Raw genomic sequence first — 57,671 nt, forward strand, 5'->3', positions numbered from 1 at the left:
CTCGCCTTCGGCGTCGGCCCGCACCGCTGCGTCGGCCTCCACCTCGCCCGCCTCGAGCTGAAGATCGCCTTTACCGAACTCCACCGGCGCATCCCGCGTTTCCAGCTGGATCCGGCCGCGCCGGCTCCGAACGAGCACCTCGGCCTGGCATGGGGCGTCGAGGACGTGCACCTGGTCTTCACGCCGGGGCCCCGCGAGCTGTCCTGACACGGCAGCCTCGACGGGTCGCACCGCGGCCACTCCTCCGACAGTAATGCTGCTATTATGTTATATGAATCGATAACATGAGTGCACCTTCAATGTGCCTCACCAAGTGCACAGGAGGAGCTTCGTGACGGAGCCACAGTCCGCGGCGACAACACTGGACGCCCTCGTCATCGGTGCCGGCATTTCCGGCATCTACCAGCTCTACGCGCTCCGCGAGCTCGGACTCGACGTGCAGACGCTCGAGGCCGGCTCCGGAGTGGGCGGAGTCTGGTACTGGAACCGCTACCCCGGCGCCCGCTTCGACGCCGAGAGCTATACCTACGCATACTTCTTCTCCAAAGAGCTCATCGACGAGTGGGACTGGAGCGAGGAGTACGCAGCGCAGCCCGAGATCGAGCGCTACCTCAACTATGCGGTCGACAGGTTCGGGCTGCGTGAGCGGATCAACCTCGAGCAACGGGTCTCCTCGGCCGTCTGGGACGCCTCGAGCCGGCGCTGGACCGTGACCACCGAGAGCGGCCAGGTCTGGCGGCCGCGCTACCTCGTCACCGCACTGGGGATCCTCTCGGCTCCGGCCTTCCCGAAGGTTCCCGGTCTCGAGGACTTCCGCGGCGAGTGGGCGCACACCGGCCTGTGGCCCGCCGACGGCGTCGACTTCACCGGCAAGAAGGTCGCCGTGATCGGCACCGGCTCCAGCGGCGTCCAGATCATTCCGATCGTCGCCAAGGACGCCGACAGCCTGGTCGTCCTCCAGCGCCGCCCCAACTGGTGCACACCGATCAACAACTTCGACATCACATCCGAGCGGATGGACGACATCCGCAACCGGATCGACGAGATCTTCGAGGCCACCCAGCTCTCCCCTTCCGGCTCGCCGCACAGTCCGATGACGGAGTCCTCCCTCGACCTGGACCCCGAGGAGCGACGCAGACGCTTCGAGAAGCTCTACGACTCCCCCGGCCTGGTGATGGCGTTGGGCAACTTCCGCGACGTCGCCCTCGACAAGCGCGCCAACGACAATTGCACCGCCTACATCGCCGAGCGGATCCGCGCCCGGGTCGACGACCCCGCGGTCGCCGATCGGCTCATCCCGACCGACCACGGCTTCGGGCAGAAGCGGCCGCCGCTGGAGAACGGCTACTACGAGGTCTTCAACGAGCCGCACGTCACGCTGGTCTCCACCCTCGAGGAGTCGATGGTCAGGTTCACCGAGACCGGCATCGAGACGAGCGCCGGCCACTACGACGTCGACGTGATCGTCTTCGCCACCGGCTTCGACGCGGTGGTCGGTTCGTACAACAAGATCGACATTCGTGGCGAGGACGGACTCAGCCTGAAGGAGCACTGGGAAGCGGGTCCGCGCACCTGGTTCGGCATGCAGACGGCCGGCTTCCCCAACCTCTTCATGATCGGCGGGGCCCAGAGCGTGACGGGGACCATTCCGCGCATCACGGACTTCCAGGCCGACTGGGTCGCCTCGGCCGTCGAGTACGCCCGCGACCACGGTCACACCACTATCGCCACCACCGAGGCGGCCGAGGACGAGTGGATCGACCACGTCAACGGCGGCATCGTCGGGACCCTCCAGGAGAAGGCCGAATCCTGGGCCTTCGGCTCCAACGTCCCCGGTCGCAAGCGCGCCTACCTGCTCTATGCGGGCGGCCTGCCGCAGTATCGCGAGCGGGTCCGCGCCGCCACCGACGACGACTTCCGGGGTCTGACCTTCTCGTCCTGACCCCCGCAAGAAACTACGCCCGGCGCCGTTGACGTCTTTTAATTATGTCCACTATGTTGTTAAAACACCATTAGGCGCTGGGCGCAGTGCGTCCGACGGCAAGAGAGGCAGCGATGAGCACCAGAGCAGCAATTCTGTGGGGCACGGGCGAGAAGTGGAGCGTCGAGGACGTGGAACTCTCCGATCCCGGCCCGGGTCAGGTCCGGGTCAAGATCCGCGCGACCGGCCTGTGTCACTCCGATGACCACGCCGTCACCGGTGACATGCCGACCCCGCTGCCCCTGGTGGGTGGCCACGAGGGTGCGGGTGTCGTCGAGGCGGTGGGGCAGGGAGTCACGCGGGTGGCGCCCGGCGACCACGTCATCCTCATCTTCCAGCCGCCGTGCGGCTACTGCCGCAACTGCGCGCGCGGACGCGCCAACCTGTGCCTCAACGCCTCACTGCAGGAGTACGGCGCCTCCAAGTCGTTCCGTGCCCGGGGCCAGGAACTCGCCGCTACCGGCGACCTGGGGACATTCGCCGACGCGACGGTCGTCTCGGAGCGCTGCGTGGTGAAGATGGACAAGGACATCCCGTTCAACGTCGCGGCCCTGCTCGGCTGCGCCGTCACCACCGGCTGGGGCGCGGCGGTCTACCTCGCCGAGGTCGAGCCGGGTGACAACGTCGTCGTCATCGGCAGCGGCGGGGTCGGTGTCAACTCGGTCCAGGGCGCCAAGAACGCCGGCGCGAACCTGATCATCGCCGTCGACACCGTGGAGATCAAGCGACAGAAGGCGCTCGAGTTCGGCGCCACCCACGCGGTCGGCTCCGTCGAGGAGGCACAGGCGCTGCTCGCCGACCTCGCGCCCGGACGAGGCGCGGATGCGGCGATCCTGTCGGTCGGCGTGGGCGACGGCAGCAAGCTGGGCGAGATCGTCGATCTCACCGGGCCGGCAGGCATCACGGTGATCACGTCCGTCTCGCCGTTCGCCTCCGCCAGTGTCAACATGAACCTCGCGATGTTCACACTGACTCAGAAGACGCTGCGCGGCAACGTGTATGGCGGCGTGCAGGTGCACCGCGACATCCCACTCCTGCTCGACCTCTACCGTCAGGGGAAGCTCAAGCTCGACGAACTCATCACCCAGACGTACACCCTCGACCAGATCAACGAGGGCTACGCGGACATGCACGCGGGCAAGAACCTGCGTGGCGTCATCGAGTTCTCCGTCTGACCGCGAGAAACCTCGGCTACAGGCAGGGGCCGCACCCTTACGGGGTGCGGCCCCTGTCGTCGTACACGGCCGCGCGGGCCATGAGGCGCGCGCTGGTGGGTCAGACGCGGGCGGTCTCCAGCTCGGCGGTGAGTCGCTGTAGGTAGGCACCCATGCTCTTGGGCATCCCGAGCAGCACCACGCCGACCAGCACGCCACCGCGCCGGTAGCCGACGGCCGCCTCACCGCGCAGATCGCCCTCCAGCACCTCGACCTCGTCGCCGAGACCGGGCTGGCCGAGCGCGCGCAGGCTCACTGCCCCCTGGTCGGACCAGAACGTGGGGAGCGTGCCGAACGGCTCGGTGCACGGCGTGTCCGCCAGATCACCGAGCAGCACCTTGGCGGCGAACATGCTCGTGTCCACCGCCACCTGCCAGTGCTCGATGCGGCGCGGCTCGGCGTCGTACAGCGCGTTCGGGAAGCGGCCGACGTCGCCCACGGCGACGACGCCCGGAAGTCCGCCCGGACGAAGCAGCTGATCGCAGACGACGCCGTTGGTCAGGTCGAGTCCGTTGCCCTCGAGCCAGCCCGTGTTCGGCTCCGAGCCGATCGCCTCCACGACCACGTCCGCAGAGAGCCGGCTGCCGTCGGTGAGAACCACGGCGCCCGGCTCGATCGCCGCCACGCCGGTGCCGAGGTGGAACGTCACGCCCGCCGCCGCATGCCGACGGCGCAGCTCGGCGCCGACCACGTTGCCGAGCGGAACCTGCATCGGCACGTCGTCGACAGCGACCATCGCCACCTCGCAGCCACGGGCGATCGCCGTGGCGGCCACCTCACAGCCGATGAAGCCGGCACCGATCACGACCACACGCGAGCCGGGCCGCAGCCTGTCGCCGAGGGCGATCGCGTCGTCGAGCGTGCGCAGCGCCGTGGCCGGGCCGCCCACCTGGGGCGGCAGCCTGCGTGCCCGGACCCCCGTCGCCGCGACGAGTCCGTCGTAGCTCAGTTCCGTGCCGTCGTCGAGCACGACGACCCGGCGGTCGAGATCCGACGAGACGACGGCGCGGCCCAGCAGCCAGTCGATCGGGTGCTCGCTGTCGCGCCGACGCAGCTCGACACCGGCGTGATCGCCACCATCGGCGAGCAGCTTCTTCGACAACGGCGGCCTGGTGTAGGGATAGTGCACCTCGTCTCCGACGATCGTGACCTTCCCAGTCCAGCCGTGCCGGCGCAGACCCTCTGCCGTGCGCAGTCCGGCCAGGCCGGCACCGACGACGACGATCGTGCCGTCGCCGCTCACAGCTCGGCCCCGGCGACGAGCCTGCTGACGGTGACGTTGCGGTGGTTCTCGGGCAGGTGACCCATTGACGTACTCCTCGTGGTTTGTGGTGAAAGTCGGTGCGGCGTCAGACGACGCCGTCGCCGTGCAGTTTTTCGATGGCGCCGGGCTCGAGTCCGAACTCGGCCAGCAGCGCGTCGGTGTGCTCCCCCAGCGCGGGTACGTCGCCCATCACCGGCGGCAGGCCGGCGATGTCGATCGGCGGCGCGAGGGCGGACACCGGGCCGCCGGGCGTCTGCACCTCGTGCCAGCGCCCGCGCTCGCGCAGGACGGGGTGGTCGAGGAATTCGGCGACCTGGTTGATCCGCGCGTTGGCGATCCGCAGCCTGTCGAGCAGTGCGACCACCTCGTCGCTGGTACGTCGGGCGAAAGCCGCCGTCACGAAGACATCCAGTTCAGCACGGTTCGCGACCCGATTCGCGCCGGAGCTGAACCGCTCGTCGTCGATAATCGCCGCATCCTCGAGGAAGTCTGTGCAGAATGCCCGCCACTCGACGTCGTTCTGGATCGAGAACAACACCTCGGTCCCATCGGCGGCCGGGTAGGCCCCGTACGGCGCGATGGTGGCGTGGTGGGTGCCGAGCCGGCGCGGCTCGACCCCGGTGAACGCGGTGTAATACGCCGGCTGGCTCATCCACTCCGCGAGCGCGTCGAACAGGGAGACCTCGACCGGGCGTGCCACGCCGGTGGTGGCACGCCCGAGCAGCGCGGCCAGGACTCCGCTGAAGGCATACATACCGGCGGCGATGTCGGCCACCGAGATGCCGACCCGGGCACCGGTCTCGGGACCGCCGGTGATCGAGACCAGGCCGGTCTGACACTGGATCAGCAGGTCGTAGGCCTTGCGCTGCGCCCACGAGCCGGTGCTCCCGTAGCCGTTCACCGCGCAGTCGACCAGCCGCGGGTTGAGCTCGGCCAGGGCCTCGCTGCCGAACCCGAGCCGGCCGACGGCGCCGGGTCCGAGGTTGTGCACGAAGACATCGGCCTTCTCCAGGAGCCTGCCCAGCACGGCGCGTCCGCTGTCCGACTTCACATCGAGGGTCAGCGACTCCTTGCCACGGTTGAGCCAGACGAAGTAGCTCGAGAGCCCGTGTACGGCGGTGTCGTACCCACGGGCGAAGTCACCCGACCCAGGGCGCTCGATCTTGATCACACGGGCCCCGAGATCGGCAAGCTGGCGGGTAGCGAAGGGAGCCGCCACGGCCTGCTCGAGACTGACGACGAGTAGGCCTTCCAACGGACGCGGTGCGGCAGGGGTTGGCATGGTCGACAAGTTGTTGCTCCGATTTCCGTGATGGCTTTGTCATATTCGATTGTAACCTTGGTCATACTATGTAAACATAGCAGTCGAGCATTATTGGGTTGGGCAGTGCAGCGCCCCGGGTCGAAAGCGGAACACCGATGGACACCTCCACCGACACCACCCCGCCGGCGCAGCGTCGCCTGGCTCCCGGCCTGCGCTGGGGCATCAAAGGCTCGTTCGTCGACTACGTGCGCCGGATGCCGGACGGCAAGGGCTCCGTCGGCGAGGGCGCGACACCCGTCGGCACCGGTGATCTCTTCTACGAGTACGACGCGGCAGCGAGCAGCGCCGGCGACGACGGCGGCAGGCAGGTGTGGGCCTTCCGCGGCGACGTGCGGTTCAGCGGTCACTTCGGCATGCTCTTCGTCCGGATCGCCCATCCCTGGGTGGAGGTCGACGGGTCGCGGGCCGTGCTCACCATCGAGGACCCGCAGGCACGCGAGGGTGCGCCGCGGGTGCCGCTGGTGACGGCCCGCCTGCAGCGCATCGCCGCCGACGACGGGGCCGTGGTGTGGGGTGCCGACGAGGTGGCCCTGACCGCCGACGGCGTGACGCTCTTCAATGACGTCTACGCCGAGGGTGAGCCCTTCGACCCGCTGGTGGTCCAACTGCCCGCATAACGGGCGATCCTCGATCCGGCAGCGCAGACGGACGGGGCGCTCAGTAGCGAACATAACTGGAACGAAGCACAGGAAGGTCGTCGAGAAGATATGGGACGTGTCACCGGGAAAGTTGCCTTCGTTACCGGGGCCGCACGCGGTCAGGGCCGTAGCCATGCGGTCCGGCTGGCCGAGGAGGGTGCGGACATCATTGCCGTCGACCTGTCCGACGACGTACCGGAGATGGCCTATCCGGGCGGGACGCGCGAGGAGCTGGACGAGACTGTGCGCCTGGTCGAGCGGACCGGCCGTCGGATCGTCGCACAGCAGGCGGACGTGCGTGACTTCGCCCAGTTGCAACAGGCGGTCGACGCAGGTGTCGCCGAGCTGGGCCGGCTCGACGTCGTCGTGGCGAACGCCGGCGAAGCACCGCCCACTACGTCGCCAGCAAGTTCGGCGTCGTCGGTCTCATGCGAGCGATGGCACTCGAGCTCGGCCCCGAGATGATCCGGGTCAACAGCGTGAACCCGGCTCAGGTCGACACCCCGATGATCCAGAACGACTTCATGTACCGGCGGGCCTGTCCCGACGCGGACGATCCCGGTCGTGAGGAGCTCGCCGCGGCGTCGCTCTCGCGGATGGCGATGCCGATCCCGTGGGTCGACTCGGTCGAGATCTCGCACGCCGTCGTCTTTCTCGCCTCCGATGAGTCGCGCTATGTGACCGGCATGGCGATGACGGTCGACGGCGGGATGAGCATTGCCTGACCCCTGGTCGCCAATCATCTTTTCAGAGAAAAAGAACATATCTAGCCGCCGGGTGACGAGGCGTCTCCCGCCCAATCAGGAGCACCAATGACAACCCCATCCCTCGACCGCGCGATCATCATCGGCGGCAGCATCGGCGGCACCCTGGCCGCCGCCGCGATCGCCGATCACTTCCGCGAAGTGGTTCTGCTCGAGCGTGACGAGCTGCCCGTCGAGCCGGTCTTCCGCAAGGGGGTGCCACAGGGCGCCCACTTCCACGCGCTCCTGGCCGCCGGCCGGGCCGCGATGGATTCTCTGCTGCCCGGCTTCTCCGATCACGCCTTCGAGATGGGCGCGGTGCGACTCGACTCCGCACAGGACGTGATGCGTCTGGATCGGATCGGCTGGTCGCCTCGGTTCGAATCAGGTCTCGAGTTCCTGATGGCGAGTCGGCCGTTGATCGAGAAGGCGCTTCGCGACAAGGCTGCCGAGCTCGACGGCGTGCAATACCGCTCGGGCGTGGAGGTCGCCGGACTGCTCGGTGCCGAAGGTCGGGTCACGGGGGTCCGCACCACCACCGGGGAGGAGCTGACCGCCGATCTGGTGATCGACGCCAGCGGCCGGTTCTCGGAGTCTCCGACGTGGCTGCAGGCGCTCGGGTACCCCACTCCCAGAGAGGAAGTCGTCAACGCGCACTGGGGCTACTCCTCCACCTTCCTGGAGGTACCCGAGGACTGGGATCCGGGATTCCAGGCACTCGCACTCACCGCGTTCGGGGACGGCGCCCTGACCCCCGAATCCGCTTCCCGGGCAATGGCGATGTGGGTCGTCGAAGGTGAGCGTCGCTGGATCCTGACCGCTCAGGGCTCCGCCGGCGACCACCCGCCCCGGACCGAGGAGAAGCTGCGCGACTTCATCTCGAGCATCGGGGTGCCCGAGCTGGACAAGGCGCTGTCGCAGGTCACGTTCCCCGAGAAGATCTCGATGTGGCGCGACACCCGCAGCCGGCTTCGCGACTTCGCGGGCCAGCCGGAGCGCCCCGAATGCTTTCTCGCCATTGGTGACGCCTGGATGGGCTTCAATCCCGTGTACGGGCAGGGGATGACCGCCGCCGCACTGGAGGCCTCGGACCTGCGCGCCGAGCTGGCTGCCCACCTGACCGAGCGCACCGATGAGCTGATCGGACTGGCGGGGCGGTACTACGCCAAGGCCGACGCCCTGATCAAGTACTGCTGGACCTCCTCGAACACGCTCGACCACCGCATTCCCGGTGTGGAGTACACGGTGGACGGCGTTGCCCAGGACGTCGATCCGACCTCGTCGGACTTCTCCGACCGGCTCGCCGCCTACATGGCGCTCGATCCGGAGCGCTACGTTCGGTACCGCGAGACCACCCAGCTGCTGCGCTCTCCCGAGTGGCTGGCGAGCGACGAGATCGTCAGCGCCGTACGCGAACGCTGGGACGAGCTGGGCAAGGCTGTCGTTCCCCGCTGAGCTATGCGCTTCGCGCCCGTGAGTACTTGTTAACCGCGGGAGGTTAATAAGTACTCACGGGCGGCGAAGCCGCATAATGGCGGCCATGGGATCTGTATTCAGCGCCATCATCAACGGAGATCTGCCCGGACGGTTCGTGTGGGAGGACGAGGACGTCGTCGCGTTCCTCACCATCGCCCCAGTCACGCAGGGCCACACCCTCGTCGTACCTCGCAAGGAGGTGGACCAGTGGCAGGACGTCGACGGCGTGATCTGGAACAAGGTCATGGACGTCGCCCGGATCGTCGGGCAGGCCGTCCGGCCGGCATTCGACGCACCGCGGGCGGGGCTGCTCATCGCCGGCCTCGAGGTGCCGCACCTGCACCTGCACGTGTTCCCCGCCTACGAACTCGGCGATTTCAACATCAGCAACGCCGAGCAGAACCCATCCCAGGAGTCGCTCGAGGAGGCGCAGGCGAAGATCAAGGCCTCGCTGCGCGAACTCGGCCACGGGGACAACGTCCCCGACTGACCTCTAACTCGACCGGGGCAGCTCCACCCGGAACGTGGCGCCCTCGCCGGGCCGGCTGTCGACGGTCACCGACCCGCGGTGGGCCGCCACCAGGGCGGCGACGATGGACAACCCGAGTCCGCTGCCACCGCTCTCGCGGGTACGGGACGCGTCGGTGCGGTAGAACCTCTCGAACACCCGGGCCGCGTCCTGCTCGCTGAGGCCCGGCCCGGTGTCGGCCACCTCGAGCACGACGCTCTGCTCGGTGGTGCTGAGCCGTACCGTCACGTCCGCGGTCGCGGGCGTGTGCTTGACGGCGTTGGCGAGCAGGTTGCCGAGGACCTGCCGCAGCCGGGCCTCGTCACCGATCACCTCGGGGGTTCCCGGTCCGGGCAGGATGTCGAGCGCGATCGACCGATCGGGGGCGACGGCACGCGCGCCGTGCACGGCGTCCGACGCGACCGACAGCAGGTCGACGGGCCGGGTCTCGAGGGGGCGCTGGGCGTCGAGCCGGGCGAGCATCAGCAGATCCTCCACCAGGAGGCCCATCCGCGACGCTTCCCCCTCGATGCGGCTCATCAGGGTTTCCGTGTCGGTCATCGCGCCCTGCCGGTACAGCTCGGCGAAACCGCGGATGGTGGTCAGCGGGGTGCGCAGCTCGTGACTCGCGTCCGCGACGAACCGGCGCATCTTCTCCTCGGAGCGCCGCGCCGACTCCTCCGACGCTTCGGTGGCGGCGAACGCGTGCTGGATCTGTGCGAGCATTCCGTTGAGCGCCACGGACAGTCGTCCGATCTCGGTACGGTCGTCCCGTTCCGGGACGCGCCGGTGCAAGTCCCCCGACGCGATCGCCGCGGCCGTCTCCTCCACTTCGACGAGGGGACGCAGGCTGCGCCGGACGACGAAGTATGCGACCACTCCGAGGACGATCAGCACCACCACGCCGATGATGAGTTGCAGCACGATCAGCCGGTCCACCGTTTCGTCGTTCTCGGTGAGCGTCATCGCGACCGTCGTCTCGATTCCGTCCGGCGCGGTGGTGGTCAGCACCCGCCACCGCACGTCGGAACCGTCGTCCGAGCCGACCGTCACCGGCACGGTCGCGGGATGATCGGGCAGTGCGGGCGACACGTCTTCGTCGTTGATCTCCCGGAGCACGGTGCCGTTGGGCAGCGTCGTCCGGACGTAGAACGGGCTCGGGGGGCGACCGGGATTCGGTTCGTCCGGCGGCGGCAGCGGACGCGCCTCGCGGGGCTTCGCCCACCCCTGGGCCGCGTCGTGCAGCTGATGGTCCACCCGGCCGGTGAGGGAATTCTCGAGCGCCGACGTCACCGCGACACCCGACGCGAGAAGCCCGAGCGCGGCGAGGAGGAGCACCGCCCCGACGAGCGTGAACCGGAGCGGCATCGAGCGAATCCACCGTCGCGCAGGCCTGTTCGGTGCGGAAGGGGGTGCCGCCGCGTCCGACTCCCGGGGTGTCGCGGGCGCGGTCATCGCCGCGGTTCGCGCATCACGTAGCCGACTCCGCGGAGGGTGTGGATCAACGGCGTCTCACCGGTGTCGACCTTCCGGCGAAGGTAGGACACGTACGACTCGACGACCCCGACCTCGCCGCCGAAGTCGTAATTCCAGACGTGGTCGAGGATCCGGGGCTTGCTGAGCACCGTGCCCGCGTTGACCATGAAGTACCTCAGCAGCGTGAACTCCGTCGGAGACAGCGACACCAGGTCGCCCGCCTTCCAGACCTCGCGGGTGTCGTCGTCGAGTTCGATGTCGGCGAACTTGATGCGGGCGGACTGCTCCTCCACCGACACCTTGCCCGATCGCCGCAGGATGACGCGAAGCCGGGTCACCACTTCTTCGAGGCTGAACGGCTTGGTGACGTAGTCGTCCGCGCCGAGGGTGAGCCCACTGATCTTGTCCTCCACGGCGTCCTTCGCGGTGAGGAACAGCACCGGCGCGTCGACACCGTCGGCGCGCAACCGCTTGAGCAGGCCGAACCCGTCCATTCCCGGCATCATGACGTCGAGAATGACGGCGTCCGGACGGAAAGTGCGTGCCGTGTCGAGTCCCTCGGCCCCGGTCGACGCCGTCGCCACCTCGAATCCCTGGAATCGGAGACTCACGGAGAGCAACTCGAGGATGTTCGGTTCGTCGTCGACGACGAGGACGCGGGCTTCGACAGGCTTCTCATTCACGCAACCCATCATCACTCGTGACGCTGGATCGTTGCTGGAGGTTTCCTGTGAGATTCCTGTGGGGGGAGATTCCTGTGAGCCGGTACCGCCGGCCCCTGCGGGTGGGACTTCGCTCGTCAGTTGACCACGATGTTGAGGTTGAACACGACCCCGCCGAAGGTCAGGATCGTGTTGGCCAATCCGAGGGTGACACCGCTGTTGAGTGCCCCGAGCAGTCCGAGCATCATGACCTCCATCGTCGCCCCTGGGAAGGGGTGGTTGCGCGCTGTCCGTGCGCGATGCGGATGACACTAAGTCAAGTCCGGGAAATTCGTGGCGACACGCGCACGCGAATTACTTTGAATAAAATCACCGATTCTCATCCGGCGAAAAAGGGTGAAATTCTCGGCGAGTGGGCGAGGATGGGACAGTTGTGCTCCGGAGCCGGCCACGCAGGGTCGACGCGCAAGAGGCAACCCCGCCGTCGATCGGGCAGCGGGGTTGCGTGATCGGTTCAGTTACGTTGACGGGCAGGTGAGTTCAGGCAACGACGTTCAGGTTGAGCACCACTCCACCGAACGTCCCGATCGTGTTGGCGAGTCCGAGAGTGAAAGCGCTGTTGATTGCGGCAAGCAGTCCGAGCATCATGGTGTGCCTCGTTATCTTCCGTGGTATATGCACAGAATTTTCCGGTCGGGCTCGACAATAAATGAGGCCGCATCGGTGTGCGGAATAATGCGCGCATTCGCGCTCGTGCACGGCCCGCGAGTCTGTGGAGTCGCTCACCACTCACCGGCGCGGAGCGCCTCGCCCGGTACCGTGGATTTCGTCGACACGACATCCGGACGAGCGCACCGTACCCGGCCAGCGACAAGACGGTGCTCGGAGGTTCGTCATGGCGTGGATCGTGCTCGTGTTGTCGGGAATCCTGGAGGCTGTCTGGGCCACCGCGCTCGGCCGGTCGGAAGGCTTCGCCAAGCTCGGACCGAGCGTCGTGTTCGGCGTCGCGTTGATTCTCAGCATGGCCGGTCTGGCGTTCGCGATGCGCAGCCTCCCCACCGGGACGTCGTACGCGGTGTGGGTGGGTATCGGCGCGGCCCTGACCGTCGGGTACGCGATGGTGACCGGCGCCGAAAGTGCGTCGCTGGTGAAGATCCTGTTGATCCTGGGCATCGTCGGTTGCGTCGTCGGACTGAAGGTTCTGCACTGACCGCAGCGAGACGCTCGATGCTTGTGTGTCGCGGGTTACAGTAATCGCATGAACCTGGCGTCGTTGATCACCCTCCCGGTGCGCGTCGGCCTCGCGGCCGCCGATGTCGGTCTCGGAATCGCCGAGACCAGCCTCGGCGCCGTCCGGACCGCGGTCGCCGGGACCGGTGTCGTCACGGGCATGAGCACCCAGGGCAGCCCACTCCAGGTGATCAGTCAACTGTCCTCACTCGCGGCCAACGACCGGCCGCTCGGGCAGGCACTCCAGCCGGGTGGCCCGCTCGACCGCCTCCTCGCCCCCGGCGGCCCGGTCGACCGTCTCACTGCGGAGGGCGGCACCCTCGAACGACTGCTCGAACCGGGCGGCCCCCTCGAGCGGGTGCTCGCGAAGGACGGCCCGCTCGATCGGGTACTCGCCGAGGACGGCACGCTGGAGCGACTCCTCGCCAAGGACGGCCTGCTCGACCGTCTCACCGCCGAACAGGGACCGCTCGAACGGCTGACCGCGCAGGACGGCGCCGTCGAGCGGCTCACCGCTCCGGGCGGACTCGTGGATCGGGCGCTCGCCGAGAACGGCATCCTCGACACGCTGCTGTCGGAGGGCGGCGCGTTCGAGCGTCTCATCGCCGAGGGCGGACCGCTCGATCAGATCGTGGCACTGTCCGAGACGTTGACGGCGCTGGCACCCAACCTCGAGCGGATGAGCGCCAGCATCGACCTGCTGCAGGAAACGGTGGGTATTCTCAGCGCTGCCGTCGGGCCTCTCGGCGACCTGGCAGGCAAGTTGCCGGGACGCTGGTTGAAGGGCAAGGGTGACCGCCCGGGCGTCGACTACACCCTCGGTCCCGCCTGACCGGCGGCGACGCTGCCGCCACTCCGTGCACGGGCGACCGGCCGACCGCGCCCGACACCTGCCTCTGGTATGTATTTCGCATGACACGAACCATCGTTGCGCTGTTGATCCCTGCCGCCCTGCTGCTGGGGGCATGCAGTTCCGAATCGACCACCACCGAAGCCGAGTCCACGGCGAGCGCAACGAGCGAGGCCACCGAGGCGGCATCTGCCGCTCTGCCCGCGGTCGCGGACCTGTGCAAGGGACTGCTCCAGTACGCGAACGGCGCGGAGGCCCGCGCACAGCAGACCGGTGAGACGTTCGACCGCACGAAGGCCCTCGACGACCTGTTCACCCAGTCCGCCGAGACGGCCGAGTGGAAGGACGCTCCCCAGGAGCGCAAGGATCAGATGACCCAGGCGTACGACGCCGCCAAGACCGGGACCTGCTGACCCGTTCCCGACCGCAGGACGCGGACACCCGAACCACGACGCACTGCCGGACCCCTCGAGGGACCGGCAGTGCGTCGTCGTGGTGGGTCAGTTGCCGACGCCGACGACCTCCTGAGCGATGCCGGCCAACCGGGTCTGTGCCGCGGAGACCACGCCCTGACGATCCTTGTGGGCCTCCTCGTAGGCGACGACGGTGCGCACGTCGGAGGGGTCGGTCAGCTCCTTGATCGCGGCGACGGTCTGCGACACGTTGAGATCGTCGTAGTCGGCGATCGGGAGTTCGTCCGCCTTCAGGACGCCACCGGCGGAGCGTGCTGAGCGGATCGCGTCGGCGATTCCGCTCGCTCCCTCGTTGCGTGTGACTTCCTCGGCCGTTTCGAGGGCGGCGTCACGAGAGGCGGCGAGTGTCTTCGCCGCGACGTCGCCCGCGTGGGCTCCTCGCCCGAGCAGCGCGCTCAGCACGGGCGGGGTGGCGCGAGCAGAGTCGAGTGCGCGGTCGATGCCGCGCGCAGACCACGTGACCGGGACGTTGATCAGCCGGATCGCGGCACCGGTCGCCGCCTGGAACGGGGTGCGTCGCAGGGCGGCCGGTCCACCGAGCGCGTCCTCGGCGAGCACCGTGGTCAACCAGTCGACGGTCGCGGCATGTGCGGTGATCAACCGATCGGCCAGCCGGACGACATCGGTCTTGCCTTCGGTGGTCGCGAGGGCCTTCACGTATCGCGCCCGGTCGAGCAGTTGGTGCTCGAGTGCGAGGTCGCCGAGCAGAGCCTCGTCGAACGGTTGCGCCTGTTCGGCCATCGCCTTCAGCGCCGCCGCTACCCGGCCGAGTAGCGGGCCGACGATCTCGGGGACTCCGCCGAGGTCGCGGATGGCACGGTCGATCGCCTCCGCGCGAAGGCGGCCGTTTTCGGCGTTCTCGGTGAGTTCTCGGCGCACGGCGTCGGTGCGCGCCTGTGCGACGCGGGTTTCGGCAACCTGGATTTCGGTATTGGTGAGGTCCAGGACTGCCCGCAGCTGGGTGATCAGGGTGGGAACGGTGGAAATGGTCACTGTGCCTCCTTCGCGATCGTGAGAATGCGTCGGTCGGGTCAGATCAGGCTCGAAATCAGAAATGCAGCCACCAGTACGCCGACCAGGACTGATACGGCAGTCGCGGCCGCGAGGACTACCGAACCGGACACGGTCATCGCCGGCACCGCAGCGACGAGTGCCGCGACGAGGCCGGTTCCGAGCGAGAAGCGGCGGTCGGGCTCGTTCTGCTGGTTCTTCGCGTGCCGGGCACTGCGTGTGCGGAGGGACGTGGGAGCAGCAAGGGTCATGGTGCGATTTCCCGTCTGGAGTCGAATGCGGACTGCCGCAACGTCACCCACCTATGTGCGGCCTGTTCGGGTCGTCAACTTATCTGCTCTGGCGGATACAGATTTTATCCTAGCGATTGAGCAGAGAAGATCAACCCGTCAGAGCAATACGGAGGTGGCCATGAGGAGATTCGCGGCAAGGGAACCGCCCCGACCTGCACGGATGGCTTATCGACGCGATCCCAGCACTCGAGAAATTTCGGACGGGTTCACGCCCCGGCCGCGCCGAGATCCGACCCTTCCAGCCGGGACGCCAACTCCGCATTCTCGGATTCGAGCGCCAGTATCCGCTGGATACCCGCGACGTTCACGCCTTCCTCCATGAGCTGGGCGATGCGTGCCAGCCTGGTCAGATCGTCGTCGCTGTACCTGCGGGTGCCGCCACTGGTTCGGGCCGGGGTGAGCAGCCCGCGACGCTCGTACAGCCGCAGGGTCTGCGGGCCGATGCCCGTCAGCTCCGACGTCACTGCAATTCCGTAGACCCCGCGACGCGAGCGGGGAAGGACATCGATGGTCATAACAGGCTCCCTTCTGCTTAAGGAACACCTGATGTTAACAAACGAATGAAATGAATCTGCCATTGCTGACATAGATTTTGCATTTCCTCCTGCTCAGACCCAGCCGCCTGAAGCGAGGAGGTGCACCCGGTGACGTAATCTCGGGTCCGAACCGAACACGAACCGAGGCCGCCCCGGCATGTTCGTGGAGGTGTCGTGGCCGGGAGCGCCACGGCCTCTGCCCCAGAGACGAGAGAACCGTGCCGCGCACTCAGGAACACGCCGACCGTTATCGCGACGCCCTGACCGCACTCGCGGCGGCCACCCAGCGCCCGGCAAACGTGGTCAACACGGGTGCGGGCTATGCGATCCGGGTCGATTTCGAGTACAACCGTTACCTGCTCGCGTCGAACGCCAACGAGGGACTCACCGACAGCATCGGGGACACGTCCGAATGGCGGGTCAGCCTCTACCAGGGCGTCTCGGACGGAACTTCCGACGAACTGCTCGCCGCCGCGGAGCACGCGTGGCTGGTCGACGCATTCGATCTCGCGTTCGCGGACATCCGGGCCGAGGGTAAATGGCAGACGGCCGACGTCTCGTTCGACGAGTTCAACCCCACCGACGACGAGCCCGCGAGCTAGCCCGCCGACACCCTTCAGGCGCGGCCGGGCACCTCGGACTGCACCAGCTGCTCCAGTTCCGCATTCCGTGCCGCCAGGGCCGCGTTCTCGGCTTCGAGGCGGAGGATCTGCCCGATTCCGATCAGATTGACACCGGCTGCAACGAGTTCGGTGATCTTCTGGAGGCGCGCCACATCGTCTTCGCTGTACCGGCGGGTTCCGCCGCCCGTGCGGGTAGGCGCTATCAGCCCTCGCCGTTCGTACAGACGCAGCGTCTGCGGCCCGATACCCGTCAGCTCCGACGTTACCGAGATTCCGTACACACCCCGCTGCGAGCGAAGCGGCACATGAGATGACGTCACCGGGTCTCCCTTCTCCTCAGGGCGAACCAACCCTATCAAGGTTCGGTTCACACAATGTGCAGCAGGGGGCGCAGGTTCGCTGCGAGTCGAGCGCCGATCCTCCCCGCGCGCCGACGGCAAGCCGAGCGGACGCGTACCCGCCGAGCAGCAATCTTGCCGATACGGCTTGAACTTCTCCCCCTGGGGCTGTACAACAAAATCTATATTCTTCAACGCAGATAAGTTCTCACCACGAACCGCACCCAGGAGAATCGATGACCACGCCCCACGCGGAGACCACCCCCCACGACGGAGACGTCCTCGTCCTCGGCGCCGGCAGCGGCGGAGTGATCGCCGGTGGCCTGATCACCACGCTGGCCCTCAGCGCACTCGCCCTGTTCTCATCCCTGCCGACCTGACCGGCCCCCCTTCCACGCTTCCCGACCACCCCCTTCACGACAGGACACCGCGCCGATGCCCGCCCACTCCACATCCCACGTCTCCGCCACCAGCACGCGCAGCGGGGCAACGATGAGCACCGAGGAAATCAAGGCCCGGATCGAGGCGATGTTCGCCGACGAGGCCGCCGACTCGTCCCCCGCACTCGTCGAATAGCCACGCCGCCGCCGATGCCGGCCGGTCAGAGAAGGGCAGAGCCATGAACGCGACCACCCAGCTTGTCGAACCGTCGTGCGAGATCCGCCGCATCCCTGCGCGGACGAAGCCGATACACCGCACCGTGTCCCGCGAACGGGACCAGTACCGGGACGTGCCCGCGCAGTGCGCGGCAATCGGCCGGCTCGCCGCCGCCGACCCCCGCCGCGGCGTACTGCGGCAGCGGCTGATCGAACGATGCCTGCCGCTGGCCGAGCACATCGCCCGGCGGTTTCACGGCCGGGGAGAACCGCTCGACGACCTGATCCAGGTGGCCCGACTCGGCCTGGTCAAGGCCGTCGACCGCTTCGATGCCCGGTGCGGAGAGAACTTCGTGTCGTACGCCGTGCCGACGATCACCGGCGAAGTGCGCCGCCACTTCCGGGACACCGGCTGGGCCATGCGTGTGCCGCGCAGCATGCAGGAACTGCACCTCTCCCTCGCCAAAGCGACAACCGAACTCACCACCACGCTCGGACGCGCCCCGACCGCGAGCGAATTGGCCGAGACCCTGGGAATTGACAAAGACGAAGTGGCACAAGGACTCCGGGTCGCCGACGCCTACAGCACCCTGTCGGTCGACTTCCCGCTCGGCGAGAACGAGCGTCCGTTGTCGGAGACGATCGGCGATCTCGACCCGTCCCTCGCCCACGTCGAGGACCACGTGGTCCTCGAGCCCCTCCTGACGTCGCTTCCCGACCTCGAACGGACCGTCCTCGTCCTGCGTTTCTTCGGGAACATGACGCAGTCGCAGATCGCCGCGCGGGTGGGAGTCTCGCAGATGCAGGTGTCCCGGCTGCTGACCAAGACCCTCGCGGACCTTCGCGGAAAACTCGCGGACGTCGTCGGTCAGGAGCCCTGACCGACGGCGAGGAAGTCCTCCCAGGTTCGCTTGCCGGTAGTACCGCCGAGCGAGAGGTTCTCGCCGGCCCGGTACGCGCGGCCTGCCTTGCCCGGCAACCGCACCGGCAGCATCAGCCGATGCTTGCCGTTCACCCGCAGGTATCCACGAGCCAGGTCCGCCATTCCGTAGGTCGTCGGTCCGGGCAGGTCGGCCACCAGGCCCGCGGGCGGTGCGAGCGTCAACTCCACCAGCCGCGCCGCGACCTCGCCCGAGTCGACCGGCTGGAAGCGCAGTCCGCCCGGGACCGGGATCACCGGTAGCCTGGCCACCTTCGACATCATGCTCAGCACCAGCTCGTGAAATTGGGCTGCGCGCAACGTCGTCCACGGCAGGCCCGATTCCGCCACGGCCCGTTCGGCGCCCGCCTTGGACGCGAACCAGCCGAGCGGAACCCGATCGGCCCCGATCACCGAGATGTACACCAGGTGCTGCACCGCGGCCGCCGACGCGGCCGCCACCAGATTCCGGGTCGCGACGTCGTCGCCCTTGGGTCCGCCCGCGAGGTGCAGCACGGTCTCGACGCCGTGCACCGCGGCCTCGATTCCGGTGCCCTCGAACAGGTCACCGGCCACGTACTCGACGCCGTCGCCGGACTCGCGGGAGTGACGGCTGAGCACACGTATGTCGCGACCCGCCGCGCGGAGCAGTGGTACCACCTGGCGTCCGAGTGTGCCGGTTCCGCCGGTGACCAGAATGGGTGATGTCATGATCTCTCCTGTTCGTTCGACAGCTGAATGTCGGTGGATCTACTGCCAAGACCCGCCGCAGGGAAGGAATGTGACACGGTGGACGACCGCGACGTGCCGACCGATCGTTTCGAGGAACATCGGCCGCGCCTGCGGGCGGTCGCCTACCGGATGCTCGGCTCGGCGAGCGAGGCCGACGACGCCGTGCAGGAGACCTGGCTGCGGATGAGCCGCGCCGGCACCGACGAGGTCGTGAATCTCGAGGCGTGGCTGACCACCGTGGTGTCGCGGGTGTGCCTGAACGTGCTGCGATCCCGCGAGCAGCGCCGCGAGGAACCCCTCGACGCCGTGGCCCACGACCCGGTCCTGGGGCGCGACGCCGGCGGCGATCCCGAGCACGAAGCGGTGCTGGCCGACTCCGTCGGGCTGGCGCTGCTCGTGGTCCTCGACACGCTGACGCCGGCCGAGTGCCTCGCCTTCGTGCTGCACGACATGTTCGACGTGCCGTTCGACGACATCGCGCCCATCGTGGGCCGCTCCTCCCCCGCGGTGCGGCAACTCGCCAGCCGTGCCCGCCGACGGGTGAAGGGCGCCGCCCCGGCGCCGGAGTCCGCGGATCCGGATCGCCGGCGGCGCGTCGTCCAGGCCTACCTGACCGCCACCCGCGCAGGCGATTTCGACGCGCTCGTCGCACTGCTCGACCCGGACGTCGTGCTCCGGGCCGACGCCGCGGCCGGACCCACACCGGCGCCCCTGGTGATCCGCGGCGCGCGGGTCGTGGCCAAGGGCGCTCTCGCGTCCGCCGAGCGGGCACGCTCCACCGAGACCGCGTTCGTGAACGGCGCGGTCGGGCTCGTGATGGCTCCGCACGGACGGCCGTACGTGGTGCTCACCTTCACGATCGTCGACGGCAGGATCACCGAAATCGATGTCATCGCGGAGCCGGATCGTGTGCGCCGCCTCGAACTCGCCCCTCTCGGCGACTGACGCGCGTCACCGTACGCTGAGAGCGTGGCCCGAGCAGAATCGAACCGGACGTACAGCGGCCGGCCGGTGGCCGAGCGTCGCGACGTACGCCCACAGTTCGATCAGTGACATCTGCGCCCACCCCGGACTGTCGCGCCGCCAGTTCTACGAGGAGTTCGGCAGTCGCGAAGAGATCCTCCTCGCCCTCTACGACCTGATTCAGGACGAGGCCCGCGACACCGTGCTCGCCGCGAACGAGGCGGCGCGGTCGCGCGATCCGCGGGTGGTCGCCGGCACTGTCACGACGGCGTACATCGAATCGGTCGGAACCGACGAGCGGCGCGCCCGGATCGTCTTCGTGGAGGTGGTCGGAGCGAGCCCCGCGTCGAGCGGTACCGCCGCGAGCGCCGGCGGCAGTGGGCGGAACTCTTCGAGGCCATCGCCCGCACGATCGACGGCCGCGTCGTCGACCCGCCCGAGCGATTCGCGTTGGTGTGGATCGCGTTCATCGGCGCCGTCAGCGATCTGGCGCACCACTGGAGCAACACCTCCCCCGGCCCCCGTCGTTCCCGCGCTGCCCGACGCCGACCGGGGCTTCTACGAACCGCCCGCGGACGTGGTCGCGGCGGCCTCGCCGGGTGAGATCCTCGCCGCCCGCGAAGTGCACCTGGCGAACCTGTCGGTGCTGCCCGTGAGCGTCGACGCATCGCAGCTGTCGTAGCGCTCCACCAATTCGCGGGACGAGCCGATCCCGGCCGTCGCGACGGTCGTCAAGCCGTCGAATCGGTACTCGACCGGACGAAGGTGGGGCATCGGGTGCCGGACGTCCCGATGTTCATGTACCACGCGAACCCGGACTGGCTGGTGCCGGTCGGTCCGGTCGACACTCTGGTCGACTCTCTGGTCGACACCTACTGCCAGGACCCGGACGACCGCGTGACCTACACCCGCGACCACGCCCGCGAGCACCTGTCGCTCGAACCGATCGCGGCGGCGAGCGCGCTGATGTGGCTGCGGGATCGTTTCGACGGAATCCCGGCCGGTACCGGGTGCACCACCCACGACGTGGGGTCGATGGCCCTCGACCAGACGACGTGGCCCGTCTGGTCGTCGATCGTCGGCGACACGCTCACGAGCCTGCTCGGCCGGCCGATCGGAACGTGACGGTCAGAGTCCGCAGCCGACACCGGCGAGCAGTGTGCGCGAGCCCGCGTGGAGCCGGACCCGGACGACGTCGACGGTGGTCTGCATCCTCGCCGCCACCTCGTCGCAGGACATTCCCCGGTAGAACACGAGGGCCAGCGTCTCCCGTTCGAGAGCCGGCAGCGCTTCGACTGCGTCCAACACCGCCGACCTGCATGCATTCGTGTGCATGACCCCATCGTCAATGACCGGGGGGCTCGGAGACAGGGACCCCAGGGTGACGATCGGACACCCCCGGGGTGAACGCGAAAAACGACCGAGGGCCACCTTCCCGGAGGAAGGTGGCCCTCGCTGCGCGGAGGAACTTTCCGCGGTGGAGCCCCCTGTCAGGATTGAACTGACGACCGCTCGCTTACAAGGCGAGTGCTCTACCACTGAGCTAAGGAGGCGGACACGCGCGCCCATCATATCCATTGCAGGAACGTCGGCTACTTCCGCCCACATTGGATAGCGTTGGAGCCATGAGTACCTCGGAGATCGCCACCGTCCTCGCTTGGCACGACGCCCTCAACTCCGGCGACATCGACACTCTGCTGTCGCTGTCGAGCGACGACATCGAGATGGGTGGGCCGCGCGGCGCCACTCAGGGCCTGGCGGCGCTGCGGGAATGGGCGTCGACGGCGGGCATCAACTTGATTCCGAAACGAATGTATTACTACGACGGCGTGCTGGTGGTCGAGCAGGAGGCCACGTGGACGACGAACCCGGGCGAGACGCGTATCCTGGCCTCTGCATTCCGTGTCGTCCACGATCAGGTCATCTCCACGTTCCGCCACGAGACACTCGAGTCTGCACTCTCCGCTACCGATCTGACCGAGAAAGACCTTGTCTCCGACACGTAGTATGGCCAAGCTCACAGAATCCCTCCAACGTCTCACCGGCGACCGTCGCGCAACGGTCGATGCGGTCACCGCTGCACCGACACCGCTGCAGCCGATCGACCTCACCGACGACGCGGTGGTCGCCGAAGTACTCGACCTCGCCGTGCGCGTCGGTGAAGTGCTTCTCGCGTCCGGCACCGGTGCGATGGACACCGCCGAGCAGGTGCAGTTCATCGCCGCCACGTACGGCCTCGCCCAGTGCGATGTGGATGTCACGTACAACTCCATCGTGCTGTCCGCGTACCGCGGGCCCACTCTGCCGCCGGCGAGCACCATGCGGATCGTGCACTACCGCTCGATGGACTTCACCCGGCTCGCAGCGGTCGACCGGCTCACCCGGCGGATCCGCCGGGAAGCGGTCACCCCCGGCGAGGCGCATGAGGCCCTGACCGCGGTCACCACGGCGCCGCACCCGTACAACCGCTGGATCGCGACGCTCGCCTGGGCGTCGATGGCCGCGTCGGTGTCCGTTTTGATGGGTGGTGGGGTGCTGGTTGCCTCCGTCGCCTTCCTCACGACGATGGTGATCTACCGGGTCAACCGCGTCCTCAACCGCATCGGTCTGCCGTACTTTTTCCAGCAGGTGGCGGGCGGTCTGGTGGCCGCGACGCCGGCGGCGACGCTCTACACGTTCCAGGATCAGCTGGGCGTCGAGATCAGACCCTCACAGATCATTTCGGCCGGTGTGGTGGTGCTGTTGTCCGGGCTGTCACTGGTCGGTTCCGTACAGGACGCCATCACGGGAGCACCGATCACGGCGGCGGCACGATTCTTCGAAGTGGTCATGATGACCGGCGGCATCATCGCCGGTGTGGCCATCTCGTTGCGTGTGACCGGCGTGCTGGGTTCGACCCTGCCACCGGTCAACGTCGAGATCACGGAACTCGTGCAACTGCCCGTGCTGGTGATGTCGGGCGCTTTCGCTTCGATGTTCTATGCACTGGCCTGTTACGCCGAGCAGCGGGCCCTCACCGCCGCGTGGTTCGGTGGGGCGGCAGGCGCGCTCGTGTACATGGTGGCGCACCAGTTCGGTATCGGCCCGATCATCGGTTCGGCACTCGCCGCCACCGTGGTCGGTTTCGCCGGTGGTCTGATGGCCCGCCGCGCGCTCACGCCACCGCTGGTCGTCGTGGTGGCAGGTATCACACCGTTGCTGCCGGGTCTGTCCCTGTACCGGGGTCTGTACGCCCTGCTGAACAACGAAGTCGTGATCGGACTCAGCTCGTTGCTGGCTGCGTTCGGTATCGGGTGCGCACTCGCCGCCGGTGTCACCCTCGGCGAATGGATCGCCCGCACCCTGCGGAGGCCGCGCATCCTGCGTCGCACAGACGACATCCGCCGCCCCGTATTCAAGACGAGGCGGCGGAAGCCGATCGAAACACAGAAGGCGGCCTGACGCAGTTTCTGCTGACGGCCGCGTCGGCCGGGAACGACCGCCGGTGTCTCACCGGCGGTCGTTTCCGTTACATCGTCGCCGACACGCGGGCGCCGGAGAGCTCAGCTCTTGTCGACGCTGTGCCGTCCGCCTGACTTCTCGTCGGCCTCCATGGCCTCACGCAGGCTCTTCGGCCGCATGTCGGTCCAGTTCTTCTCCACGTACTCGAGGCATGCAGCCCGGCTTTCCTCGCCGAAAACCACGCGCCAGCCTGCCGGCACCTCAGAGAACGTGGGCCACAGTGAGTGCTGGTCCTCGTCGTTCACCAGCACGTAGAAGCGGCCTTCTTCGTCATCGAATGGATTGGTGCTCATCTCGCCTCGCTTGTCGCATACGTGTCCTGTGCGTTCACACTAGCAAGCGTGCCGTTACGGCCACGCCTTGTTACGACAGATGTAACGATCTCTCCCGCCCGCACGGCAACGTTCGACAGGAGCGACGACGTGATTCCGTGCGTTTTCTCCGTGCCGCCCTGCAGATAGATTCCCGCTGTGACGTCCGGCGAAACCGCCAATCTGTAATCTCGTCCCACGTCCCTCGGCGGGTGGGTCTTCGGCGCGAGATCGCCGAGCAGGGGTTCTAGGGGTGCAGGGGTGAACCCGGTGGCCAGAATCAGTGCGTCGCAAGAGAGAGTGTCGGTGAGTCCGTCCACACCGCTGCGCACCGCGACCTCGATTCCGTCGGAAGTCTCGTCGACGGCAACGATCTCCGACGCGCGGCGCATGAACAGGCGCCGGCGTCCCCGCACCCGTTCCTGGTATTCCGTGGCGTACAGCTCGTTGATGAGCTCGATGTCGACCACCGAATAGTTAGTGCTCCTATGGACATCCAGCAGTCGCAGTCGCTCCTCCTCGGGGGCGCCGTGCAGATCGTCCACGGCCTCCGGATCGAAGATGCGGTTGGCGTACGGACTGTCGTCGGCCGGGCTGTAGCCGTACCGCGAGAAGACGCTGTGGACTTCGGCTTCGGGGTAGTTTCCGTGCAGGTACTGCACGATCTCGGCGGCGCTCTGCCCCGCTCCGAGGACGACGAACCGGTGGTGGACCGGCGCCGGCATCCGACCGAGCCGGAACAGGAACTGGTGGTTGTGGAAGCAGCGCGCAGAGGGGTTGGCCCACTCCGGGATTCGTTCCCGCAGCCCGGCGCCCATCACCACGTTGCGGGCGATGACGGCGGTGCCGTCGGCGGCACGGACCTCGAAACGGTCGATCAGCCCGTCGTCACCGCGGATTCCGCGGACCGTCTCCACCGCGGTGGAGTACCGCACGTCGGCATCCACGCGACGCGCCGCCCACCGCAGGTAGTCGTGAAACTCGTGCCGCGTCGGGAAGAAGGTCTGATGGTTGACGAAGTCGACGAGGCGGCCCTGATCGAACAGGTAATTGAAGAAAGTGAAGGCGCTACGCGGATTCCGGAACGTCACCAGATCCTTCGGGAACGCGATCTGCATGGTCGCGCCGTCGAGCAGCATCCCGGGATGCCACCCGAATCGTTCCTGCTTCTCGAAGAACTGCGCGCTGATCCGCTCGCCCGGCGAGCACTCCGCATTGTGTTCCTCGATGGCGATGGCCAGGGCGAGGTTGGCGGGACCGAATCCGACACCCACGACATCTCGCACCGGGAGATCTGTACCGACCGTTTCCGGCGATTCACTCATAGCTCGCTGTCCGTCCTCGACGCCGCGCCGCACCCGACCCAGCTGCCGTCCGCCTTCCGAAAAGATAGTGAAGCCTATCCTTATTTCCAGCACAGTACCAAGTAGATCCGGCCTCCACGGCGGCCAAGTCGGCCCCGGAACTGCGATCTAGATCACTCGTGATCATCGGGCTCCTTCGGCCCATGCGGTGACCAGCGCCGACAACTCCGACGCCCAGCCACGGACCGTCTCGGCGTCCAGCACGTCCGAGGCGAACGAGAAATACGCGTGCACCGGACCGTCCCCGATCGGCTCGTAGAAGCTCAGTGTCAGATCCGAATCCGGAACACCCACCGGCACCGGCATCAGGCCCCCGAGCGCGTCGAGATGACCGAGGCGGGCCTGTTCGTGGTGCACGAGCATGATCTGCGGACGAAGCACCGACGTCTCGCCGAGTGCCTCCGCGACGTCGGCGAACGGCACGTCCTGGTGGTCCAGCGCATCGAGATTCGCGGCGCGGATACGCCGCAGCAACTCCACCGGATCGGGATCGCCGCTCGTATCCGTGCGCAACAGAACGATATTGAAGAAGCAGCCCACCAGCGCGTCCAGCACCTCCTCGGTTCGTCCCGCGACCAGCGATCCCAGCGGGAGGTCCGTGCCGGCGCCGTACCGCGTCAGCACGGTGGCGAGTGCGGCCTGCAACACCATGAACAGGCTCGTTCCGGTCTCGCTCGCGAATGTCGCGACCGCACCGCGGAGTTCCGCGTCGATCTCGAGGGGCACGATCTCCGCCGTCCGCGGACCGCGCACCGTCGGGGCCGGCAGTTCGAGCCGGGACGGCATGCCGTCCAGCGTGTCCGTCCAGTAGGCGAGCTGACGGGACCGCCGGCTGTCCGGATTCGCCGGATCGCCGAGGAGTGCCTGCGACCACACGACGTAGTCGGCGTACCCGACGGGCAGCGGCTCCCACGCCGGTTCCCGGTCGTCCGAGCGGGCGGCGTACGCGCCCATCAGATCACCGAGCAGCGGCACCACCGACCACTCGTCGACCGCGATGTAGTGCATCGCCAGGAGCAACGCCTGCGTGCCGTCGGCACCGGTCACGAGGTGCGCCCGCAGCGGGGCCTGCGCGGTGAGATCGAGTGGCTGCTGCGCCAACTCGAAGACGGCGCGGTGGACGTCGCCGTCCCCGACGTCGACCAGTTCGAGCGCGGGCCACACCGCGTCCCGGGCGACGACGGTGTCGCCGGCCTCCACGTACACGGTCCGCAGCGGTTCGTGCCGGGACGTGACGTCGTCGAGCGCCCGCGCCAGGATCTCCGGGTCGACGGCATCGCGAAGCTGCAGCGACAACGCATGACTGGCCGTCGCCTCGGCGCCGGCCTCCCGGAACCGGTTCCAGAACCGAAGTTGCGGCCCGGACAGCGGTACCACCTCCGGCCGCGGATCCGCCACCGTCAGTACCGGTCTGCCGGTGGCGGCGGCCGCCGCGACGATCGCGGCCAGTTCGGCCACCGTGGAACTGTCGAACACGTCCCGGATTCCGATGTCGACGGCGAATCGCCGGCGGATGCGCCCCACCAACCGCATCGACGCCATCGAGTTGCCGCCGAGGTCGAAGAAGTTGTCGTGGATGCCCACCGACGGCAAGTGCAGGATGTCGGCGAACGCGTCGGCGATCTCCTTCTGCTCCGGCGTCCGCGGCGTGCCGTCCCCGGTGAGCGCCGACCAGTCGGGCACCGGGAGTGCCTTCCGGTCGAGTTTGCCGTTGGGTGTGAGCGGCAGATCGCCGTCCAGCACGACCACCAGCGTCGGCACCATGTAGTCGGGCAACCGCGCAGCGGCGTGCTCCCGCACCGCCCGCGGATCGATCTCCCCGGTCCCGCGACCGTCGGTCGCCGTCACGTAGCCCACGATCCGGACGATGTCACCGGACCGATCCGCCACCACCGCAGACTGCTTCACCGCCGGATGGCTGCCGAGGGCGGCGATGATCTCGCCGAGCTCGATGCGGAATCCGCGGATCTTCACCTGGTCGTCGACGCGCCCGAGGAAGTCGATGTTGCCGTCGGCGCGCCAGCGGGCCCGGTCGCCGGTCCGGTACATCCGGGTGCCCGGTTCACCGAACGGGTTGGTCACGAACCGTCCCGACGTGAGGTCGGACCTGCCGAGGTATCCGCGGGCCAGACCACGGCCTGCGATGTACAACTCGCCCGCCACCCCGGGCGGCACCGGGTGGAGGCGGTCGTCGAGGACGTACGCCTGCTCGTTGGGATCGGGGATGCCGATCGGGACAGCCGAATTCCAGCCGGGCTGCGCCTGCCACAGCGTGTTGTTGACAGTGGCCTCGGTGAGGCCGTACGCGGCCAGGAGGTTGAGTCGTTCCGCCCAGCGTCCGATCAGTTCCGGCGGCACGGTTTCCGTGCCCACCAGCACCGTGCACCCGTCCGGGACGTCGCACCCCGGCGGCAGCGCCGCCAGCAGGGACGGCGGAATGATCGCGTGCGTCACGCCGTGGTGGGTCATGAACTCGGTGAGTTCCGGTCCGGCGACGCGGGACTCGTCAGGCACGATCACCAGCCGGGATCCCGTGCACAGGGCCATCGACAGCTCGAAGACCGCGACGTCGAATCCGATCGACGCGAACTGCATCACCACCGACCCCGGCACCAGCTTCATCCGCTGTTCGGCGGTGGCGACGAGGCTGGGGATTCCGTCGTGAGTGAGGATCGCGCCCTTGGGTTTACCGGTGGAGCCCGACGTGTAGATCACGTATGCGGCGTGGTCCAGTCCGCGCGGGGGCTGCGGCAGCCGTTCGTCTCCCTCGGTCCCGAGTTCGGCGGCGACGGAGGCGTCGTCGAGGAGGACGCGGTCGAGTCCGTCGACGTCGGCGATGCGCGGGCTCTCCCCCACCGTGGTCACCAGCAGCCGCGCGGCGGAGTCGGCGAGCATGTAGGAGATGCGGTCGGACGGGTGGTTCAGGTCGAGCGGCAGGTAGGCGGCGCCGAGTCTCAGCACACCGAGCACGACCGCCACCATCTGCGCCGACCGCGGAACTGCCAGTCCCACCACGTCTTCGACGGTGACACCGCGGCGGCGCAGCAGTGCGGCCACGCGGTCGGCGCGCACGCTCAGCTCGGCATACGTCACCTCACCGTCGGCGTCGACCACGGCGACGGCGTCCGGTGTCGCGGCGACGTGGCGCGCGAACGCCTCGGAGAACGTCTCCTCCGCCACCGGATGCGCGGTGTCGTTGAAACCCCGCACCACGAGTTCACGCTCGTCGCCGAGGAACACGTCGAGGTCGCCGACCGGGATACCCGGATCGGAGGCGACGGCGTCGAGCACGGTGACGTGCCTGCGGGCGATCTTCTCCGCGGTGTCCCGGTCGAACAGGTCGGAACCGTATTCGACGCGCAGCTCCACCCGGTCGTCGTCGAGGTGCTCGGTGAAGTTGAACACCAGGTCGAACTTGGCGGTACGTTCCTCGAACGACACCGGCACGAGGGCGAGACCAGGCGCGAGCGCCGCCTCGGACGTGCGGCTGTGGTAGCCGACCATCACCTGGAACAGCGGGTTCCGGGCCAGGGTGCGCGCCGGATTCACCTTCTCCACCACGGTTTCGAACGGCACGTCCGCGTGGGAGAACGCCGCCAGGTCCGTGTCCCGGACTCGTGCGAGAAGTTGGTCGAACGTGGGGTTGCCCGATACGTCCGTCCGCAACACCACGGTGTTGACGAAGAATCCGATCAGGTCGTCGAGACCCTGTTCGCTGCGGCCCGCGACCGGCGCGCCGATCGGCAGGTCGTCGCCCGCACCCAGGCGGTGCAGCAGTGCCGCCGACGCCGCGTGCAGCAGCATGAACATGCTGGTGCCCGACGTCCGCGCGAGCGAGCGCAGGGCCCGCGTCGTCGCGGCGTCCAGCGTCGTCTCGACGACGCCGCCCGCGAAACTCGGTCGCGCCGGTCGGGTCCGGTCGGCGGGGAGCACCAACTCTTCCGGTGCCCCGTCGAGGGTTTTCGCCCAGTAGTCGAGTTGACGGGCGACGACGCTGGCCGGGTCCTGCGGATCGCCCAGGACGTCGCGCTGCCACAGTGTGTAGTCGGCGTACTGCACGTCCAGCGGAGCCCACCCCGGCGCGGAACCCTGTCCGCGGGCGGCGTACGCCGTCATAAGGTCCCCCAGGAACGGGCGATCCGACCATTCGTCGGTGGCGATGTGGTGCAGCACGATGGCCAGCACCTGCTCGTCCGCGAGCCGGATGAGGCTCGCGCGCACCGGGATCTCCGTGGCCAGGTCGAACGGGCGGCCGACGGTCTCCGTGACGAGCCGCACCAGATCGGCCTCGGTGCCGTCGACCACCGTGACGTCGGGGCGGGCGTCGTCCAGGATCACCTGCACGGGTTCGCCGTCGTGCTCCCCGAACACGGTGCGCAGCGATTCGTGCCGCAACACGACATCGGTGAGCGCCTGCTCGAACAGCTCGGGGTCCAGGGCGCCCTGCAGTCGCAGGACGACAGGGAAGTTGTAAGCAGCCGACGCTCCCTCCATCTGCTGGAGTAGCCACAGCCGTTGCTGCGCCGCGGAAAGCGGCAGATGTTCGGGCCGTGGCCGGGCCACCAGCACCGGACGCGTCGACCCGGTGTCTGCCCCGATCCGGGTGGCGAGTTCCGCCACGGTCGGCGCCTCGAACAGGTCGCGCATGGCCAGGTCGGTGTCGAGCGCGGCCCGGGCCCTGCTGATCAGCCGGGTGGCCAGCAACGAATGACCGCCGAGGTCGAAGAAGTTGTCGTCGACCCCGGGGGCGGGGACGCCGAGGATCTCACCGAACAAGTCGGCCAGCACCCGTTCAGTGCCGGTGCGGGGTTCCGTTCGGGCACCGCCGATCCGGCCGAGGACGTCGTCCGCCGACGGCAGCGCCTTCACGTCGAGTTTGCCGTTCACCGTCATCGGCAGGCTGTCGACCTCGATGACCGCGGCTGGCACCATGTAGTCGGGCAACGTTGCGCGCAGCGCCCGTGAGTACTTGTTAACGTCCCGCGGTTGATAAGTACTCACGACTGCGTAGCCGACCAGCCGTTTGAACCCGCCCGGGCCTGAATCGACGACGACGGCAGCCTGGCGCACGCCGTCCAGCGCTTCGAGCGCGGACGCGATTTCGCCGAGTTCCACCCGGTGACCGCGGATCTTGACCTGATCGTCGGTGCGGCCCAGGAAGTCGAGGTTCCCGTCCGATGCGCGGCGGACGAGGTCGCCCGTCCGATACATACGTACGGACTCCCGGAACGGGTCGGCGACGAAGCGTTCCGCCGTCAGCGCGAACCGGTCGAGGTAGCCGCGCGCCAACCCGACCCCGGAAATGTACAGCTCACCGGGTACGCCGTCCGGGACCGGACGCAGCCAGGCGTCCAGCACGTACGCGGACGTGTTCCAGATCGGGGTGCCGACGGTGGGTGTCGCGCTGTCGGCAGTGCCGGCGCCGAGGGTGTTGATCGTGTACTCGGTGGGACCGTACAGGTTGTATCCGGCCGTTCCGTCCGTGTCGCGCAACCGGTTCCACACCGAATCCGACACCGCCTCGCCGCCGAGGAGCACCAGCGGCGGCCGGTGCCTGCCGGGACCGTCGTCGAGGAGACCCTCCTCGATCAGATGCTGCGCGTACGTCGGTGTCACGTTGACGACGTCGATCTCGTGGGTGTCGCAGTAGGCGACGAGCGCCTCGGCGTCGCGCCGGAGGTTCTCGTCGCAGATGTGGACCTCGTGACCTTCCACGAGCCACAGCAATTCCTCCCACGACATGTCGAAGGCGAACGACACGGTGTGGGCGATGCGGAGGCGCCGACCGGCCGCCGCGGCCACGACCGGCTCGAAGATCGCCTCGCGGTGGTTGAACTGCATGTTGGTGAGGCCGCGGTAGGGCGTCACGACACCCTTCGGCTTGCCCGTGGACCCGGACGTGTAGATGACGTAGGCCGGATGGTCCAGGCGACCGGGGGTCCCGGACGCGAATCCGCCGAGTTCCGCATCGGACAACGGTCCGGACGCGACCGCGCCGAAGTCCAGGGTGTCGACGACCAGGGTGTCGACCGCCGCGGCGGCGAGCGTTCCGGCGACACCCGACGTGGTGACCAGGACCGTCGGTCGTGCGTCATCGAGCATCCCGACGAGACGCTCGGCCGGGTGGTCCAGTTCGAGTGGCAGGTATGCGGATCCGGTGCGCAGGACGGCGAACAGCGCCACCACCATCTCCACCGACCGCGGCAGTGCGAGCGCGACGATGCGTTCCGGGCCCGCGCCGTGGCGCAGCAGGAGCCGGGCCATCCGGTTCACGTCGGCGTCGAGTTCGGCGTAGCCGACGGTGCTGTCACCGAACACCAGCGCGGTCTCCTCGGACCGGAGACGGGCCGCGTCGGCGAACAGGTCGGCGATGGTCGCGTCGGGCAGCGGCTTCGGTTCGAACGGCAATGGTGCTGCGGCACCGCTGATTCCGCCGACCGGACCCGACAGGTCGGTGGACCACTGCTCGAGCACGGTCAGGTACCGCGACAGCATGGCCTCGACCCGCGACTCCGCGATCTCCTCGGGGTGGAACTCGAATTTCACCTTCACGCTCGCACCCGGTGTCACGACGACGGTGACCGGGTAGTGCGTGTGGTCGATGCTGTCGCCGCCGCTGATGTCGTGGGCGTCGTTGAGCGCCGACACCTGCTTCTCGTCGACGAAGTTCTGCAGCACGTACAGCACGTCGAACAGCTGCCGGTGCTCGGACACACGCTGGATGGAGGCGAGCCCGAGGTAGTCGTACGGGGTGAGCGCGAGCCGCTCGGACTGGGTGCGGCGCAGCAGATCCGCGACGGTCTCGTCGGGTCGGAGCGTCATCCGGACGGGGACGGTGTTGAGGAACATGCCTGCCACCGCGTCGATGCCCGGGACCTCCGGTGGGCGCCCGGCCACGGTCGTTCCGAACACGAGGTCCTGCCGCCCGGTCTCGATGCCGAGCACGACGGCGAGCGCGGCGTTCATCACCGCGTTGAACGTGACACCGGCGCCGCGGGCACCGGCACGCAGTCGTTCGCTCAGTTCCCCGGACAGCACGGCGTCGCGGCGCTGCGGTGGCTGCGGCTCCCCGGTGACGGTCGCGGCGAGGAGGGTCGGTTCGTCGAGACCGCGGAGCGCGTCGGTCCACGCGGACTGCGCGGCCTCCGCATCCTGCGCGGCCAGCCAGTGCAGATAGTCCTCGAACGAGCCCTCGGGGACCCCGAATCCGGAGTCGTCGCCGCCCGATTCGTAGAGGGCGAGCAACTGGCTCACGACGAGGCCGTTGGACCATCCGTCCCACAGCAGGAATTGCCGGTTTACGACCAATCGGTCGTGGGAGTCGCCGAGGCGCAGCACCATCGCCCGCCACAGCGGCGGGGAGGTGAGGTCGAACGGCGTCAGCCGGTCCTGCGCCGTCACCTGCTCGGCGTAGGAGCCGCGTTCGGATTCGTCGAGTTCACGCAGGTCGAATTCGGTGATCGGGACGTCCAGGCCGGCGCCGAAGAACTGGACGGGCGCAGGGAGTCCTTCACTGACGAATCCCGCGCGCAGCGTGGGGTTGCGCCGCTGCAGGGTACGCAGCGCAGCAGCGAGACGTTCGGCGTCGAGGCGGTGCGCGAAGTCGAGCGAGAACTGTGCCGTGTAGATGTCGGGACCGGCGTCGAACCCTGCCTGGAAGTACAGCCCCTCCTGCAGCGGCGACAGCGGCAGCACCGTGTCGACCCCGCTCGGGCTCGCCTCCACGATCCGGTCGATCTCCGCCTGCGTCAGCGTCACGAGCGGCAGGTCGGACGGTGTCAGCATCGCCGGTCCGTCGTGTTCCGCGGCGGCGGCGGCCAGCTCACGAAGTGCCGTCACCCAGCCGTCGCTCAATGCGGCGACGTCGGCCTCGCTCAGGTCGGGCTCCGACCAGGCGAACACGGCCTGCAGTTCGGCGCCGTCCGCCGACTCCTCGCACAGGGCGTTGATCACCAGCCGGTACGGACCGCCGAGATCGGCGTCGGGATCGGTGACCAGGGAATCGGATTCGACCGCCGGTGTCCACGCACCCGTCGGGGTGTGCGGCATGCGCCCCAGGTAGTTGAACAGCACCTGCGACTCCGAGCGCGCCGCCAGCAGTCCCGCGGTGCGGGCGTTGACGTACCGCAGCATGCCGTAGCCGATGCCGCCGTCGGGGGCGCCGCGCAGCCGTTCCTTGACGTCCCCGAGCGTCGCGAGCGCACCCCCGCGGCTGCGCAACCGGACAGGGGTGACGTTGGTGAGCCAGCCGACCGTCCTGGAGAGATCCACGCCCTCGGCGAGTTCTTCGCGGCCGTGCCGCTCGAGATCCACCAGCAGGTCGTGGTCGCGTCCCCGCGCGGCGAGCCACCGGTCCGCCGAGAGCCGCAGGGCAGCCAGCAGCACGTCGGTGACGTCGGCGCGGACCACTCCGGGAACGGTGGTCAACAGGGCCGTCGTGAGGTCCGGGTCGAGCCGCACGGTCAGCCGCGCACCGCTGCTCACCACGGCGTGCCCGTCGGTGCCGGGCACCAGATCGGCGCCGGGTTCGGTGATCCGCACCCAGTGGTCGAGTTCGGCGAGGCGGACGGGTTCCTGCGCCTGCTCGGTGACGATGCGGGCGAATCCGCGCAGCGATGTGGGCACCGGGTCGAGCGCCGCGTCCTCACCACTGTCGGCGGCCACCCACGCCATCGCGAGGTCTTCGATCAGCGTCCGCCACGACACTCCGTCGATCACCAGGTGGTGCGCGACGAGCAGCAGCCTGCCCAGCTCGGACGGGCCCGCGTCGAACCACACGGCCGACAGCATGGCCGCGGCGTCAGGGTCGAGCCGGTCGGTGGCGGCGTCGGATTCTGCTGCCACCACCTCGCGCAGCGCGGCCGCGTCGAGTCCGGTGACGTCGACGCGATGCAGGTGCAGGTCGGCGGATTCGGTGATCTCGAGAGACCACACCCCCGGTGCGTGCCGGATGAGCTTCTGCCGCAGGCCGTCGTGGTGGGCGATCACCGAGCGCAGCGCCGCCGCGAGGACGGCACTGCTCGTGCCCGCCGGCGTGTGCAGGAGGACGGACTGGTTGAAGCGGCTCTTACCGCCGCTCCACTCCGACAGCCGATGGACCACGGGAAGGGGCAGCAGGACACCGGCTCCCGTGTCGTCCACGCGCGGGGCCGCGGCGACCGCTGTCGTCGCCGACAGCCGGGCGAGCGCGGACGGGGTCCGCTGTTCGAAGATCTGGCGCGGGGTGATGGTGATTCCCTCGCGGCGAGCGAGATTCACCAGCCGGATGGCCAGGATGCTGTCGCCGCCGAGCGCGAAGAAGTCGTCGTCGACGCCGACGGTCCCGAGCCCGAGCACCTCGGCGTAGTGGGCGGCCAGCACGCCCGCAGGCCCGCCCTCACCGGCCGGCGCCGCGGTCACCTGAGCGGAAAAGTCGGGCGCGGGAAGCGCTTTACGGTTCAGCTTCCCGCTGGGGCCGAGCGGAAACTCCGCCAGCGTCACGAACGCGACGGGCACCATGAACTCCGGCAGGGCCCCGGCCAGGCGCGCACGGACGTCGTCGAGATCGGCGTCCCCGACGACATACCCGACCAACTGCTGCTGACCCGGCCGGTCGGAGCGCACGACGGCCGCGGCCTGCCGCACACCCGGGCAGGCCGCGATGTGCGACTCGATCTCACCGAGCTCGATGCGGAACCCGCGCAGCTTCACCTGGTCGTCCACCCGGCCGAGGTACTCGACCGCGCCGTCGCCGTTCACCCGGGCGACGTCACCGGTGCGGTACATGCGGGACCCGTTGCGGGAGATCGGATCGGCGACGAACCGCTCCGCACTCAACCCGGGCCTGCCCAGGTAGCCGCGGGCCAGCTGCGGCCCCGACAGATACAGCTCACCCGGGGCACCGGCGGGCACCGGCTGCAGGTAACGGTCGAGCACGTAGAGACCGGTGTTGGACGTCGGCAGGCCGATCGGGACGGACGGCGCCCCCGCGTCGATCCCCTGTACGGACGCCGCATAGCTGACGTCGACCGACGCCTCGGTGGGACCGTAGAGGTTGTCGAGTTCCACTCCGGGCAGGAGTTCGGCGACGCGTCGGGCGGACGCGACGGGAAGCGCCTCACCGCTGCAGGAGATGATCCGCAGACCGGTGCACCGGGCCGCCGCGGGCTCGACGAGGAACACCTCGAGCATCGAGGGCACGAAATGCACGCGCGTGATCGACTGCCGGACGATGACGTCGGCGAGGTATGCCGGGTCCCTGTGACCGTCGGGTCGCGCGAGCACGAGGGTCGCCCCGGCGAGGAGCGGCCCGAAGAATTCCAGCACGGACACGTCGAAGCTGGACGGCGTCTTCTGGAACACGTTGTCCGACGCGGTGATCGGACGGAACCGCTGCACCCACAGCAGCCGGTTGACGATGCCGGCGTGCGGTACGACGACACCCTTGGGCCGACCCGTCGAACCGGACGTGTAGATCACGTACGCGGGGTGCTGCGGCGCGAGCGCGATGCCGCTCAGCGGCTCGGGCGAGTACCCGTCGGCGTCGGACACCCGGACCTGCGGAACGCCGGAACCGGCCAGGGGCACGGTGCCGTCGGTGAGGACGCAGACCGGTTGCGCGTCGTCGACCATGTACGCGAGCCGATCGGCCGGATACCCGGTGTCGAGCGGAACGTACGCGCCGCCCGCCTTCCCGACCGCGAGCAGCGCGACCATCAGGTCCAGCGAACGGGGCAGTGCCACCGCGACTTTCGACTCCGGCGCCACCCCGCGCTCGACGAGCAGCCGGGCGAGGCGGTTGGCGCGCGCGTGCAGTTCCGCGTACGTGAGGTGTTCGTCCTCGAACACGACGGCCACCGCGTCGGGTGTCCGCGCGGCCTGCTCCTCGAGCAGCGCCGTCACCGTCGTGTCGGGGAAGTCGGCCTGCACGTCGCGCAGTGCCGCGCCGATCGGCTCCCGCGACGCCAGCGCGACGGAGGACACGGGCTGGTCGGCGTCCCGGGTCAGCTCCGCGAGGTACGCCACGGTCGCCTCGGCGAACCGGGTCGCGGTCGCCGCGTCGATGCGGGCAGCGTCGTACTTGAGTTCGAGGGTCAGCGCGTCACCGGGCACGACGATCAGCGTCATCGGATAGGGCGGGTGCTCGTCGAAGCGGATGTCGGTCAGCTGCACGGCACCGGTGGGATCGGCGACCGCGCCGTCGCCGAGCGGGTAGTTCTCGAACACGACCAGCGTCTCGAACAGGTTCTGCAGTCCCGCTTCCCTGCGTAGCTCGGGCAGTCCGAGGTACTGGTGGTCGAGCAGGACCGACTGCTCGTCCTGCCAGCGCGCGAGCGTGCCGGCCACCGTGTCGGTGGGCCGGAAGCGCAACCGGGTGGGGACGGTGTTGATGAACAGGCCCACCATGGTCTCGATGCCGGGCAGATCGCCGCCGCGACCCGACACCGTCGAGCCGAACAGCACGTCCTCCCGGCCGGTGAGGCGGCCCAGGACCAGACCCCAGGTGCCGTGCACGAGTGTGCTGAGCGTCAGTCCCCGGGCCCGTCCCACGGCCGTGAGCGCGGCCGTGGCGTCCGACGGCAGCGCGGCCCGCACACTGCGGATCCCGGACTCCCGTGTCGATGCGGGCGTCGGCAGTTCCCCGGGTTCGGGGGCGTCGGCGAGCGCGTCCCGCCACACCGCGAGCGACGCCTGACGGTCCCGTGCGCCCAGCCAGTCGAGGTAGGAGCGGTACGGCGTGGGCGTCGGCAGCGCCAGCGGCGTCCCGTCGACGCTGTACAGCGCCATCAGCTCCCGCAGCATCACCGGCACCGACCATCCGTCGGCGACGATGTGGTGAATCGACTGCAGCAGAAGGAACTTCCGGTCCTCCGTCCGGGCGAGCGTGTACCGCAGCAGGGGGGCGCGGCCGAAGTCGAAGCCCCGCGCCCGGTCGGCCGCCAGCACCTCGTCCACGCGTCTGCCCGGCTCCGGCGTTCCGGTGAGGTCCAGCACCTCCATCGGTACCCGGACGTCGTCCCGGACCACCTGCACCACCCGGCCGTCCGACACCGCCTGCACCCCGGCGCGGAGGGCGGCGTGCCGGTCGACGACCGCCTGCAGCCCGCGGTGCAGCGCCGTCGCGTCGACGGACCCGGTCAGTTCGATCACCTGCTGCACGACGTACGGGTCCGTGCCGGTGTCCTCGAACGCCGACTGGAAGTAGATGCCCTCCTGCAGTGGCGTCAGCGGGAGCACGTCGGCGGGCTCCGCCAGCGCGTCCACATCCGATTGCGTCAGCGACACCAGCGGGAAGTCGGACGGGGTGTGGCCGCCGAGACGGTCGATGCCGGCCAGCGCCCGCAGTACCGCGGTCCATTCGGCGGCGAGCGCCTCGACAGCGCGGCGGGTGAGCACACCGGGCGCCCACGTCAGCGTGGTCGTCAGCGTCGGTCCGTCGGCGCCGTCCTCGGCGATCACGTCGAACGCGAGGACGTGTCCGAGCGGCATCCGCGGGTCGTCGGCGCCGCCCATGGCGCGGGGCAGCCAGTCGACGCCCTCGCCGGCCGTCACCCGCCCGAGGTAGTTGAACAGCACCTGCGGCGCCGGGGTGTGTGCGAGTTCCGGCCTCGGGGCACCGAGGTGACGCAGTGCGCCGTAGCCGAATCCGGAACCCGGGATGCGGCGCAACTGGTCCTTGACCGCCTTCAGGGCGTCGGCGATACCCGCCTCGTCCGCCGCCGCACCGGGGTCCAGCACCACCGGGTAGACGGTGGTGAACCAGCCGACGGTCCGGGAGAGGTCGAGGGCGGGCCCGTCGCTGCGGCGCACGAGGCCTTCCTCGCGTCCGTGCCCCTCGAGATCGAGGAGCACCGGGCCCGGCCTGCCGTCTCGCCATCTCTGCATCGCCACCGCGACACCGGTGAGGAGTGCGTCGTTGACGTGGCCGTGGAATGCCGCAGGCACGGTGGAGAGCAGCGGCCGGGTGAACTCCGGAGGCAGTGTCACCGTGAGGGTTTCGGCGTCACCCGAGAGATCGACGGCCGGGTCGAGCGCACGCGAGCCGATGAGCGGGTCGGGTGCGGTCGCCACGCCCGACCAGAAGGGCAGATCGTGATCGAAGGCACCCGACCGGGCGTGTTCGTCGAGCAGTTCGGACCAGCGGCGCAGCGACGTCCCGACCGGAGCGAGGTCGGGGACGCCCCCGGCCGCGGCGGCGGTTCCCGCGCGGGCGAGGTCTTCGAGGATGATGCGCCAGGACACCCCGTCGACGACCAGGTGATGTCCGATCAGCAGCAACCGGCCGGGACCCTCGGTCGCGGTGAACAGGACGGCCTGCATCATCGTGCCGGCGTCCGGATCGAGCCGTGCGACGGCCGCCCGCGTCTCGTCGTCGAGTTGCTCTGCGCTGCCGTCGAAGTCGACGACCCGCAGGATGCCGCCCAGGGCGACGGTCGACGGTTCCGGCACGGACAGCGTCCAGTGTTCGCCGCGGACGAGCGTCGCGCGCAGGGCGTCGTGCCGCTCGAGCACGGCGCCCAGGGCGGCGCGTGCTGCAGTCTCGTCGAATTCGGCCGGGGTCTGCACGAGCACCGACTGGTGGAACGCGGCGATCTCGCCGCCCCGCTCGGCGGTCCGGGCGAGGATGGGGGTGCTGCGGACGTCACCGACGGCGACGTCGTCGGAGTCCACGGCGGCCGCGGACCGGCCGTCCTGGGCCCGGGCGAGCGCCTCGGCCGTGCGGAGCTGGAAGATCTCCCGCGGGCTGATCGAGAGACCCTCGCGCCGAGCGTGATTGACCAGCTGGATCGCGACGATGCTGTCGCCGCCCAGCGCGAAGAAGTCGTCGGTGACACCCACCGAGTCCACGCCGAGGACCGCGGCCATCAGCGCACACAGCCTTTCCTCGGCCACGGTGCGCGGCGCGACGTTCTCCCCGGCCGCGCCGAGGTCGGGTTCGGGCAGAGCCCGCCGATCCAGCTTGCCGTTGGGGGTGAGCGGGAACCGGTCGAGGATCACGAAGGCGGACGGCACCATGTATTCCGGCAGCTTCGACGACGCCCACGTGCGGAGCTCGTCGGTATCCGGATCCGAATGCTGCTGCGCGACGACATAGGCGGCGAGATACTTCGCACCCGCGGGGGTCTCCCGCACGACGACGGCACTGTGCCGGACCGCGGGATGCGACACGATGCCCGCCTCGACGTCCTCGAGTTCGAGTCGCATGCCGCGGATCTTCACCTGATTGTCGGCGCGGCCGAGGAAGTCGAGGGTGCCGTCCGCCGCCCACCGCGCGAGGTCACCGGTCCGGTACAACCGGGAGCCGTCCGCCGCGAACGGGTTGGCGACGAAGCGGGACGCCGTCAGCCCCGGCGCGTCCACGTAGCCCCGGCCGAGAAGGAATCCGCCGGCGTAGAGTTCACCGCCCGCGCCGAGCGGCACCGGGTTCAGGTGCTCGTCCAGCACGTACAGCTGGGTATTGGGGTTCGGGCGGCCGATCGACGTCGCGATCCGTGCGGAGTCTTCCCGGTAAATCACATGCGATACACCGATCGTCGCCTCCGCCGGGCCGTAGCCGTGGTACAGGGTGGTGGCGAGTTGCGTGCGGAACCGCTCGAACAGGTCGGGAGTGAGAACCTCACCGCCGCACCACACGTGCTTCAACGCCCCGAGCAGGTCCGTGCCCCGCGACAGGTCGAGCAGCACGTCCAGCATCGACGACACCAGGTACACGAATGTCACGGACTCGCGTGCGATCAGGTCGAGGAGATACTGCGGATCCCGTTCCCCGCCGGGCTCGGCCACCACGAGACGGCCACCCGACACGAGCGGCAGCAGAATCTCGTTGACGGAGATGTCGAACGACAGCGGCGCCTTGAACAGCGCCGCGTCCTCGGCCCCGAATCCGAGGATCTCCTCGCGCTGCCACAGCAGTCGTGCGCAGACGGCCTCGTGCCGGATCATGGCCCCCTTGGGGCGGCCCGTCGAACCCGACGTGAAGATGACATACGCCACCCGCGACCCCTGCACGGTCACCGCGGGCGGTGCGGTGGGCTGATCGGCGTACGCCCACGCCGCGAGATCGACGGGCACGGCCCGCTCCCCCGCGTCCGGCACCCCGCCGGGACCGGTCAGGATCAGCGACGCCCCGGCGTCCGCGAGGACCGACGTCCGCCGGTCGTCCGGCCACGAGGGGTCGAGGGGCACGAACGCGCCACCCGCGCTCATGACGGCGAGCAGTCCGATCACCATCTCCGCGGAGCGCGGAAGTCCGATCGCCACCACGGTTTCCGCGGCGACACCGCGGGCGCGCAGGTGGTGGGACAGCTGTGCCACCCGGTCCCCGAGCTCCCGGTAGGTGAGCCGGGTGTCCCCGGAGATCAGGGCCTCGGCGTCCGGTGTCCGCGAGACCTGGGCGTGGAACAGGTCGGGAACGGTCACCGACTCCTGCGGGCACGCGGTGTCGTTGAACTCCACCAGCAACTGCCGGCGCTCGGCCTCGGTCATCGGATCGAGCGACGCGATGGGCTGCGCCGGGTCGGCGACGAACTGCCCGACGAAGTGCTCGAGCCTGCGGCGATGCTCCTCGAGTTCGGCGCCCAGACCGGCCGGGGCGCGGAGGTCGATCTGGATCGGCTCCGAATCCTGCCCACCGCGGATGGAGAAGTCGAGGTCGCGGACCGGGCCGGTGGCCGAACCCCGCACCCACACCGGAAACCCACCGAACGTCAGCGAATGCTCGAACATCATGGAATTGATTCCGGGACCGAAGATCTGCCGGTCCGGATCGATCGACCGCAGGTCGCGGGCGAGGTCCTCGCCGCGGTAACGCCCGTGCCGGAGCACCGAGATCAGCGTCGTGTCGATGCGGGTGGCGAGTTCACCGACCGTCATCCCGGGATCGACCTGCACCCGGAACGGCAGGATCGTCGAGCACATTCCGGGGATGCGGCGCATTTCGCGCCCGACCCGCGCCGTCATCGGCAGCGACACCGTGAGGTCGCGGCGGCCGGTGACCCGGTGGATGTACGCCACGACCGCGGCGAGCGGCAGTCGGGTGCGCCGGATCCCGGCGTCGGCGGCGAAGGCGTAGACCGCGTCGGCGTCGTCCCCGTCGATCTCGACGAGTGCGGAAATGGGTGTGCCGGAGTAGTCGATCACCTGCGGCAACAGCCGCGGCGGCTCCGGCGCGTCGATCACCTGCCGGATCCAGAATTCGCGGTCGGACGCGAATCGCGCCGACGCGCGGTAGTCACGGTCCGAAACCACGAGGGTGTCGAGCGGCCACGGCGCCGCGGAGGTCCCGAGGTCCGGGTGCTCGTATCGGTCGACGACGTCGGCGACGAGCAGGGTGATGGCGTACCCGTCCATGAGGCTGTGGTGGTAGCGCTGGTACCAGATCACCGACTCGTCGCCGGTACGCAGCAGGGCGTGGTGGAACAGCGGCGCGTCGCCGTCGATGTCGACCGCGGTCAGCATGTCGCGATCCATCCATGCACGCGCTCGCGCGTCGGGATCTTCCTCGCCGCGCAGGTCCACGACGGTCAGGGTCCACGCGTCGGGAGCGGTCGGCACCTGGAACAGTTCGTTGTCGCCGCCCCGCTCGAAGCGCACGTGCAACGCTTCGGCCCGTTCGACGGTCGCCCGGATCGCCGCGGCCGTTCGCTCGAGGTCGATCACGCCGGCGACCTCGACGACGAGCGACAGGTTGTAGACCGGGCTTCCCGGGTTCAGCTGCTGCCCGACCCAGACCTCGGACTGCGGGGCCGTCAGCGGCAGCGCGGCACGCGTCGCAGTGGAGAACGCCGAGGCGGAAGCGAGCTCAGCCGGAAAGGACTGAGGGCGAGCAGCCGCCGAGTGGTCCGGAGACATGGGTGATCCGATCGTCCGTCGAGAGCGCCCGACCAACGAAGGGCACCCGAGGAGTTTAGGTTAGGCTACCCACTAGCAACAAGCCGGTTCGCAGCAAGTTCACAGGTGCCGGATATCACAGCGGCAAATCGAGTTCAATCTCCCCGAATGCGTGTCCCCCGCACCTGAGACGGCGTCGACGGCCCCGAAGCGGGTGCCGCGACACATTTGCGGGCGTAAACATACCGTGCGTCCGTGTGGGCGGCGGACCGCTCGATGCACCCGTTCCGGCCGGCAGACGCCCAGCAACTTATCGGTGCCAGACCGCGGTGTTTCCGCCGAGTCGCTTCGCGGCGTAGAGGGCCGTGTCGGCGTGGTGGAGCAATCCGTCGACCGTGTACGCCGACGTGCTGCGGGCCATCCCCACGCTGATCGTCACGACGAGCAGTTCGTCGCCGACGTCGATCGGCGTCGTGATCGACGAGACCATCAGCGTCACCACGTTCTCGACGTCGATGTCGCCCGCCTCGGGGAGGATCGCCACGAACTCGTCGCCGCCGAGCCGTCCCACCACCGCAGGCGCGACCATCGCGGAGGACAGATGCTCCGACACCGCCTGCAGGATGCGGTCGCCGACACGGTGCCCCCGCGTGTCGTTGACCTCCTTGAATCCGTCGACGTCCAGGAACAGCACCACGGCCGGACCGACGCCGGGGTCGAAGAGTCGCTGCAGGTGCTCGGTGATCGCGGCGCGATTGAGCAGCCCGGTGAGACTGTCGTGCCTGGCTTCGTGGAGGAGGAGAGCGTGCGCCTCGTCCGCCTGCTGCTGGGCGGTGACCTCCGCGGTCACATCCCGGAAATGGATGACGAGGGCGCCGGAATCGGCTGCGGCAGTAACCTCGATCGTCATGCCGGGCGAATACAGCGAATCCACGCGGGTGGTGTGCTCCCGCCCGGTGGCGAGAACCTTGCGGCACAAGGCATCGAAGTAACTGCCCCGAGTTTCGGGAAGCACGTCGGTGACCACCCGGCCCAGCAATTCCTCCCGGGACCGGCGCACGTGCCGCAGACAGCCCGAGTTGGCGTAGATGATCCGCAGGTCGTCGTCGAGCGCCAGAAAACCCAGCCCCACCCGATCGAGCAACGACGCGAGCTGCGCATCGCGTCCGGTGAGGTGCCCGAGTTCGATGACCACCCCCGTCAATTCGGTGGGGACGCCGGAATCGTCGACGGCGACGTCGATGCTGCGGGTGAGGATGTACCGGGTCGACCGGTCCGCCATCACGATCCGGAAGACGCATTCGGCACCCACCGACCCGGTCATGTCGCCGAACATGCGCCGGACCACGTCGATATCCTCGGGATGCACCCGCTGCCGCCACTGCTGGAGGGGCGGCAGGGAACCGTCGTCACCGAAGATGGCCGCGGCCTTGGCGTCCCACCACAGCGCGGCGTTCACGATGTCGTACCGGACGATACCCACCCCGAGACGAGGGACACCCAACGCCATCAGAACCTCGCCGTCACCGTGATCGCCCCCCAGCCGCTCGAAATTCCACCCTACTCACAAGTCGACGGGCGGCGGGGCGTCAGTTGGCGAGGAATTCGAGGAGCACCTTGTTCACCACTTCGGGCTGCTCGAGGTAGCCGTAGTGCCCCACGTCGGAGATCTCGTAGTAGCGGGCCGACGGAATCGCCTCGGCGACCTCGCGGGAGAGATACGGCGGAATCATCCGGTCGTCGGCGAAACCGATGGACAGGCACGGCGTCGTGATCGCGCGGTAGGCCTGACGGCGATCGAAGCTGCGATCCATCTCCATCTGCGCGCGCACGCCGTCCGACGTCCGGCCGCCGCTGAACTCGAACAGGTCGAGCCAGTCGCGGGCAGTGTGCGGGTCGACGAGCGACGCGGGCGACAGGTTCATGACAGCGGTCACGGCAGCGCGGTACTTGGCCGGGAGTTCGACCCCGCTGTCGTGGAGGGCGCGCTCCCCCTCGGTGAGGGTCTGCTGGAAGTAGTCCATGCGGGCATGACCGGCGAGGAAGGCCGCCTTGTGGACCAGGTCGGGCCGGGACAGCGCAAGTTCCTGCGCGACACGGGCACCCATCGAGGTGCCGACGACGCGGGCCGGGCCGCCACCGAGGTGTTCGATCAGTCCTGCCGTGTCCGCGACGAGGTCGTCCATGGTGATGCCGTCGACGCTTTCACCGGACGGCGCAATGCCGCGGTTGTCGAACGTGCAGACGCGGTATCCGGCGTCGATGAGAGCGGGAGTCTGATGGAGATCCCACACCCGCCCCGGACTCCCGGTTCCCATGATGAGCACCACTAAATCGCCGGACCCCTTGACCTGGTAATTCAGGGGGATCCCGTTGATCGTGGCGATCGTCATGTTGCCTTCCTTCCATGGGCGGTCTCACCAAATAGGATTGGATAGCCTAAGCTGGCTCGGATGCCGCTCGCGTGCGGCGTTGACCGACAAGCTCGTCCAGGAGGACCGCGTTGAGAGTCGCCACACTCGGATATCAAACCTGGGGTCACCGTACCCTGCAGGCCCTGCTCGAGTCCGAACATGAGGTCGTGCTCGCGATCACTCACCCCAAGAGCGATCACGTCTACGAGCAGATGTGGGCGGACTCCGTCGCCGATCTGGCCACCGAACACGGCGTGCCCGTGCACATCGCCACCAAGCCGGACGAGGACTTCAAGGCCGCACTCAAGCAGGCCGACCCCGACATCGTCGTCGCCAACAATTGGCGCACCTGGCTGCCGCGGGACATCTTCGACTCGCCCCGCTACGGCACGCTCAACATCCACGATTCGCTCCTGCCCAAGTACACCGGATTCTCCCCGCTCATCTGGGCGCTCATCAACGGTGAGGAAGAAGTAGGCCTCACCGCGCACCTGATGGACGAGGAACTCGACGCCGGCGACATCGTTTTGCAGAGGTCGACGGCCGTCGGGCCGACGGATACCGTCACCGATCTGTTCCACCGCACCGTCGACATGATCGGACCGATCACCCTCGACGCGCTCGAGTTGATCGCGTCCGGCCGCACGGACTGGACACCGCAGGATCGCTCGCAGGCCACGTTCTTCCACAAGCGCGCCCCCGAGGACAGCATCATCGACTGGACGTGGCCCGCCGACGCCATCGAGCGCCTCGTCCGCGCCCAGTCCGACCCGTACCCGAACGCCTTCACCCATTACAAGGGACAGCGTGTCCGGGTTCTGAAGGCCGCCGTGTCCGAAGGAAATTACGGTGGAACGCCCGGGCGTGTCTTCATCCACGAGGGCGACGGAATGGTGATCGTCGCCGGACCCGACGCCCGCACCGGCCGCAACAAGGGCCTGAAGATCCAGCGCGTCCGGCTCGACGACGGCACCGAACTCGCCGGGACCGAATTCTTCCCCCACGGCGGCGGCTACCTCAGCTGAGGGTCCCCGCCCGTACCACCCGGGTGAATGTATCGTTCAACGCCTCAGCAGCGCTGAAAGGTACATTCACCGACGTGTTTCCGGGGCCTACCGCCCCTCCCACGCCGACCACAGTTCCGCGTACCGGCCGCCGGCCGCGACGAGCTGGTCGTGCGGCCCCTCCTCGACGATCCGCCCGTGTTCGAGCACGACCACCCGGTCGGCGGACGCGGCCTGCGTCAACCGGTGGGCCACCACCAACGTCGTGCGACCGCGGGTCGCCGCCTCGGCCGACGCCTCGAGTTCCCGCGCGCCTGCGCTGCCGGCTTCCGCGGTCGCCTCGTCGAGGATCGCGACCCCCGGATTCGCGAGGACGAGCCGCGCGAGTGCCAGTTGCTGCGCCTGGGCGGCGGTCAGCTCGTGACCGCCCTCCCCGACCACGGTCTGAACGCCGTCGTCCAGTGCGGCCACCCAGACGTCGGCACCGACGGCTTTCAACGCCATCGCAACGTCCTCCTCGGACCCGTCGGGCGCGGCGAGCCGAAGGTCGTCGATCAGCGGTCCGGCGAACACGTGGACTTCCTGACTGACGATGGCGACGCGTCGGCGGAGGTCGCCCGGTTCCAGGTCGGTCAACGCGGTTCCCGCGATGCGCACCGCACCGGACGTCGGGACGATCGACCCGGCCGCGATCGCCGCGACCGTCGTCTTGCCCGCCCCGGTCGAGCCGACGAGGGCGACACGTTCGCCGCTCCTCACGTGCAGGCCGATGCCTTGCACCACTTCGTGGCGGCCGTCGTAGGTGTGCCGGACATCCGCGAGTTCGAGCATCGAATCCGCCGACTCCCCGGCGGTGGCGATTCCGCTGCTCGACTCGTCCGCGAGGTCGACGACGCCGACGAGCCGCGCGAGGCTGGCACCCGCCGACTGCACCTCGTCGAACGTGTACATCAGCATGCCGATCGGGTTGAACAGCCGGTGGAAGAGCAGTGCGGCGGTGGTGGTCTGGCCGACGGTCACGATGTCGGCGTTCACCAGCGCGAACCCGGCCGCGAGGATGGTGGCGAGCCCCACGAACTCGGCCCGGTTGCCGCGCCCCGCGAAGCGGGTGAACAACGCGAATACGCCGACGGACAGGTCGCGCGCCTTCTCCGACGCACCGTTGATCTGCCCCAGATGGCTGTCTTCGAGACCGTAGGCGCGCACCGTGCGGGCGCCCTGCATGCTGCTGATCAGGGCCTGCGAACGCTCCCCCATCGCCACGCGTTCGGCGGCGTAGACCGGCGCCGACCGCGGCAGGTACCAGCGCATCGCGAGCGCGTACATCGGCAGCGCGACCATCCCGGCGAGCCCGAGTCGCCAGTCGATGCCGAGCATCGTGACCATGCTCAGCACCACCAGCAGGACAGCGGTGACGAGGTTGGGGACCACGTCGGTGACGGCCTTGCCGATCACCGCCACGTCGTCGCCGACCCGCGACAGCAGGTCGCCCTTCCCGACGCGTTCGACGGTCTGGATCGGCAGCCGGAGCGCCCGGTCGACGGTGCGTTCACGCAGATCGGCCAGGATTCCCTCACCGAGGCTGCGGATGAGGAATGACGCGAACCCGGCGCAGACGCCGCCGATCACCGCGGCGGACGCGATCACCGCGACGACCCACCCGATGGTGGACGGCGGCGCACCGTCCTGCACGCGGTCGACGAGGACGCCGAACACGTAGACGGGGACGAGGGCCATACCCGCGGCGACCGCGGCCACCAGCAGGGTGAAGGCGCTGCGGCCGCGGCGGCGTCCCAGTTCGGATTTCAGCCACGCCCACGTGTCGCGCGCGTTCGCGATGGGCAGCAGTTCATTCATCGCAGGACCGCCTGACGGTAGTTCGCGTCGCGGGCAGCGAGTTGCGCGTGGGTGCCCTCGCCGACCACCGTGCCCTCGTCGAGGACGACGACGCGGTCGGTGACCGACAGCAGCGCGGGGCTGCTCGTGATGAGGATGGTCGTGTGACTCCGGGTGGCGCCGCGGTGCCGCAGGTCGGCGATGCCGCCGGCGATCGTGTGTTCGGTGACGGCGTCGACGGCCGTCGTCGGGTCGTGCAGCACCATCACCGGCGACTGCGCCACCAGCGCTCGCGCGAGCGCGACCCGCTGCCGCTGGCCGCCGGACAGCGACGACCCGCGGTCGGCGACCTGATGGTCGAGCCCGTCGGGGTGTGCTTCGACGACGTCCACCGCCGCGGACGCGGTCAGCGCAGCCTGCACCTCGGCCGACGTCGCGCCGGGCCGTCCCGCGGTGACGTTCGACGCGACGGTGCCGGAGAACAGATCGCCGTTGTGCGGTTCGACGAGCAGCGCGCGGCGAGCCTGCGCGAGATCCGCGTCCGACAGCCTGACCCCGCCCACGGTCACCTCGCCGTCGTAGCGGTCGGGCGGAACCTGCCCGGACAGCAGCGCGGCCAGCGCCTCGGCGTCCTGCGGGCGGTACGCGACGACGCCGAGCAGTTCGCCGGGCGGAACCCGGAGATCCACCGTGCTCAGCGACCGGTAGGACACATCGGTGAGGCTGAGCGTGCTGCCGTCGAGCGCGTGGTCCGGTCCGGCGGGCAGCAGCGGTTCGGCGTCCAGGACCAACGCCAGGCGGTCCGCGGACGCGCGGGACAGGGCCAGGAATCCGGGCAGACCGGCCAGCACGCCCAGCGGTTCGATGAAGAACTGGGACAGCCCGACGACGGTGATCAGCTCGCCGATGGTGATGCGGCCCTCCAGGGCGAACCAGCCGGCGAAACCCGCGACGCCGACCGCGAGCAGGGCGCTGACGGTCATCGACACCCCGGCGAAGACGGCGGAACTCTTCGCCGTGTGCAGGGTGGCGCCGAGCGCGTCGCGGCTGGCCGCCCGGTATCGCCGCGACGCCGACACCTCCGCGCCGATCCCCCGCAACGGCCGGAGCCCGCTCACCAGGTCGGTGGCCATGGCCGAGGCCCGCGCGACCGCGGCCTGCTGGTCGGTGGCCCGGCGGGTGATCAAAGGCGCCGCGAGTTGGAGGAGACCGAGGATGACGGGCGTGCCGATCAGCACGGCGAGTCCGAGCGGGACATCGATCAGCAGCAGCGCGACGGCGGATCCGATGGCCGCGGTGAGGGCGGCCGCCGCGCGCGGTGCGATGTCCGCGATCCAGGCGGCGCGGTCGGCGTCGGACGTCGACACGGACAGCAGCTCGCCGGCCCGGAGGTCGGTGCGCACCCCGCGGGGGTCGAGGATGCGACGTGCCACCTCCATCCGCAGCTGGTGCGCCTCGTTCTGCATCGCGACGACGACGAACCGCGCCCCGTACCGCCAGGCCGCGGTCAACACCAGGAACAGCAGCGCCAGCGCGCACCGCCACACGGCGAGGGCAAGGAGGTCACCGGTGGCGACGGCCCGGTCGACGATCACCCCGATCGAGATCGGGACCAGCGTCTCGGCCACCTGATGCAGGCAGACCAGGACGGTGCCGATGCCCAGCCGGGCACGATTCCGCACCAGCGTGCGACGCAGAATTGCGGTGCCACCAGTCTTCACGCGCGTAACTCCCAACGTCGACGCTTCCCCACCCACCCACGAAGTAAGCGAACCCTAACTAGATGAACACTAATCGATGGGCAACTAGCGTTGACATGCCCGGTTCTCATAGAGTCGCCGATACGACCTACTGCGTGTGACGCAGCAGCAAGCCCGAGAGGAAAAAGATGGCCGCGAAGACGACCGCCGAAAACGACATCGCGGACGAGGATCTCGAACCCCTAGCCGACGAGACCGCCCGCCAGGCGCAGCGCGTTGTCGCCGCCTACGCCGAAGACGCCGACGAGTGCAGGATGCTGCTCTCGATGCTCGGAATCGGACCCACCACCAAGCTCGACTGAGAACTTCATCCACTTCGACCGCGAAGGAAGCCCGTGGCTGCCAGCTCGGAATCGTCAGCATCGTCAGAACGCTCGAGTTCTGATCCTGTTTCCGGGCAAGCCGACTTCGTCGTCGTCGCGAACCGACTCCCCGTCGATCTCGACCGCCTTCCGGACGGCACCACGCGCTGGAAGCGCAGCCCCGGCGGCCTCGTCACCGCGCTCGAGCCGATCCTGCGCCGCAACAAGGGTGCATGGGTCGGCTGGGCGGGGGTCGCGGACGCCGAGCTCGACCCCGTCGTCGAGGACGAACTCGAGCTCTACCCCGTCCCGCTGAGCGCGGCGGAGATCGCCGACTATTACGAGGGCTTCTCCAACGCCACACTCTGGCCGCTCTATCACGACGTCATCGTCAAACCCGAGTACAACCGCGACTGGTGGAACGCGTACGTCGAGGTCAACCGGCGTTTCGCGGAGGCCACGTCGAAGGCCGCCGCGCACGGTGCCACCGTGTGGATCCAGGACTACCAGCTGCAGCTCGTCCCGAAGATGCTGCGCATGCTCCGCCCCGACCTCACCATCGGGTTCTTCCTGCACATTCCGTTCCCGCCGGTGGAACTGTTCATGCAGATGCCGTGGCGCACGGAGATCATCGAGGGTCTGCTCGGCGCCGACCTGATCGGCTTCCACCTCCCCGGCGGCGCTCAGAACTTCCTGTACCTGGCCCGGCGGCTCGCCGGCCAGCAGACGTCCCGCGGCACCGTGGGCGTCCGCTCCAAGCTGGGCGTGGTGCAGGTCGGATTCCGCACCGTGCGGGTCGGCGCGTTTCCGATCTCCATCGACTCGGGCAAGTTGGACGAGCAATCCAGATCCAAGTCGATCCGGGACCGCGCGAAGAAGATCCGGCGGGAACTGGGCAATCCCAAGCACATCATGCTGGGCGTGGACCGCCTCGATTACACGAAGGGCATCGACGTCCGCCTCGCCGCCCTCCACGAACTGCTCGACGAGCAGCGCATCGATCCCGCCGACACGGTCATGGTGCAGCTGGCCACGCCGAGCCGCGAACGCGTCGACAGCTACGTGCAGATGCGCGACGACATCGAACGCAAGGTATCGCGGATCAACGGCGAGTACAGCGAGGTCGGCCGGCCGGTGGTGCACTACCTGCATCGGCCGATCCCCCGCGACGAGCTGATCGCCTTCTTCGTCGCCGCCGACGTCATGCTGGTGACCCCGCTCCGCGACGGCATGAACCTCGTCGCCAAGGAGTACGTGGCGTGCCGCAGCGACCTGGGTGGCGCTCTGCTGCTCAGCGAATTCACCGGCGCGGCCGCCGAACTGCGCCAGGCGTTCCTCTGCAATCCGCACGATCTCGACAGCGTCAAGGACGCGATGGAGCAGGCCCTCAACCAGCCGAAGGAGGACGGCCGACGCCACATGCGTGCCCTGCGCAGGCAGGTGCTCGCTCACGACGTCGACCGGTGGGCCAAGTCGTTCCTCGACGCGCTCGCGCACGGCGGCGCCGCGGGTCCCGCGCTGATCGCGCCCGCCGAGGCCTCCGAGTCGGACTACGACGCGGACGCCACCGAGGACAACTGACCTTCCCGGCCCAGCTGGCCGGACGTCACCAGGAACGCGACGAAGTCGCGGATCGTCTCGTCGGCCGGACGCGGAACGTAGCCGAGTTCGGACCGCGCCTTGCTGCCGTCGACGACCGGCGCGGCGAGCAGCGCCGACATCGCCGACCGCGACAGCACGTCGGATCCGAACCGCGCCCCGATCGGTTCGGCGATCGGCAGCACGCGTTCGATGACGCTGAGCGGGAACGAGTACAGCGGCCCCCGACGGCCCGCCGCACGCGCTGCCCTTCTCACGGCATCGTGCATGCCGAGCATGTGTCCGGAGATCAGATAGTTCTCCCCGGTGCGCCCCCTCTCCCCGGCGGCGATCAGACCGGCGGCGACGTCGCGGACGTCGACGAAGTCGAACCCGCCCTGCACCGCCGCGGGAACCCGGCCGCGAGCAGCGTTGCGCAGCAGGGCGTTCACGCGGGACAGTCCGTAGTCGACGGGCCCGTACACGCCGGTGGGGTTGCAGATCACCGCGTCGAGTCCGGCCTCGATCACGTCGCGGAGTGCGAGTTCGCCTGCCCACTTCGACCTGTCGTACACCGGGATCGCCGCGTCGACGGAGCGGGGCGAATTCTCGTCGAGCGTTCCGCCGCAACTGCTCTGATCGAACGAATGCACGGAGCTGCAGTGCACCATCCGCCGAACACCCACGGCGAGAGCAGCTTCGGCGACAGTGCGCACTCCGGTCGTGTTCACGGTCCAGGCCAGGTCGTCCTTCTGCGCGAGGGTGATCATCGCGACCAGGTGGTAGACCACCTCGGCGCCGTCCAGGGCCCGTTTCATGGATTCGACGTCGAGCACGTCGGCGTTCACCCAGGTGACCCCATCTTGGGGCGCGTACCGGGAACGCACGCGGTCGATCGCGGTCACCTCGTGCCCCGCCTCGACCAACAGATTCAGCAGATTGTTGCCCACGAATCCCGCGGCGCCGGTTACTGCAACCTTCATCGACGACTCCCCGTTCGGTTGTGGCCCCGCGGCGCAACGTCGTGCGCCGGCGACCGGCCAAGAGCCTCCGACACTACTAGAACTTGTTTCACTTTGTGAAGGGGTCGTACGTCAGGCCACGATCATCTTGTTCCACCACGAGCCCACCGGTTCGTTGACGCGCGCGCCGTCCGAGAACAGCCCCACCCACGCGCCCCGGTCGTGCACAGCCACCGCCGCGGGCGAACGCCCCACTGCGGCACGCAGTTCCGCCACAGTCGGCGCCGGGAGGGCCACGCCTACACCGGGGTCAGCTGATCGACGAGCCAGCGGTCGTCCACCTTCTGCAGCGACACCCGCACCCGACTGCCCGACGTGCGGGCGTCGGGCGCCTCGGCACTCGTCGTGGTCTGGTTCAGGTACAGCAGCACCACCGCCGTGTCGGGTGTGGTCGACACGGGCGCGCCGGCCTGCACCGACACCTGCACGGTGAGTTGCTTTTCCTTCGCGCCCGGGGCGATGGTCTGCTGCACCAGCGTGGTGTAGTCGTCGCGGAACGAACCGGTGAGTCCGTCTGCGGCAGCGGCCAATTGGTTGTCGACATCGGAGAAGTCGTACGCCAGCATCGCGACGGCCTGCTTGCCCGCCGCGTCGACGGCCTCGGTCCGCGCCCGCTCCGCCAGCTGATCCTGCCGGTAGCCGTACCAGAGGAAGCCCACCCCGACGGCGAGGGCCACCACCACGACCGCGGCCGCGATCTTCAGCGCTGTCGCCTTGGTGATCGCGAACTTTCGCGTGCCTTCGTCGTTCTCGCTCATGGGACGAACTCCACCTTCGATGCGGTCAACTTGCCGTCGACGTCGCTGATCGTTACCCGCATCCGGAAGTCGCGTGGCGACGGGTCGGGCTGTTCCTTGCTGCTCACCATCGTCCGTGCGGCCACGAGGACGTTCGCCGAGATGGCCGTCTCGGTTCCGTTCTCGATGCCCGCCTCGACGACCTCTCCCTCGGTGGTCACGTTCGCGTCCCGGACGACACCGACGAAGGGATCCTCACGGCCCTGGAATTCTTCGAGGAACTGACCCGACGCTCCGGCGATGATCCGGTCGACGTCTTCCTTCGCCGTCTCGGGATGGATGGTCGTCAGGTTGAGCACCGTCTGCCGGGCGGTGTCGACGAATGCCTGCCGCCGATCGTCCCGCTCGCGTGCGGACCGGAGGTCGAGCAGCAGCACCACCGCAGCGGCGACCAGTGCGATGATGACCACCGCGGTAACACCCCACGCGAGCAACGACTTCAGCGAGCGCTGCGGCTTCGGACTGTCGGCCGCGGGAGCGTCGGGGGAGGCGGCCTTCGCCGTCGTCTCGCTTTCCGTGTCGGACGCGGCGTGCGCGTCGACGGGCTTGGCGAGGACCACCGGCTTCGGCGCCTCGGTCTCCCCCACCGGTGGGCCCGCGTGCCGGACGGCTCGTCGCCTGCTCCGCTCCCTCCCGGCGGTTGCCTGCTCGGACGAGTCGGTTGCGCGGTGGTCTGTGCTGGAACTCAAATCTGCTGACCTGTCATCATCGTCTGCCACGTCGAGTCCTTTCCCTGCACCGCCAGATCCGGTTGGGTGTACGTCTTTCCATCCGAACCAATGAAGCTACCGGTGGCCGGGTCGTAGGGCACGGCCGCGACCGGTGCACCCGCGGCGCCTTCGTAGGAACTCGGAACGGCTGTGTACGAGGGTACATCCGGCGGCATGATGGGCCCGTACGGCGGGTTGTTGCCCGACGCCTCCCAGCCCTCCCGGCACGCCTCGACCGTCGGTGCGCGACGACCGGGATACTCCATGCACGGCAGGTTCCGCGCACCGCGGACCACCGACGGGTCATCCGAGGCGGCCTTGCAGTACAGGTCGTTCGGGGTGGCGATCGGATCGGTCTGATCGCCGGACCGGCGTTGCTCCGGGGGGAGGAATCCCGTCGTGCACGCGGGCGGATCGTGCAGCTGCAGCGCGAAGTCGACGATCGCGCCGTCCTCCACCGGACCACCCTTGGCCGCGGTCACCAGGGCCGCCGTCAGCGGCGGGTAGATGACGAGGACCTGCTCGATGCTCTTGTTGTAGATCACTCCGACCTGGGCGACGCTCACCAGATTCCGCAGCAGGATCGGCAGCGTCGGCTGCAGGTCCTGGAACAGCTGGGTGGCCTCCTGCGCGGCTCCCGGCCCCTTCTCCAGCACCGACCGCAGATTCGGGTCGCTCGCCCGCAACTGATCGGTGAACGTCACGAGGTCCCGGGTCCACGACCGGATCGCGTCGCTGCTGACGGTCTGGGTGTCGAGCAGCGGGCCGACCTGATCGATGAGGGCCTTGGTCGCGTCGCTGTTGGCGTCGGCCTCCTCGACGAACAGGCGGGCAGAGTCGATGAGCCTCTGCAGGTCGGGTCCGGATCCGTTGAACGCGGTGAACGCCTCGTCGATCACCGTCTGCAACCGGGTGTCCGAGATGCTCGCGAGCAATGCGTCCGCCTGGTCGAGCATCTCGCCGACGTCCTGCGGGATGGTGGCGCGATCGAGCGGGATCACGTCACCGTTCGCGAGGTACGGACCGTCGGCGGGGGCTCCGGCTCGGGGAATCAGATCGACGTACTGCTCACCGACCGCCGACACACTCTTCACGGCTGCGTCGACGTCTGCCGGGATCTTGTAGTCGCTGTCGAGCGACATCTTCGCTTCCACGCCGTCCGCCGTGAGTGCGACGTTCTCGACGACACCGATGTTGGTGCCCCGGTAGGCGACGTTGGCGTGGGAGTAGAGCCCACCCGTCGACCGCAACTGGACGCTGACTTCGTAGCGTCCGACACCGAACAGCACCGGCACCTTCACGTACTGGATCGACATCACCACCAGTCCGATGACGGTGAGGATCGAGAAGATGATCAGCTGAGCCCGAACGAATCCGGTCATTCTCATGGTGTGGGCGCCCCTCCCAGTTGCGGCGGAAGGCCCGGTATCTGCGGCAGTCCGGGTATCTGCGGGAGTCCCGGAATCAGCGGCGGCGGCGGTGCCGGGGCGGGCTGCAGGGGTGCCTGCAGCGGATCGCCCGACTGTCCGGCGACACCGGCGAGCGATCCCACCGCGCCCTCGACGCCGCCGAGCGATCCCCCGAGCCCGGTTCCGGTGAGGAAGTTGTTGTCGACGCGTGCGTTGGTCAGGTCGATCGTCATCATGAGGTTCGCGTAGTCACCCTGGATCGCCTTGTCCATCGTCTTCATCGGGAACGGGTACGTGAGCATCAGGGTCAGCACCTGGGTCAGTGCGCTCCCGGAGTTGGCGAGTTCGCGCAGCACCGGGGTGAGGTTGCGGAGGTTCGTCTTCAGTTCCTCGCCGCTGCTCTCGACGAGGCGGCTCGCGGTGTCACTGAGCTTGCCCACCTCGACCAGGGCGGTGGTGAGGTTCTGCCGCTGTTCGACGAGTACGTCCAGCGCGGGCGGGATGCCGTCCAGCGCCGCGTCGAGGGTGGGCTTCTGCTCGTTGACCGTGCCGGACAGCCGGTCGAGCCCCTCCATCGCGCCGATGATGTCTCCGCGCTGCTGATCGAGGCTGGTGACGAGCTGGTCGAGCTGCGGCAGAAGGTCGCGGATCGAGTCCTCCCGGCCGTCCAGAGTGGCGTTGAGTTCCTGGGTGATGTCGCGGATCTGGGCGATGCCGCCGCCGTTGAGCACCACCGACAAGGACGACAGCGTCTGTTCGGTGGTCGGGTAGGCGCCCGCCCGCTCGATGGGGATGACGTCGCCGTCCTCGAGTGTGCCCTCGGGCGCGGTGTCGGTCGGCGGGGCAAGTTCGAGGTGCTGCGAGCCGAGGAGGCTGGTCTGGCCGATCTTGGCGGTGGCGTTGGCCGGCAGTTGGACGTCGCCGTTGATCGACACGGTGACCAGCGCATGCCAGTCCTGTACCTCGATACCCGTCACCGCTCCCACCGTCACGTCGTTGACCCGGACCGGCGAGTTCTGCGACAGCGTCGTCACATTGGGCATCTGGATCTCCACGGTGTAGGCGTCGTCGCCCTGTCCCTCGGTGCCGGGCAGCGGGAGCGAGTTCAGGCCCTCCCACTCGCATCCGGTCAGTGTCAGGGACAGCGTGATCGCCACGGCCGCGATGCCGCCGCGACGCACCCGTGTGCGCTTCGTCATCGCCCACCTCCCGGCTGCAGCAGATCGTTCAGGTCTCGGGGCACGTCCACGGTGGGCATCCCGGCGAGGGTGCCGGTCACCGGGGGCGCCGCGGTCCGCGGCGGGACGGAGCCCTCGAGACTGGGCGGGCTGTACTCGATCTGGTCGGGGAACGCATTCACACCCGTGGTCGGGTTCGTGAGGATGGGCAGGTAGTTCATCGTCAGCGAGTTTAAGACCGGCGACAGGTACTGGGTACACAGATCGGCACTTCGATTCGCCTCGTTGGCCTGCAGGCTCTGAATGGCACCGCACATGAAGTTGACGGGATTGCCGAAGTTCGACATGGCGATGGCACCGACGAGCGAACCCTGCGCCGGCTTGTAGATGTTACTGAAATTGGCGAGCGCGGTGGGGGCGACGTGGAGGACCTGCTCGATCTGCGGCCTCTTGTCGGCGAGAACCTGGGTGGCGTCGGCCAGCCGCCCGACCTGCTCGCTGAGGGCGGCCCGGTTCTCCACCACGAACCGATTGACGTCACCGAGGGCGATGTCGAGATCGTTCAGTGCCGTCCCGAGTTCGTCGGAGTTGGTGGCGAGCATGTTCGACACCGACGCGAGCCGGCCCTCGAACTGGACGATCTGCTCGTTGCTCGACGACAGCGCGGCCACGAACGTCTGCAGGTTGCGGATGGTGGAGAAAAGGTCGGTGCGGCCGTCGGACAGCGTCCGCATGGTCTCCGACAGCTCGCGCAGCGTGCTCCGCAGCGACTCGCCGTTGCCGTCGAGATTGTCTGCGGCGGTGTCGATGAACGTGCCGAGGGAGCCCTGCGGGTCGGCCCCCTGCGGTCCGAGTGCCTTCGACAACTTGTTCAGTTCGGTCTTGATCTCGTCCCACTCCACCGGCACGGCGGTGTGCTCGATCGGGATGCTCGCCCCGTCACCCATCGTGGGCCCACCCGAATACACCGGCGTCAGCTGGACGAACCGTCCCGACACCAGGCTGGGCGCGACGATGACGGCCTTGGCGTCGTCGGGAATCTCGACGCTCTTCTTCACGTTCATGGTGACGCGGGCGAAATCGGCGCCGGGTTCGATCGAGTCGATCGTGCCCACCTTCACGCCGAGGACGCGGACGTCGTCGCCCGAATACAGTCCGGTCGTCGTCGGGAAGTAGGCCGTGATCGTGTTCTGGAACAGCTTGGGCACGAACATCACGGCGGCGCCGACGACCAGCACCACCACGACTGCGGCGATGCCTCCGCGGATCAGCCACTTCTTCCGCGCGTTCGTGATTTCCGGGTTCGTCGTCATCGTGGCGGTTCCCTCAGCTCGATGGACGGACCTGTCTGCAGGTAGGCCTGGAGGTCGTTGGGGAGATGCTCCGGCCAGGTCACGGCATCGCTCAAACCCTGGAACAGATTGCCGATGCCGATGTTGTAGACGTAGGCCATGAAGAACGGCCCGCTGCCGACCGATTCGCCGAGCTGGGTGGCGTACGGCGCGAGGCCGTCGAGGGCCTGCGAGATGTTGTCCTTGTTCCGCTGCAGGATGTCGACCACCGAGTTCAGCTTGTCGAGCGTCGGTTTCATCTGCTCCTCGTTGTCCTGGACCAGACCCGTCAGCTGCTGGGACACCGCGGAAATGTTGACGATCAGCTGACTGATCGCCGCGCGGCGGCGGTCGAGCTCGCCGAACAGCTGGTTCCCGTCCACGATGAGAGAGTTGATCTGCCCGCTGCGTTCGGCGAGGATGCCCGTCACGTTCTCCGCACGGGAAAGCAGTTGCCGCAGGCTCTCGTCTCGCGAATTGATGCTCTCGGACAAC

45 protein-coding genes, 1 tRNA gene, 2 pseudogenes and 1 riboswitch (2 of these 49 only partly in view) are annotated in these 57,671 nt (G+C 68.7%); of the genes and pseudogenes, 22 read left to right on the forward strand and 26 right to left on the reverse strand.

Going from position 1 to position 57,671, the window contains the following annotated elements; translation table 11 throughout:
- The 3 genes from ACFTWF_RS14795 to ACFTWF_RS14805 form a co-directional block, all read left to right on the forward strand.
- Positions 1-207, forward strand: partial view of a cytochrome P450 gene (locus tag ACFTWF_RS14795; RefSeq protein WP_378461963.1) — the 3' portion only. The gene continues 1,041 nt to the left of window position 1, outside the view; the window shows 207 of its 1,248 coding nt (coding positions 1,042-1,248); the start codon falls outside the window, past its left edge; its stop codon occupies positions 205-207.
- A 124-nt stretch (positions 208-331) separates the two neighbouring features.
- Positions 332-1,942 carry a flavin-containing monooxygenase gene (locus ACFTWF_RS14800; protein ID WP_378461964.1) on the forward strand — a complete coding sequence of 537 codons (1,611 nt, stop codon included), beginning with the start codon at positions 332-334 and terminating at the stop codon, positions 1,940-1,942.
- Positions 1,943-2,055: 113 nt separating this feature from the next.
- Complete coding sequence (locus ACFTWF_RS14805) at positions 2,056-3,156, forward strand: NDMA-dependent alcohol dehydrogenase (RefSeq protein WP_378461965.1); 1,101 nt, start codon at positions 2,056-2,058, stop codon at positions 3,154-3,156.
- Positions 3,157-3,256: 100 nt separating this feature from the next.
- Here the strand turns inward: ACFTWF_RS14805 and ACFTWF_RS14810 are convergent, their stop codons facing one another.
- Together ACFTWF_RS14810 and ACFTWF_RS14815 are read right to left on the reverse strand one after the other, a co-directional pair.
- Positions 3,257-4,438 (reverse strand): NAD(P)/FAD-dependent oxidoreductase, encoded by a 1,182-nt coding sequence (locus ACFTWF_RS14810; protein ID WP_378461966.1) that lies wholly within the window; start codon positions 4,436-4,438, stop codon positions 3,257-3,259.
- Positions 4,439-4,544: 106 nt separating this feature from the next.
- Positions 4,545-5,741, reverse strand: a complete 1,197-nt coding sequence (locus ACFTWF_RS14815) for a CaiB/BaiF CoA transferase family protein (protein WP_378461967.1) — start codon at positions 5,739-5,741, stop codon at positions 4,545-4,547.
- A gap of 137 nt (positions 5,742-5,878) precedes the next feature.
- On the opposite strand from ACFTWF_RS14815, the gene ACFTWF_RS14820 reads away from it, so the two are divergent.
- The 4 genes and pseudogenes from ACFTWF_RS14820 to ACFTWF_RS14835 all read left to right on the forward strand — a co-directional run bounded on the left by ACFTWF_RS14820 (position 5,879) and on the right by ACFTWF_RS14835 (position 9,130).
- Complete coding sequence (locus ACFTWF_RS14820) at positions 5,879-6,400, forward strand: HtaA domain-containing protein (RefSeq protein WP_378461968.1); 522 nt, start codon at positions 5,879-5,881, stop codon at positions 6,398-6,400.
- Positions 6,401-6,490: 90 nt separating this feature from the next.
- Positions 6,491-7,146: pseudogene (locus ACFTWF_RS14825) on the forward strand (mycofactocin-coupled SDR family oxidoreductase).
- An 87-nt stretch (positions 7,147-7,233) separates the two neighbouring features.
- Positions 7,234-8,619 (forward strand): NAD(P)/FAD-dependent oxidoreductase, encoded by a 1,386-nt coding sequence (locus tag ACFTWF_RS14830; protein ID WP_378461969.1) that lies wholly within the window; start codon positions 7,234-7,236, stop codon positions 8,617-8,619.
- An 85-nt stretch (positions 8,620-8,704) separates the two neighbouring features.
- Entirely contained in the window at positions 8,705-9,130 is a 426-nt protein-coding gene (locus ACFTWF_RS14835) for an HIT family protein (RefSeq protein ID WP_378461970.1), read from the forward strand.
- Between the two features lie 3 nt (positions 9,131-9,133).
- On the opposite strand, the gene ACFTWF_RS14840 is transcribed toward ACFTWF_RS14835, so the two are convergent.
- Together ACFTWF_RS14840 and ACFTWF_RS14845 are read right to left on the reverse strand one after the other, a co-directional pair.
- A complete protein-coding gene (locus ACFTWF_RS14840) occupies positions 9,134-10,516 on the reverse strand; it encodes a sensor histidine kinase (protein ID WP_378461971.1) in 1,383 nt (460 codons plus the stop codon).
- 83 nt (positions 10,517-10,599) lie between these two features.
- Positions 10,600-11,316, reverse strand: coding sequence for a response regulator transcription factor (locus ACFTWF_RS14845; protein WP_378461972.1), 717 nt, complete (start codon positions 11,314-11,316; stop codon positions 10,600-10,602).
- Positions 11,317-12,109: 793 nt separating this feature from the next.
- A riboswitch (guanidine-III (ykkC-III) riboswitch) is annotated at positions 12,110-12,171 on the forward strand.
- 10 nt (positions 12,172-12,181) lie between these two features.
- Between ACFTWF_RS14845 and ACFTWF_RS14850 the strand changes: the two genes are divergently transcribed.
- The 3 genes from ACFTWF_RS14850 to ACFTWF_RS14860 all read left to right on the forward strand — a co-directional run bounded on the left by ACFTWF_RS14850 (position 12,182) and on the right by ACFTWF_RS14860 (position 13,779).
- Positions 12,182-12,496 carry a DMT family transporter gene (locus tag ACFTWF_RS14850; RefSeq protein ID WP_378461973.1) on the forward strand — a complete coding sequence of 105 codons (315 nt, stop codon included), beginning with the start codon at positions 12,182-12,184 and terminating at the stop codon, positions 12,494-12,496.
- A 48-nt stretch (positions 12,497-12,544) separates the two neighbouring features.
- On the forward strand, positions 12,545-13,348 hold the full coding sequence (locus ACFTWF_RS14855) for an ABC transporter (RefSeq protein ID WP_378461974.1): 804 nt from the start codon (positions 12,545-12,547) through the stop codon (positions 13,346-13,348).
- A gap of 80 nt (positions 13,349-13,428) precedes the next feature.
- The gene (locus tag ACFTWF_RS14860) at positions 13,429-13,779 is read left to right on the forward strand and encodes a hypothetical protein (protein ID WP_378461975.1); all 351 of its coding nucleotides are present in this window, start codon (positions 13,429-13,431) and stop codon (positions 13,777-13,779) included.
- A gap of 87 nt (positions 13,780-13,866) precedes the next feature.
- Here the strand turns inward: ACFTWF_RS14860 and ACFTWF_RS14865 are convergent, their stop codons facing one another.
- From ACFTWF_RS14865 to ACFTWF_RS14875, 3 genes are all read right to left on the reverse strand, one after another.
- Positions 13,867-14,832 carry a ferritin-like domain-containing protein gene (locus tag ACFTWF_RS14865; protein ID WP_378461976.1) on the reverse strand — a complete coding sequence of 322 codons (966 nt, stop codon included), beginning with the start codon at positions 14,830-14,832 and terminating at the stop codon, positions 13,867-13,869.
- Positions 14,833-14,870: 38 nt separating this feature from the next.
- Positions 14,871-15,101 (reverse strand): hypothetical protein, encoded by a 231-nt coding sequence (locus ACFTWF_RS14870; RefSeq protein ID WP_378461977.1) that lies wholly within the window; start codon positions 15,099-15,101, stop codon positions 14,871-14,873.
- Positions 15,102-15,349: 248 nt separating this feature from the next.
- Complete coding sequence (locus ACFTWF_RS14875; RefSeq protein WP_378461978.1) at positions 15,350-15,658, reverse strand: MerR family transcriptional regulator; 309 nt, start codon at positions 15,656-15,658, stop codon at positions 15,350-15,352.
- A gap of 239 nt (positions 15,659-15,897) precedes the next feature.
- Between ACFTWF_RS14875 and ACFTWF_RS14880 the strand changes: the two genes are divergently transcribed.
- Positions 15,898-16,281, forward strand: coding sequence for a hypothetical protein (locus ACFTWF_RS14880; RefSeq protein WP_378461979.1), 384 nt, complete (start codon positions 15,898-15,900; stop codon positions 16,279-16,281).
- Positions 16,282-16,295: 14 nt separating this feature from the next.
- Here the strand turns inward: ACFTWF_RS14880 and ACFTWF_RS14885 are convergent, their stop codons facing one another.
- Positions 16,296-16,622 carry a MerR family transcriptional regulator gene (locus ACFTWF_RS14885; protein ID WP_185725715.1) on the reverse strand — a complete coding sequence of 109 codons (327 nt, stop codon included), beginning with the start codon at positions 16,620-16,622 and terminating at the stop codon, positions 16,296-16,298.
- A gap of 254 nt (positions 16,623-16,876) precedes the next feature.
- On the opposite strand from ACFTWF_RS14885, the gene ACFTWF_RS14890 reads away from it, so the two are divergent.
- From ACFTWF_RS14890 to ACFTWF_RS14900, 3 genes are read left to right on the forward strand one after another with little or no spacing between them, the layout of a single operon-like run.
- A complete protein-coding gene (locus ACFTWF_RS14890; protein ID WP_378461980.1) occupies positions 16,877-17,020 on the forward strand; it encodes a hypothetical protein in 144 nt (47 codons plus the stop codon).
- A 55-nt stretch (positions 17,021-17,075) separates the two neighbouring features.
- Positions 17,076-17,216: a hypothetical protein gene (locus ACFTWF_RS14895; RefSeq protein ID WP_378461981.1), complete on the forward strand. Its 141-nt coding sequence runs from the start codon at positions 17,076-17,078 to the stop codon at positions 17,214-17,216.
- A 43-nt stretch (positions 17,217-17,259) separates the two neighbouring features.
- A complete protein-coding gene (locus ACFTWF_RS14900; RefSeq protein WP_378461982.1) occupies positions 17,260-18,117 on the forward strand; it encodes a SigB/SigF/SigG family RNA polymerase sigma factor in 858 nt (285 codons plus the stop codon).
- On the opposite strand, the gene ACFTWF_RS14905 is transcribed toward ACFTWF_RS14900, so the two are convergent.
- Entirely contained in the window at positions 18,105-18,866 is a 762-nt protein-coding gene (locus tag ACFTWF_RS14905) for an SDR family oxidoreductase (protein ID WP_378461983.1), read from the reverse strand. The two genes, ACFTWF_RS14900 and ACFTWF_RS14905, sit on opposite strands and share 13 nt — an antisense overlap.
- Before the next feature lie 78 nt (positions 18,867-18,944).
- Between ACFTWF_RS14905 and ACFTWF_RS14910 the strand changes: the two genes are divergently transcribed.
- From ACFTWF_RS14910 to ACFTWF_RS14920, 3 genes are all read left to right on the forward strand, one after another.
- A complete protein-coding gene (locus ACFTWF_RS14910; RefSeq protein WP_378461984.1) occupies positions 18,945-19,832 on the forward strand; it encodes a sigma-70 family RNA polymerase sigma factor in 888 nt (295 codons plus the stop codon).
- Entirely contained in the window at positions 19,795-20,532 is a 738-nt protein-coding gene (locus tag ACFTWF_RS14915) for a TetR/AcrR family transcriptional regulator (protein ID WP_378461985.1), read from the forward strand. Before ACFTWF_RS14910 ends, ACFTWF_RS14915 begins: the two co-directional genes overlap by 38 nt.
- A gap of 95 nt (positions 20,533-20,627) precedes the next feature.
- Positions 20,628-20,975 carry a lipase family protein gene (locus tag ACFTWF_RS14920; protein ID WP_378461986.1) on the forward strand — a complete coding sequence of 116 codons (348 nt, stop codon included), beginning with the start codon at positions 20,628-20,630 and terminating at the stop codon, positions 20,973-20,975.
- A 3-nt stretch (positions 20,976-20,978) separates the two neighbouring features.
- On the opposite strand, the gene ACFTWF_RS14925 is transcribed toward ACFTWF_RS14920, so the two are convergent.
- Together ACFTWF_RS14925 and ACFTWF_RS14930 are read right to left on the reverse strand one after the other, a co-directional pair.
- Positions 20,979-21,185, reverse strand: coding sequence for an RNA polymerase sigma factor (locus ACFTWF_RS14925; RefSeq protein ID WP_378461987.1), 207 nt, complete (start codon positions 21,183-21,185; stop codon positions 20,979-20,981).
- A 143-nt stretch (positions 21,186-21,328) separates the two neighbouring features.
- A tRNA-Thr gene (locus ACFTWF_RS14930) sits at positions 21,329-21,403 on the reverse strand.
- A 72-nt stretch (positions 21,404-21,475) separates the two neighbouring features.
- Between ACFTWF_RS14930 and ACFTWF_RS14935 the strand changes: the two genes are divergently transcribed.
- Both ACFTWF_RS14935 and ACFTWF_RS14940 read left to right on the forward strand, forming a co-directional pair.
- Positions 21,476-21,856: a nuclear transport factor 2 family protein gene (locus tag ACFTWF_RS14935; RefSeq protein ID WP_378461988.1), complete on the forward strand. Its 381-nt coding sequence runs from the start codon at positions 21,476-21,478 to the stop codon at positions 21,854-21,856.
- A 1-nt stretch (position 21,857) separates the two neighbouring features.
- Entirely contained in the window at positions 21,858-23,291 is a 1,434-nt protein-coding gene (locus ACFTWF_RS14940; protein ID WP_378461989.1) for a threonine/serine exporter ThrE family protein, read from the forward strand.
- A 101-nt stretch (positions 23,292-23,392) separates the two neighbouring features.
- Here ACFTWF_RS14940 and ACFTWF_RS14945 read toward each other — a convergent pair whose 3' ends face one another.
- The 5 genes from ACFTWF_RS14945 to ACFTWF_RS14965 all read right to left on the reverse strand — a co-directional run bounded on the left by ACFTWF_RS14945 (position 23,393) and on the right by ACFTWF_RS14965 (position 44,228).
- Entirely contained in the window at positions 23,393-23,644 is a 252-nt protein-coding gene (locus ACFTWF_RS14945; RefSeq protein WP_005244517.1) for an MbtH family protein, read from the reverse strand.
- Positions 23,641-24,987, reverse strand: a complete 1,347-nt coding sequence (locus ACFTWF_RS14950) for a lysine N(6)-hydroxylase/L-ornithine N(5)-oxygenase family protein (RefSeq protein ID WP_378461990.1) — start codon at positions 24,985-24,987, stop codon at positions 23,641-23,643. Before ACFTWF_RS14950 ends, ACFTWF_RS14945 begins: the two co-directional genes overlap by 4 nt.
- Before the next feature lie 162 nt (positions 24,988-25,149).
- Positions 25,150-41,856 (reverse strand): amino acid adenylation domain-containing protein, encoded by a 16,707-nt coding sequence (locus tag ACFTWF_RS14955; RefSeq protein WP_378461991.1) that lies wholly within the window; start codon positions 41,854-41,856, stop codon positions 25,150-25,152.
- 289 nt (positions 41,857-42,145) lie between these two features.
- Positions 42,146-43,345 carry a diguanylate cyclase domain-containing protein gene (locus ACFTWF_RS14960; RefSeq protein ID WP_378461992.1) on the reverse strand — a complete coding sequence of 400 codons (1,200 nt, stop codon included), beginning with the start codon at positions 43,343-43,345 and terminating at the stop codon, positions 42,146-42,148.
- 79 nt (positions 43,346-43,424) lie between these two features.
- The gene (locus tag ACFTWF_RS14965; RefSeq protein WP_378461993.1) at positions 43,425-44,228 is read right to left on the reverse strand and encodes an alpha/beta fold hydrolase; all 804 of its coding nucleotides are present in this window, start codon (positions 44,226-44,228) and stop codon (positions 43,425-43,427) included.
- Between the two features lie 110 nt (positions 44,229-44,338).
- On the opposite strand from ACFTWF_RS14965, the gene ACFTWF_RS14970 reads away from it, so the two are divergent.
- A complete protein-coding gene (locus ACFTWF_RS14970) occupies positions 44,339-45,274 on the forward strand; it encodes a methionyl-tRNA formyltransferase (protein ID WP_378461994.1) in 936 nt (311 codons plus the stop codon).
- 87 nt (positions 45,275-45,361) lie between these two features.
- On the opposite strand, the gene ACFTWF_RS14975 is transcribed toward ACFTWF_RS14970, so the two are convergent.
- Positions 45,362-47,110, reverse strand: coding sequence for an ABC transporter ATP-binding protein (locus ACFTWF_RS14975; protein WP_378461995.1), 1,749 nt, complete (start codon positions 47,108-47,110; stop codon positions 45,362-45,364).
- The gene (locus ACFTWF_RS14980; protein WP_378461996.1) at positions 47,107-48,810 is read right to left on the reverse strand and encodes an ABC transporter ATP-binding protein; all 1,704 of its coding nucleotides are present in this window, start codon (positions 48,808-48,810) and stop codon (positions 47,107-47,109) included. The genes ACFTWF_RS14975 and ACFTWF_RS14980 overlap by 4 nt, the downstream gene beginning before the upstream one ends.
- 167 nt (positions 48,811-48,977) lie before the next feature.
- Between ACFTWF_RS14980 and ACFTWF_RS14985 the strand changes: the two genes are divergently transcribed.
- Entirely contained in the window at positions 48,978-49,151 is a 174-nt protein-coding gene (locus ACFTWF_RS14985) for a hypothetical protein (RefSeq protein WP_005244525.1), read from the forward strand.
- Positions 49,152-49,184: 33 nt separating this feature from the next.
- Entirely contained in the window at positions 49,185-50,732 is a 1,548-nt protein-coding gene (locus ACFTWF_RS14990) for a trehalose-6-phosphate synthase (RefSeq protein WP_378461997.1), read from the forward strand.
- Here ACFTWF_RS14990 and ACFTWF_RS14995 read toward each other — a convergent pair.
- From ACFTWF_RS14995 to ACFTWF_RS15030, 8 genes and pseudogenes are all read right to left on the reverse strand, one after another.
- Complete coding sequence (locus ACFTWF_RS14995) at positions 50,702-51,712, reverse strand: NAD-dependent epimerase/dehydratase family protein (protein WP_378461998.1); 1,011 nt, start codon at positions 51,710-51,712, stop codon at positions 50,702-50,704. The genes ACFTWF_RS14990 and ACFTWF_RS14995 overlap by 31 nt on opposite strands.
- A 138-nt stretch (positions 51,713-51,850) precedes the next feature.
- Positions 51,851-51,988, reverse strand: a pseudogene (locus ACFTWF_RS15000) (transporter); the annotation flags it as partial.
- 2 nt (positions 51,989-51,990) lie between these two features.
- Complete coding sequence (locus ACFTWF_RS15005) at positions 51,991-52,509, reverse strand: h domain protein (protein WP_378461999.1); 519 nt, start codon at positions 52,507-52,509, stop codon at positions 51,991-51,993.
- Positions 52,506-53,237 (reverse strand): hypothetical protein, encoded by a 732-nt coding sequence (locus tag ACFTWF_RS15010; RefSeq protein WP_378462000.1) that lies wholly within the window; start codon positions 53,235-53,237, stop codon positions 52,506-52,508. The genes ACFTWF_RS15005 and ACFTWF_RS15010 overlap by 4 nt, the downstream gene beginning before the upstream one ends.
- Positions 53,234-54,646 (reverse strand): MCE family protein, encoded by a 1,413-nt coding sequence (locus ACFTWF_RS15015; protein ID WP_378462001.1) that lies wholly within the window; start codon positions 54,644-54,646, stop codon positions 53,234-53,236. Before ACFTWF_RS15015 ends, ACFTWF_RS15010 begins: the two co-directional genes overlap by 4 nt.
- Positions 54,643-55,866 carry an MCE family protein gene (locus ACFTWF_RS15020; protein ID WP_378462002.1) on the reverse strand — a complete coding sequence of 408 codons (1,224 nt, stop codon included), beginning with the start codon at positions 55,864-55,866 and terminating at the stop codon, positions 54,643-54,645. Before ACFTWF_RS15020 ends, ACFTWF_RS15015 begins: the two co-directional genes overlap by 4 nt.
- Positions 55,863-57,158, reverse strand: a complete 1,296-nt coding sequence (locus ACFTWF_RS15025) for an MCE family protein (RefSeq protein ID WP_378462003.1) — start codon at positions 57,156-57,158, stop codon at positions 55,863-55,865. The genes ACFTWF_RS15020 and ACFTWF_RS15025 overlap by 4 nt, the downstream gene beginning before the upstream one ends.
- A protein-coding gene (locus ACFTWF_RS15030) for an MCE family protein (RefSeq protein ID WP_378462004.1) crosses the window boundary here: on the reverse strand, positions 57,155-57,671 show its end. It continues 539 nt past the right edge of the window; only the last 517 of its 1,056 coding nucleotides appear in the window; the start codon falls outside the window, past its right edge; its stop codon occupies positions 57,155-57,157. Before ACFTWF_RS15030 ends, ACFTWF_RS15025 begins: the two co-directional genes overlap by 4 nt.

This window comes from Rhodococcus sp. NPDC056960, assembly GCF_042674125.1.
Classification (GTDB): domain Bacteria; phylum Actinomycetota; class Actinomycetes; order Mycobacteriales; family Mycobacteriaceae; genus Rhodococcus_F.

What these genes read in the sequence shown, in the direction of transcription:
- ACFTWF_RS14805 (WP_378461965.1), top strand. Translation starts at nt 2,056, where the DNA reads ATGAGCACCAGAGCAGCAATTCTGTGGGGCACGGGCGAGAAGTGGAGC.
- ACFTWF_RS14815 (WP_378461967.1), bottom strand. Translation starts at nt 5,741, where the DNA reads ATGCCAACCCCTGCCGCACCGCGTCCGTTGGAAGGCCTACTCGTCGTC.
- ACFTWF_RS14820 (WP_378461968.1), top strand. Translation starts at nt 5,879, where the DNA reads ATGGACACCTCCACCGACACCACCCCGCCGGCGCAGCGTCGCCTGGCT.
- ACFTWF_RS14830 (WP_378461969.1), top strand. Translation starts at nt 7,234, where the DNA reads ATGACAACCCCATCCCTCGACCGCGCGATCATCATCGGCGGCAGCATC.
- ACFTWF_RS14835 (WP_378461970.1), top strand. Translation starts at nt 8,705, where the DNA reads ATGGGATCTGTATTCAGCGCCATCATCAACGGAGATCTGCCCGGACGG.
- ACFTWF_RS14840 (WP_378461971.1), bottom strand. Translation starts at nt 10,516, where the DNA reads ATGCCGCTCCGGTTCACGCTCGTCGGGGCGGTGCTCCTCCTCGCCGCG.
- ACFTWF_RS14845 (WP_378461972.1), bottom strand. Translation starts at nt 11,316, where the DNA reads ATGGGTTGCGTGAATGAGAAGCCTGTCGAAGCCCGCGTCCTCGTCGTC.
- ACFTWF_RS14850 (WP_378461973.1), top strand. Translation starts at nt 12,182, where the DNA reads ATGGCGTGGATCGTGCTCGTGTTGTCGGGAATCCTGGAGGCTGTCTGG.
- ACFTWF_RS14855 (WP_378461974.1), top strand. Translation starts at nt 12,545, where the DNA reads ATGAACCTGGCGTCGTTGATCACCCTCCCGGTGCGCGTCGGCCTCGCG.
- ACFTWF_RS14860 (WP_378461975.1), top strand. Translation starts at nt 13,429, where the DNA reads ATGACACGAACCATCGTTGCGCTGTTGATCCCTGCCGCCCTGCTGCTG.
- ACFTWF_RS14870 (WP_378461977.1), bottom strand. Translation starts at nt 15,101, where the DNA reads ATGACCCTTGCTGCTCCCACGTCCCTCCGCACACGCAGTGCCCGGCAC.
- ACFTWF_RS14875 (WP_378461978.1), bottom strand. Translation starts at nt 15,658, where the DNA reads ATGACCATCGATGTCCTTCCCCGCTCGCGTCGCGGGGTCTACGGAATT.
- ACFTWF_RS14890 (WP_378461980.1), top strand. Translation starts at nt 16,877, where the DNA reads ATGACCACGCCCCACGCGGAGACCACCCCCCACGACGGAGACGTCCTC.
- ACFTWF_RS14895 (WP_378461981.1), top strand. Translation starts at nt 17,076, where the DNA reads ATGCCCGCCCACTCCACATCCCACGTCTCCGCCACCAGCACGCGCAGC.
- ACFTWF_RS14900 (WP_378461982.1), top strand. Translation starts at nt 17,260, where the DNA reads ATGAACGCGACCACCCAGCTTGTCGAACCGTCGTGCGAGATCCGCCGC.
- ACFTWF_RS14905 (WP_378461983.1), bottom strand. Translation starts at nt 18,866, where the DNA reads ATGACATCACCCATTCTGGTCACCGGCGGAACCGGCACACTCGGACGC.
- ACFTWF_RS14925 (WP_378461987.1), bottom strand. Translation starts at nt 21,185, where the DNA reads ATGCACACGAATGCATGCAGGTCGGCGGTGTTGGACGCAGTCGAAGCG.
- ACFTWF_RS14935 (WP_378461988.1), top strand. Translation starts at nt 21,476, where the DNA reads ATGAGTACCTCGGAGATCGCCACCGTCCTCGCTTGGCACGACGCCCTC.
- ACFTWF_RS14940 (WP_378461989.1), top strand. Translation starts at nt 21,858, where the DNA reads ATGGCCAAGCTCACAGAATCCCTCCAACGTCTCACCGGCGACCGTCGC.
- ACFTWF_RS14945 (WP_005244517.1), bottom strand. Translation starts at nt 23,644, where the DNA reads ATGAGCACCAATCCATTCGATGACGAAGAAGGCCGCTTCTACGTGCTG.
- ACFTWF_RS14950 (WP_378461990.1), bottom strand. Translation starts at nt 24,987, where the DNA reads ATGAGTGAATCGCCGGAAACGGTCGGTACAGATCTCCCGGTGCGAGAT.
- ACFTWF_RS14955 (WP_378461991.1), bottom strand. Translation starts at nt 41,856, where the DNA reads ATGTCTCCGGACCACTCGGCGGCTGCTCGCCCTCAGTCCTTTCCGGCT.
- ACFTWF_RS14960 (WP_378461992.1), bottom strand. Translation starts at nt 43,345, where the DNA reads ATGGCGTTGGGTGTCCCTCGTCTCGGGGTGGGTATCGTCCGGTACGAC.
- ACFTWF_RS14965 (WP_378461993.1), bottom strand. Translation starts at nt 44,228, where the DNA reads ATGACGATCGCCACGATCAACGGGATCCCCCTGAATTACCAGGTCAAG.
- ACFTWF_RS14975 (WP_378461995.1), bottom strand. Translation starts at nt 47,110, where the DNA reads ATGAATGAACTGCTGCCCATCGCGAACGCGCGCGACACGTGGGCGTGG.
- ACFTWF_RS14985 (WP_005244525.1), top strand. Translation starts at nt 48,978, where the DNA reads ATGGCCGCGAAGACGACCGCCGAAAACGACATCGCGGACGAGGATCTC.
- ACFTWF_RS14995 (WP_378461998.1), bottom strand. Translation starts at nt 51,712, where the DNA reads ATGAAGGTTGCAGTAACCGGCGCCGCGGGATTCGTGGGCAACAATCTG.
- ACFTWF_RS15005 (WP_378461999.1), bottom strand. Translation starts at nt 52,509, where the DNA reads ATGAGCGAGAACGACGAAGGCACGCGAAAGTTCGCGATCACCAAGGCG.
- ACFTWF_RS15015 (WP_378462001.1), bottom strand. Translation starts at nt 54,646, where the DNA reads ATGAGAATGACCGGATTCGTTCGGGCTCAGCTGATCATCTTCTCGATC.
- ACFTWF_RS15020 (WP_378462002.1), bottom strand. Translation starts at nt 55,866, where the DNA reads ATGACGAAGCGCACACGGGTGCGTCGCGGCGGCATCGCGGCCGTGGCG.
- ACFTWF_RS15025 (WP_378462003.1), bottom strand. Translation starts at nt 57,158, where the DNA reads ATGACGACGAACCCGGAAATCACGAACGCGCGGAAGAAGTGGCTGATC.